We start from the raw sequence: 41,737 nt of genomic DNA, 5'->3' as shown, positions 1-41,737 counted from the left end.
GCGCCCACATGCTCGAGGTCAGCCCGTCACTGGCCACCGAGAAGCCGACCCTGGAGATCCACCCGCTGGGCATCGGCGGCAAAGACGACCCGGTGCGCCTGGTCTTCAACGCCGCCCCCGGCCCCGCCGTGGTCGTCGCGATGAGCGACATGCGCGACAGGTTCCGCCTCACCGCGAACGTCGTCGAGGTCGTCGAACCCACCCAAGCGCTACCCAAACTCCCCGTCGGCCGCGCCGTCTGGAAGCCCGCACCCGACTTCGCCACCTCCGCCGCCGCCTGGCTCACCGCCGGCGCCGCCCACCACACCGTCATGTCGACAGCCGTCGGCATCGAGGTGTTCCAAGACTTCGCCGAGATCGCTCAAACTGAGCTCCTCGTGATCGATGAAACCACCACCCTGCGGGACTTCTCCCGCGAGGTCCGATGGAACCAGGCGTACTACCGCCTGGCGCAAGGCCTGTAAATCACACACGCACCACTCTGTTTCACCCATTTGACATCAAAGTCGATTGAAAATACGAAAGGAACCACAGTGAAGAAGAAAGCTTTCCTCGCGACACTGGCAGCCGGAGCCATGGTTATGTCCCTGGCAGCCTGCTCCAGCGGCGGAGACTCTGGCGGCGGCGACGGCGGCCTCGTCGGCGTCGCAATGCCCACCAAGTCCTCCGAGCGCTGGATCAACGACGGTAACGCCGTCAAGGAGCAGCTCGAAGCCGAGGGCTTCACCGTCGACCTGCAGTACGCAGAAGACGACATCCCCATGCAGGTCTCGCAGATCGAGAACATGATCACCAAGGGCGCCAAGGCCCTGATCGTCGCCTCGATCGACGGCACCACCCTCACCAGCGTGCTCCAGGACGCCGCAGACGCCGACATCCCCGTCATCGCCTACGACCGCCTGATCCGCGACACCGAGAACGTCAACTACTACGCCTCGTTCGACAACTTCAAGGTTGGCCAGCAGCAGGCCTGGTCGTTGCTGAACGGCCTCGGCCTGGTCGAGCTGGACGGAACGCCCATCGAGGGTGCACCGGCCGGCCCGTTCAACGTCGAGTTGTTTGCCGGTTCGCTGGACGACAACAACGCGTTCTTCTTCTACGACGGCGCGATGGATGTCCTCCAGCCGCTGATCGACGCCAAGACCATCGTGGTCAAGAGCGGCCAGACCGACATCGAGCAGGTTGCAACCCTGCGTTGGGACGGTGAAGAAGCACAGAGCCGCATGGAGAACATCCTGACGTCGACGTACTCCGACGGCAGCGTCGTCAACGGCGTGCTCTCCCCGTACGACGGCATCTCCCGAGGCATCATTTCTGCCCTCGAGGGCTCCGGCTACACAGTGGGCCCGGAATGGCCCGCGATCTCCGGTCAGGACGCTGAGCTCGACTCGGTCAAGGCCATCGTCGCCGGTGAGCAGTACGGCACGATCTTCAAGGACACCCGCAAGCTGGCCGAGGTCGCCGTTTCGATGACCCTCGCCCTGCTCAACGGTGACGAGCCGGAGATCAACAACACCGAAGATTACGACAACGGTGTCAAGGTTGTGGATTCCTACCTCCTCGACTCTTCGATCGTGATCAAGGACAACATCACCGAAGAGCTGGTTGACACCGGCTACTGGACCCAGGCCGAGATCGACGGCTAAGAGTCACGTGTTAGTGACCGGCCGGCGGGGCCTCACAGCCCCGCCGGCCGGTCAGCACAAGGTATCGACCTAAGAAAGGAACGCACGTGACCACCAACATCCTCGAGATGCGCGGTATTACCAAGACCTTCCCCGGCGTCAAGGCGCTGCAGGACGTGACGCTCAACGTCGCTCGCGGCGAAGTTCACGCCATCTGCGGTGAGAACGGCGCGGGCAAGTCCACGCTGATGAAGGTGCTCAGCGGCGTTTACCCGCACGGCACCTACACCGGCGACATCGTCTTCGAAGACGAAGTCGTTGAATTCAAGGACATCAGGGACAGCGAAGCCAAGGGCATCGTCATCATCCACCAGGAACTCGCACTGAGTCCCTACCTCTCCATCGCGGAGAACATCTTCCTCAACAACGAACAACGCGGCGCCTTGGGCCTGATCGACTGGAACAAGACCAACACCGAGGCCGTGAAGCTCCTCGCCCGCGTGGGCCTGCGGGAGAACCCCACCACCAAGATCATGGACATCGGAGTCGGCAAGCAGCAGCTCGTGGAGATCGCCAAGGCGCTCTCCAAGCGGGTGAAGCTGCTCATCTTGGACGAGCCGACGGCCGCCCTCAACGACGAGGACTCCGACCACCTGCTCAACCTGATGCTGCACCTGAAGGGTCAGGGCATCACGTCGATCATCATCAGTCACAAGCTCAACGAGATCAAAAAGGTCTCCGACGCCGTCACGGTCATCCGCGATGGCAAGGCCATCGAGACGATCGACAAGGTCGACGTGACCGAAGACCGCATCATCAAGGACATGGTCGGCCGCGATCTCGAGCACCGTTACCCGGACCACACGCCGAACATCGGCGAGGAAATCCTGCGGGTCGAGGACTGGACCGCGCACCACCCCCAGGACCCGACCAGGGTCATGGTCGACAACGTCAACCTGAACGTGCGGCGTGGCGAGATCGTGGGTATCGCCGGGCTCATGGGAGCCGGACGCACCGAGTTCGCGATGAGCCTGTTCGGCCGCACCTACGGCAGCCGCATCACCGGCAAGGTGTTCAAGGCCGGCAAGGAGATCAAGACTCGCACGGTCACCGAGGCGATCGACAACGGCATCGCCTACGCCACCGAGGACCGCAAGACTTACGGCCTCAACCTCATCGAAGACATCAAGCGCAACATCTCGATGGCCTCGCTGGGCAAGCTCGTCAAGGGCGGACTGGTCGATGACAACGAAGAATTCAAGGTTGCCAACGAGTACCGCACGAGCATGAACATCAAGGCACCGACGGTGCTGGCCAAAACCGGGAAACTCTCCGGCGGCAACCAGCAGAAGGTCGTGCTGTCGAAGTGGATCTACTCGAATCCCGACGTGCTGATCCTGGATGAGCCCACCCGCGGCATCGATGTTGGCGCCAAGTACGAGATCTACGCGATCATCAACGCCCTCGCTGCACAGGGCAAGGGCGTCATCGTGATCTCGTCGGAGCTGCCGGAACTGATCGGCATCTGCGACCGCATCTACACCCTCTCCGAGGGGCGCATCACGGGAGAATTCCCGATCGATGCGGCCACCCCGGAGACCCTCATCAAGCACATGACCATGGAAAAGGCCCGTTAGCGTCGGCGCTATCGGAATAGGAGAAACGTCAAAATGAGTGATCTCGAAACCAAGCCGGCGAGCAACACGCCCGAAGGTGCACAAGTCAATCCCAGCAACTCCAAAGCGGCGGCCTGGTTCAGCCATGTCATCGCCGACCTCGGCAAGAACGGCATCTTCGTCGCACTGATCGTGGTGGTTGTGCTGTTCAGCTTCCTGACCGACGGCATCCTGCTGCGGCCGCAGAACATCTCGAACCTGATCGTGCAGAACGGGTACATCCTCGTTCTCGCGGTCGGCATGGTGATGGTCATCATCGCCGGCCACATCGACCTGTCGGTCGGTTCGGTCGCCGCCTTCGTCGGTGCCGTGTCCGGCGTGTTCGCCGTGACCTGGGGACTGCCCTGGTGGCTGTCGATCATCCTTTCGCTCCTGGTCGGTGCCCTGGTGGGCGTCTGGCAGGGCTTCTGGATCGCGTTCGTGGGCATCCCCGCCTTCATCGTGACCTTGGCCGGCATGCTCATCTTCCGTGGCCTCGCCCTCGTGGTGCTCGGCAACGCGAACATCGGTTCGTTCCCGGCCGAATACCGCGCACTCGGTAACGGCTTCCTCACGGATCTCTTCGGCGAGTTCGAGCTGGACCCGCTCACCCTGGGTGTCGCCGCACTGGCGATCATCGCCCTGATCGTGCAGCAGGTGCGCACCCGCAAGGGCCGCGCGGCCTACGGCCAGGAGGTCGAGCCGCTGGTTTGGTTCGTCGTCAAGCTCGTGCTCATCACCGCCGCCATCGCCATGTTCGCCTACGCCCTCGCCTCCTACAAGGGCATTCCGGTCACCCTGATCGTGCTGGCCGTGCTGATCCTGGTCTACGGCATCATCATGAACCGCAGCGTGTTCGGCCGTCACATCTACGCGATCGGTGGCAACCTGCACGCCGCTGAGCTGTCGGGTGTCAAGACCCGCAACGTGACGTTCTGGCTGTTCGTGAACATGGGCGTGCTCGCTGCCCTCGCCGGCCTGATCTTCACCGCTCGCCTCAACCTGGCCGGCCCGAAGGCAGGTGACGGCTTCGAGCTCGAAGCCATCTCCGCCGCCTTCATCGGTGGCGCGGCAGTGCAGGGTGGTGTCGGCACCATCGGTGGCGCCATCATCGGTGGTCTGATCATCGGTGTGCTGAACAACGGCATGTCGATCATGGGCATCGGCATCGAGTGGCAGCAGGCCGTGAAGGGCCTCGTGCTCCTCCTCGCCGTCGCCTTCGACGTCTACAACAAGCGTCGCTCCGGCGGCCGCTAGGCACCACGCTCCATCCGGCCGCCGGCCCCGCCTCCACCACGGATGCGGGGCCGGCGGTCTTTGTGTGCCCGCTCGTGCCTCGCGTTATGCCCCGCGGCCCACGTCGCGGTCCACGTCGCGGCCCACGTCGCGGTCCGACGTGTGCCCCGCGGCACACGTTGTGCGCTGCGGCACGCTTTATGCCCCGCGGCCCACGTTGTGCGCGGCGGCACGCTTCATGCGCGGCGGCAGGCGCTAGAACCAATGCCGCCGGGGCTAACACGTGCCGCGGGGGCCAAGGCGTGCCGCCGGGAGCCTCTCGGCCTGGCACAGATGCGCGGCCGGCGGCCTTTGTTGCCCGCCGCCCGCGCATGTCTCCAAGACGCGGCTCGCTTCATGCGCCGCGGCCCGCCTTGTGCGCGGCGGCACGCTTTTTGCCCGGCGGCACGCCTCTTGCGCGGCGGCACGCGCTAGAACCAGTGCCGCCGGAGCTAAGGCGTGCCGCGGGAGCTAAGGCGTGCCGCGGGAGCTAAGGCGTGCCGCGGGACCTAAGGCGTGCCGCCGGGAGCCTTCCGTCCGGTACTGACACGTGGGTGCGCTGCTCCTCCACAGGGTACGGCTCGGGCGATTGCTCAACCGGGCCGGGTCAGTATCGTGCGCCAGCGGGTCGAAGAGGGACGCTGCCGTATGGCCAATCTCCAGTCCCCGTTATCCAACCCTTCGTCCGCCGAACGCACAGCCGACGCCGCGCGCCACCGCCAAACCCTCCGCCTCGCCGAAGTCGTGAGCACTCGGTACGGCGGGCTGCTCCCGTCTGGTGCCCTGCGAGAGGTCGGAGTGTCAACGCGCGCACTCCAGACGCTGTGCGTGAGGGGTGCGCTCCAGAGCGTCCGTCGCGGTGTGTACGTGACGGGCGAGCGCTGGCGCGCCGCTGATGTCGATGAGCGGTACCGCCTGATGGTGCGGGCGACCGTTCTGGCATCGGGGCGCCGGCCCGTTTTGTCGCATCAATCTGCGGGCATCCTGCACGGCTTTCCCACCATCGGGAGCTGGCCCGCGACGGTGCACATCAGCACCCCTGACGCTGTCGGAGGCAGCAGCACCCGGTTCATAACCAGTCACCGTGGGCCGGCTCCGGACTCAGTGCAGGAGATCGACGGATGCCAGGTCACTTCTGTTGCGCGCACCCTGGTGGATGTGGCCGCCTCGTCACCCTTTCTGGTGGGTGTCACGATGGTGGACCACGCGCTGCGGGTTGAGCAGGAACGCGCCGAACGGGAGCGGCGCGGAGAGGTGCCGATCCGACCGGCGCTGACGAGGGATGACCTCTACCGCGAGCTCGCGATGGTGAACCCGCGAACCGGTCGGCGCCGCGCCGAGCGGGTGATCGCTTTCGCGAACCCGCTGGCGGCAAACCCGGGGGAGACCCTGAGCAGGGTGCGGATCTTTCAGCTCGGCTTTGAGGCACCGGAGCTGCAGGTCTGCTTTCCCGACATCCTCGGCGGCAACGCTTGGGTGGACTTCTTCTGGCGCCGGGTGCGCAAGATCGGCGAATTCGACGGGTTCCTCAAGTACGGCACCGGGCTCGTGCTCGGCAATCGCGACCCGAGTTCGGTGGTGTGGCAGGAGAAACAGCGAGAGGATGCGTTACGCGCCCAGGTGAACAGTTTCGACCGGTGGGGCTGGGATCTTGCTCTCTCACCCACCCGGTTCCACGCCTTCCTCACCGAGCGGGGAGTGCCCCGCGCCTGAGCGAATGGCACGCCGAACGGGGCGCATCCGGCTCGTGGCGCGGGCTAGGAGCGGTGGCACGCGGTGTATCCCGGGCCGGCGGGGCGGAAGCGGGCCGGCGGGGCGGAGACGGGCCGCCGGGGCGGAGACGGGCCGCCGGGGCGATGTCGCGCCGCCCGGGGGAAGGGCGGGCCGCCGGGGAGGCTCAGCCCTCGGCGTCGAGCCGGCGCGTGGAGGCGCGTTCGATGAGGGCGGGAACGGACGCCGGAAGCGGGGAACCGTCACCGTTGATGCGGCTGAGCAACACGCTGAGCATGTCCCGTCCGATGTGCTCGAAATCCTGGCGCACGGTGGTGAGCGGGGGCGACAGGTGCTCCGCCTCGGGCACATCGTCGAACCCGACGATGCTGACGTCGCGGGGAACCGACCGTCCCCGATCGGACAGGGCGTGCATCAGCCCCACCGCCATCTGGTCGTTCGACGCGAAGATCGCCGTGAGCCCCTCGAGGTCGCAGGCCATGCCGAAGGTGTAGCCCGCGGATGGCGACCAGTCGCCGATGCCGATGCGGCGCGCCTGCAGGCCGCGGGAGGCCAGCTCGTCACGCCACCCGCGCTCCCGCTCCTTGGCGTCGATCGAGTCGCTCGGCCCGGCCAGGTGGGCGATGTTGCGGTGGCCGAGCCCGGCCAGATAGGCCACCGCGGTGCGGGCGCCGCTGTACTGGTTGGCCCCGACCGTGGTGATACCGGTGCGGGCCGTTGCCTCAAGCGCCACCACGGGGATGGCCAGCTCCATGCCGGCGACGACGTCGACGACACCCTGGCGGCTCGTGATCACGGCGATACCTTCGACGTTCTGCCGGAGGAACGCTTCGACGACGGCCCGGATCGCCGACGGCTCGGTGTCGATCAGGCTGGCCGTGAAGACCGACCAGGATGCCTTCCGCGCGGCAGCGTTGAAGTAGAGCTGGGTGGACGCCGGACCGAACTCGGGTGTGCCCGTGGCGATCAGCCCGATGGTGCGCGACCGCCGGGTCACGAGTGCCCGCGCGGCGGGGGAGGGCACGTAGCGCAGCTTCTTGATGGCCTCCTCGACCCGAACCCGGGTGGACGGCCGCACATTGGGCAGGTCGTTGAGCACCCGGGAGACCGTCTGGTGCGATACCCCGGCGAGACGCGCGACGTCGAAGATCGTCGCCTGGCGGGGAGTTTCCTCTCTCACGGCGATACCTTTCCCTGCGGGTGACGGGGCCCCAACTCTCCGCGGTCGATCGTCACACGGAGCATCCGGCCAGCCCACATAGTGCAGGGTTGTGTCACCGATTCTAGACGAGTGCCCTGACCGGCCAGTGCCAGGAGCCCGAGGGTCCCGGTCACCGCTCGGCCCCCCGACGCTGGTCGTCGTCATCGTCGGCGCCGTCGGCGATGACGGTGAGCAGCCGCTCGACGGTCAGGTCGTGGTTGCGGATGTCGGCAACCTTCTTCCGATCGCGCAGGATCGCCACCCGGTTGCTGATGCGCAGCACCTCTTCGAGTTCGGCCGAAATGAAAACCACGGCGAGACCGTTCTCGGCCAGATCGGTGACCAGATTCTGGATCTCGGCCTTCGCACCGATGTCGATGCCCCTGGTGGGCTCGTCCAGAATCAGCAGGCGGGGCGCTATGGCCAGCCAGCGGGCGAGAAGCAGCTTCTGCTGGTTGCCCCCGGAGAGGTGCCGCACGAGCGCATCCGGGTTCGGCGGGCGAATGTTCAGAGCCTGGATGTAGCTGGCGGCGAGCTCGTCCTGTCGTTTTCGGGAGATCCGACGGAACCAGCCCAGGTCGGCCTGCAGGGCCAGTGCGATGTTGTCGCGAACGGTCAGGTCCCCGATGATGCCCTCGGCGCGGCGGTCCTCCGAGGCGTAGGCGATACGGTGTTTCAGCGCATCGCGGGGGCCCCGGAACTTGTGCACGACACCGTCGACCGACACGCCGCCGCTGTCCGGCCGGTCGATGCCCGCCAGCAGTCGCGCCAGCTCGGTGCGGCCGGAGCCGAGCAGACCGGCCATGCCGACGATTTCGCCCTCGTAGACGGCCAGGTCGATAGGTGCCAGAGCGCCGTCCCGGCCGAGGCCGACGGCGCTCACCAGCGGCCGTTCACCGCCGAGGGCTTCCTCGACCTCCCGCTCACTCGTGCGATGCTGCATCTCGGAGAGAACCGACATCCCGGCGCCGACCATCTTCTGCACGAGATCGATCCGCAGCAGCTCATCCGTGAGGTACTCGCCGACGAGTTGGCCGTCGCGCAGCACGGTGAGTCGGTCGGAGATCTCGTAGACCTGCTCGAGGAAGTGCGAGATGAACAGGATGGCGACCCCGGACTCCTTGAGGTGGGCGATCACCCTGAACAGCTCCGTCACCTCGTCGGTATCCAGGCTCGAGGTGGGTTCGTCGAGAATCAACACCTTGGGTTGCACGGCGACGGCCCTGGTGATGGCGATGAGCTGTTGCACGGCGAGTGAGTGGTCCGCGAGGATGGACGCCGGGTCGATGTCGAGGTTCATTCCCCGGAGGAGCTCGCCGGCGTGCCGTCGTGTTGCCGGCCAGTCGATGCCGCCCCACGGACGGCGGGACTCGTGCCCGAGCAGGATGTTCTCGGCAACGCTGAGGTTGGGCAGGAGGTTGATCTCCTGGTACACGGTGCTCACGCCAGACCGTTGCGCGTCGGCCGGGCTGGCGAAGGCCACGCTGACCCCATCGACCTCGATCCGCCCGCCGTCGATGCGGTACACACCCGTCAGCGCCTTGATCAGGGTGCTCTTACCCGCGCCGTTCTCGCCCAGCAGCGAGTGAACCTCCCCGGGGAACAGCCTGAAGTCCACGGAATCCAACGCCGTGACGCCCGGGAACGTGACGGTGACTCCGGTCATCACCACGATCGGTTCGGCTTCGATTCTGTGCACCTCGCGAACCTCCTCGTCCCCCTGAATGTTAGGGTTCACAACTCGTTCGGCGCAACAGGAGCCCCGCAGGGCTGCATCCCAGTAAAAAGCCCTTGACAACACCGGCAAAACGCGGTTAGCCTCCGAAAAGAGCGATTGTGAAGGCTAACAATTGATCCCGACGACGAAGTCAGAAACTATCAAGCAGCTGGCTAGTAGCGAATTGTTAGCGATCACACATCGTCCAAGGCACCGCAGTCGTTCATTGAACACATTCATACTGCTGGCACGACGCTCGTGCCCGCAGATCTCAAGGAGGAGATCACATGGCACCCACATCACGGTTCCGAGCGTTCACGGGTTTGGCCCTGGCCGGAACACTAGCTCTCAGTCTGGTCGCCTGCTCATCGGGGTCGGACGAACCGGCCGCATCCGGTGACGACAGCGGCGAGCTCACCACCGTCGGATTTGTCGCCGTCGGACCTGAGGGAGGCTGGCGCACCGCGAACGAGCAGAACATTCAGGATGCGTTCTCCACCGAGAACGGGTTCGACCTGAAGTATGCCCCGTCCAGCAACGGCGACCAGAACTCCCAGATCACCGCGTTCACCTCGTTCATCGACGAGGGCGTAGACGCGATCCTGCTCTCCGCCACCGAGGCAACGGGCTGGGAAGACGTGCTCGAGCGGGCACAGGAGGCCGAGATTCCGGTGGTGCTGCTTGACCGCGGCATCGAGCCGAACGACGAAAGCCTCTACACGAGCCGGATCGCTCCGGACAACGTGGGCATCAGCGCCTCGGCCGCCGAATGGGCCAACGAGCAGTTCCCGGATGGCGCGAACTACGTCGTCCTCGAAGGCCCGCCCGGACTCTCGGTGGTGAACGACCGCAACAAGGGATGGGACGAGGCCGTCGCCGACAACCTGACCAAGCTGGAGAGCCAGTCGGCGAACTGGTCCACCGAAGAGGCCAAGAGCGTCTTCGAGACCATGCTCAAGGCCAATGGCAACGACATCCAGCTCGTCTTCGCCCAGAACGACGAAATGGGCCTGGGCGCCGCTCTCGCGGTGGAGGAGGCCGGACTCACCCCCGGCACCGACGTGAAGATCATCACCATCGACGGCACACAGGCCGCCCTCGAAGCCCTTGCGGCCGGCCGGCTCAGCTTCGTGGCCGAATACAACCCGCTCTTCGGAGAGGACGCCATCGAGGTCGTCAACGCGGCCCTGGCGGGCGAGGACGTCGAGTCCAGCATCGTCGTGCCGAGCACGACATTCGATTCGCCCGAGGCGGCCACCGCGGCCCTGCCCGACCGCCAGTACTGACCGGCAGCACGACCCGAACGTGTTCGTTCCTGCGGCCCATCCGGCCGCAGGAACGAACACCCCCTTCGTGGCAGGTTCGCCACGCCACTCAACTTTCGAGGCCGACACACCGGCAGGACCAGGCAGAGACATGGCAGCGACAGCGCCGGCAGTGACAGAGCCGATCGTCGAGATGGAGAACATCTCGATCGAGTTCCCGGGGGTCAAGGCTCTCCAGAACGTGAACTTCCGACTCTTCCCTGGCGAAGTACACACCCTGATGGGCGAGAACGGGGCGGGCAAATCCACCCTCATCAAGGCGCTCACCGGTGTGTACAAGATCGACTCCGGCACAATCACCGTCGGCGGCGTTCTGAGGCGGTTCGCGGGCACCGCGGATGCGCAGAGCGCCGGCATCTCCACCGTCTACCAGGAGGTCAACCTCTGCGACAACCTCACGGTGGGGGAGAACGTGATGCTCGGCCACGAGGTACGCGGGCCGATCGGCATCAACTGGCGCAAGACCCACGAGGCGGCCCACGAGGCCCTCATCCGGTTGGGCCTGGGCGACCTCGACCCCAGACAACCGCTCTCCAGCATCTCGCTCGCCCTGCAGCAGCTGGTCGCGATCAGCCGCGCGATGGTCACCGACTCCACTGTCCTGATCCTTGACGAACCGACCTCCAGCCTGGACGCGAACGAGGTTGAAGGCCTGTTCACGGTCATCCGCCGCCTGCGCGACGAGGGTGTTGCCATCCTCTTCGTCTCGCACTTCCTCGACCAGGTGTACGCGATCAGCGACCGGCTCACCGTGCTGCGGAACGGCGTCGTGGTCGGCGAACACCAGACAGCTGCGCTGCCGCGCAACCAGCTCATCTCCGAGATGATCGGCAAGGACGTGGACACCCTCAACTCCCTGGGCTCCCAGCGATCCCGGGCCGTGCACTCGGGCGGCGCGCCCTACTACAGCGCGAAAGACCTGACCCGCAAGGGCTCCATCGAACCCGTGGACATCGAGGTGCACGCCGGCGAAGTGGTGGGCCTGGCCGGATTGCTCGGTTCCGGCCGCACCGAGCTCGGCCGGCTCATCTACGGTGCCGACAAACCCGATGCCGGCATCGTGACCATCGACGGGAAAACCACCGAGGTCACCAGCCCGGTCGGCGCCCTGGCGCGCAAGATCGCCTTCTCCACCGAAAACCGGCGCGACGAGGGAATCGTCGGCGACCTCACGGTGCGGGAGAACCTGGTCCTGGCCGTGCAGGCCCGCCGCGGCTGGGCCCGGCCGCTGTCCCGCCGGGAACAGGCCGCGATCTGCGACAAGTACCTGGTGGAGCTGAACGTGCGACCCGCCGACCCGGAGCGGGCCGTGCGGGATCTATCCGGCGGCAACCAGCAGAAAGTCCTGCTCGGCCGCTGGTTGGCCACCCAGCCGGAACTCCTGATCCTCGACGAACCGACCCGCGGAATCGATGTGGGGGCCAAGGCGGAGATTCAGGAGACAATTGTGGCGCTCGCCGATGACGGCATGTCGGTGATCTTCATTTCGTCTGAATTGGAGGAAGTCGTGCGCCTCAGTGAGCGCATCATCGTGCTGAAAGACCGGCGCAAGATCGGCGAGATCGTCAACGGACCCGACGTGACCGCCGAAGCCATCGTCGATCTCATCGCTTCAGAAGGGAGCGGCGCATGAGCACCCCCGTCGCACGTCCGTCCGCAGCCATCCGCGTCATCACCGGGCTGTTCCACCAACCGTACGTCTGGGCGATCGTGGCCCTGCTTCTGTTGCTCGTGGTCAATCTCACCAAGAACCCCGCCTACCTCGGGGTATCGGTCAACGCCGCCACCGGCAACCTCTCTGGCAACGTCATCGACATCCTGCGCGCGAGCGCGCCGATCATGATGATCGCGGTCGGCATGACCCTGGTCATCGCCACCCGCGGCATCGACCTGTCGGTCGGGTCGGTGATGGCTGTGGCCGGTGCCGTCTCAATGGAATTCATGCGCAACACCGGCACCGGATCGTTCGGCACCGCGGTGGTGGCCGTGCTCCTGGCGCTGGGAATCAGCGCGCTACTCGGCACCCTCAACGGCATCCTGGTCTCGATCGTGGGCCTGCAACCCTTCATCACGACCCTGGTGATGATGCTCGCCGGCCGCGGCCTGGCCAAGGTGATCACCTCGGGCCAGAACACCTCGGCGACGAACGAGACCTTCCGTTGGATCGCCAACGGCACCTTCCTCGGCTTTCCCGTTGTGTTCGTCATCGCGGTGCTGATCGTGGCGGTCCTGGCCGCCCTGGTGCGCCGCACCGCGCTCGGCCTGATGATCGAATCCATCGGCATCAACCCCAAGGCCGCCCGGATGGCCGGGATCCGCCCCGTCGGCATCCTCATCTCCGTCTACATAGTGAGCGCTGTGCTCGCCGGCGTGGCCGGGATCTTCAGCACCGCCAGCGTCATGACGGTCGAGGTGGCGAAAACGGGCATGACCGCCGAAATGGATGCGATCCTCGCCGTGGTCATCGGCGGGACCTCGCTGGCCGGAGGCAAATTCTCGCTCACCGGCAGCATCATCGGGGCCCTGCTGATCGCGACACTCGACAAGACCATCGTCTACATGTCCATCCCCTCGTCGGCGACGCCGGCCTTCAAGGCCGTCGTCATCGTGATCATCTGCCTCCTGCAGTCGCCCAGGGTGCGCTCGATGTTCCCCCGGCGCAGAACCCGCGTCATCATCACGGATAAGGAAACGGTGCCGGTATGACCATCACCGAGCTCGATCGGCCGGCCGCACCCTCGCTGCTGTCGCGAATGAAGCCGAACCTGGAAACCCTGCCGACCCTGGCCGCCGTGGCGATCTTCATCGCCATGCTGATCTACGGTGAGGTCGCCTACGGGCGGATTGTGCAGTTCAGCACGATCTCGAACCTGCTGATCAACAACGCGTATCTGATCATCCTGGCGGTGGGCCTGACCTTCGTCATCCTCACCGGCGGGATCGACCTGTCGGTCGGAGCGGTGATCGCCATCAGCAGCCTGGTCGGGGTGATGCTGGCCAACGCCGGCTGGAATCCGCTCATCGTGATCGTGCTGATGATCCTGATCGGCTCGGTCTTCGGCGTCGCCTCCGGGGTGCTGATCCAGTACTTCAACGTGCAACCCTTCATCGCGACCCTCGCGATGATGTTCCTCGCCCGCGGCCTCGCGTCCATCCTCAGCACCACCCCGCAGCGGCTCGACGACGACTCGGTGATCCGCAGCCTGTCCACGCAGTGGAAGGTCTACGACGGACCCAAGATCGACGACCTCGTGACAACCCCCAACGTGCTCATCGCCGCCCTCGTCGTCATCGTGGCGTTCTTCATGCTGCACCGCACCCGATTCGGTCGCACGGTCTACGCGATCGGCGGTTCGGAACAGTCGGCGTTGCTGATGGGACTGCCGGTGGTGCGCACGAAACTGTTGATCTACGTGATCAGCGGCACCCTCGCGGGACTGGCCGCCGTCGTGTACACCTCGAAGCTCGGCATCGCGCAGAACATCACCGGGGTGGGCTGGGAGCTGGACGCCATCGCCGCCGTCATCATCGGTGGGACGCTGCTCACCGGCGGAGCCGGCTTTGTGCTCGGTTCCGTGATCGGCGCGCTGGTTCTCGGACTGATGAACGTGCTCATCACCCGCGACGGCGGCATCCCGCCTGAAGCCACCACGATCATCACCGGCGGCATTCTCCTCGCCTTCGTGCTGCTGCAGCGATTCGTCGTCTCGCGCAAGCGCAAATCCTGAGCCCTAGAAGGGGGACGGATCGGCCGACCGGGTGATCGACGCGCCCGGCGGCGGATTCCACAGGGCAAAATCATGTCCCCGCTCGACCTGTGGATAACTTCGGGTCCGACCGCGTATTCCTGCGGTCTTCGGTGGTGCCGCCCTGTTGACAACCGGTGGAATGTCGGTGGATAAGTACATAATTGTAATTCCCGCATGTAGTGGCTGTTCCCATTGGCAATCACTAGATGTAGTATTGAAGTCCAAGCAATCGCACAACGCTTGAAAAACAACTTCGCACTTTACGGGTGCATTTCCACCACATTTCCACTACGTCTTCACCACGGATTTCGCACAGCTTTGCCTATGGTCCGAAACGACGAGAACGATACGAGAGGCCTTTTCGATGGCAATCACCGTCTACACCAAGCCGTCCTGCGTGCAGTGCACCGCGACCTACCGTGCCCTGGACAACAAGGGCATCGAGTACAACATCCTCGACCTGTCAGCCGACGAGAACGCACTCGAGGCCGTCAAGGCGCTCGGCTACCTGCAGGCGCCCGTCGTCATCACCGATGAGGACCACTGGTCGGGCTTCCGCCCCGACAAGATCAACGAGCTCGCCGCGCGCCTGGCGTAACCAGCGTTGCGCCTGGGGGGCGCCGACCGTTCAACTCGCACGAAAAGGGGAACCCATGCTGCTTCAGGCTGATTCCACTCGCGAGTCCACCGCCGGCGCGGCAGGACAGGGTGCCGGCGCGGAAGTCGATGCCGGAGACGTGGACATCGTCTACTTCTCGAGCGTCTCCGGAAACACTCAGAGGTTCGTCGAGAAGCTCGGCCGGCCCGCCGCCCGCATCCCGCTGTACGCCAAGGATGCGCCCCTTGTCGCCCGGCATCCGTTTGTGCTCGTTGTACCCACCTACGGCGGCGGCGATCTGGGGCCGGCAGTGCCGCGCCAGGTCATCCGCTTTCTCAACGACACACGCAACCGCTCACTCATCCGCGGCGTCATCGGCGCCGGGAACACGAATTTCGGTGATGCTTTCTGCCTCGCCGGGGACATCATCGCGCAGAAGTGCGGTGTGCCCCACCTGTATCGCTTTGAAGTATTCGGCACACCGGACGACGTAGCCGCCGTTCACGAAGGATTGGAAGAATTTTGGAAGCAACAGCCGTGAAGGTCACCCCGATCAGCCCGCCGTCGGGCCTGGACATGGATTATCACTCCCTGAACGCCATGCTCAACCTGTACGGACCGAACGGGGAGATCCAGTTCGACAAGGACCGCGAAGCTGCCCGGGAGTTCTTCCTGCAGCACGTGAACCAGAACACGGTGTTCTTCCACTCGTTGCGTGAACGTCTCGACTACCTGGTCGAGAAGGAGTACTACGAGCAGGCCGTGCTCGACATGTACAGCTTCGAGTTCATCACCAGCCTCAACAACCTGGCGTACTCGAAGAAGTTCCGCTTCCAGACCTTCCTCGGCGCGTTCAAGTACTACACGTCGTACACGCTGAAGACCTTCGACGGCAAGCGCTACCTCGAGCGCTTCGAGGACCGCGTCGTGATGACCGCCCTCGGCCTGGCCCAGGGCGACGAACAGCTCGCGGTCGCCCTCGTCGAGGAGATCATCGCCGGTCGTTTCCAGCCCGCGACGCCCACCTTCCTGAACTCCGGCAAGGCCCAGCGCGGCGAGCTCGTCTCCTGCTTCCTGCTGCGTATCGAAGACAACATGGAGTCCATCTCCCGCGGTATCAACTCCTCGCTGCAGCTGTCCAAGCGCGGCGGCGGCGTGGCCCTGCTGCTCTCCAACATCCGTGAGTCCGGCGCGCCGATCAAGCAGATCGAGAACCAGTCCAGCGGCATCATCCCCGTGATGAAGCTGCTCGAAGACTCCTTCAGCTACGCCAACCAGCTCGGTGCCCGCCAGGGTGCCGGAGCGGTGTACCTGCACGCGCACCACCCCGACATCATGCGCTTCCTCGACACCAAGCGCGAGAACGCCGACGAGAAGATCCGCATCAAGACCCTCTCCCTCGGTGTGGTCATCCCCGACATCACCTTCGAGCTGGCCAAGAACAACGAGGACATGTACCTGTTCTCTCCGTACGACGTCGAGCGCGTCTACGGCGTGCCGTTCGCCGACATCTCGGTGTCCGAGAAGTACCACGAGATGGTCGACGACTCGCGCATCAAGAAGTCCAAGATGAAGGCCCGCGACTTCTTCCAGACCCTCGCCGAGATCCAGTTCGAGTCCGGCTACCCGTACATCATGTTCGAAGACACCGTGAACGAGGCGAACCCCATCAAGGGCCGCATCAACATGTCGAACCTGTGCTCGGAGATCCTCCAGGTCAACACCCCGACCACGTACAACGAGGACCTCTCCTACGACACCATCGGCAAGGACATCTCCTGCAACCTCGGCTCGATGAACATCGCGCTGGCCATGGATGCGCCCGACTTCGGCCGGGTCGTCGACACCGCGATCCGCGGACTCAGTGCGGTCTCCGACCAGAGCCACATCGCGTCGGTGCGTTCGATCGAGAGCGGCAACGACAAGTCCCACGCCATCGGCCTGGGCCAGATGAACCTGCACGGCTACCTCGCCCGTGAGCGGGTGTACTACGGCAGCGAAGAGGGCATCGACTTCACCAACATCTACTTCTACACGGTGCTGTTCCACGCCCTGCGCGCCTCGAACAAGATCGCCATCGAACGCGGCACCATCTTCGAGGGCTTCGCGGACTCCACCTACGCCTCCGGCGCCTTCTTCGACAAGTACACCGACCAGGTCTGGGAGCCGACCACCGCCCGCGGCGCCGAGCTGTTCGCCAACTCGGCCGTTGAGATCCCGACGCAGGCCGACTGGGCCGAGCTCAAGGCATCCGTCATGGAGCACGGTATCTACAACCAGAACCTGCAGGCCGTGCCGCCGACCGGGTCGATCTCGTACATCAACAACTCGACCGCGTCGATCCACCCGATCGCCTCGAAGATCGAGATCCGCAAGGAAGGCAAGCTCGGCCGGGTGTACTACCCGGCGCCGTTCATGACGAACGACAACACCGAGTTCTACCAGGATGCCTACGAGATCGGCTACGAGAAGGTCATCGACACCTACGCCGCTGCCACCCAGCACGTGGACCAGGGCCTGTCGCTGACGCTGTTCTTCAAGGACACCGCCACCACCCGCGACATCAACCGCGCCCAGATCTACGCGTGGAAAAAGGGCATCAAGACGATCTACTACATCCGTCTGCGCCAGATGGCCCTCGAGGGGACCGAGGTTGAGGGCTGTGTTTCCTGTGCGTTATGAGTAAATAGCGACATAATCGGTGGTCGAGCTTGTCGAGACCACGCAAGCAGATCTCGAGATCACGAGGTCTCGACAAGCTCGACCAACGGTGCACCACCACAAAGGACTAAGAAAATGATTGACAAGCTCAAGCTCGTCTCCCACGTTGACGCGATCAACTGGAACAAGATCGAAGACGAAAAAGACGTCGAGGTCTGGAACCGCCTCGTCAACAACTTCTGGCTGCCCGAGAAGATCCCGCTCTCCAACGACGTGCAGTCCTGGAACCAGCTCACCCCGGTGGAGCAGCAGCTCACCATGCGCGTGTTCACCGGACTCACCCTGCTCGACACCATCCAGGGCACCGTCGGCGCCGTCTCGCTGATCCCCGACGCGATCACCCCGCACGAGGAAGCCGTCTACACGAACATCGCGTTCATGGAGTCGGTACACGCGAAGAGCTACTCCTCGATCTTCTCGACGCTCGCGTCGACGAAGGAGATCGACGAGGCGTTCCGGTGGTCGACCGAGAACGTCAACCTGCAGAAGAAGGCGTCCATCGTGATGGACTACTACCAGGGTGACGACCCGCTGAAGCGCAAGGTCGCCTCGGTGCTGCTCGAGTCGTTCCTGTTCTACTCCGGCTTCTACCTGCCGATGTATTTCTCCAGCCGCGCCCGCCTCACCAACACGGCCGACCTCATCCGTCTGATCATTCGGGATGAAGCCGTGCACGGCTACTACATCGGCTACAAGTTCCAGAAGGGTCTCGAGGGCGCCACGCAGGAGCGCAAGGACGAGATCAAGGACTACACCTTCAACCTCATGTACGAGCTGTACGAGAACGAGGTGCAGTACACGCAGGACCTCTACGACCAGGTCGGCCTGACCGAAGACGTGAAGAAGTTCCTGCACTACAACGCCAACAAGGCGCTGATGAACCTCGGCTACGAGGCCATGTTCCCCAAGAGCGTCACCGACGTGAACCCGGCGATCCTGTCGGCTCTGTCGCCCAACGCCGACGAGAACCACGACTTCTTCTCCGGGTCGGGCTCCTCGTACGTCATCGGCAAGGCCGTCAACACCGAAGACGACGACTGGGACTTCTAGTTCAGATGGGTGGTTGAGGTGCCGGTGCCGCAAGGGCTGGAGCGCATTGCGGCACAGTCAGTGTTAGGGCTGGTGGACTGGAAGTCACTGTCCGCGTGGGCCTCGACGGAACTTGCCCGGCCCGAAGCCGACGACAGGGTCCTCGACCTGGCGATCATGTTGGACCCGGATTCAATGGAAGTCGGCGAGACTCTCCAGCGCACGCTGGTGGCCTGTGGCATCGGCCGGATGGACGGTGTGCGCGCTGCAGAGATCGAACTGGCCGAATCGGCCAACGACGTCCTGGCTGGTACCAACAACGTGCTCAGCGTGGCTCGCCGGCTCAACGCCGTGTGGGGGATGAGGAACCACACAGGGGACGTGCTCAACCACCTGCACAATTTGGTCTCCCTGTACGACGAGCCCTTCGAGGAGGAGCCTATGGCTGTGGGCGACTTACGTGACCTTCAAGCATACTTTCTCGGCCTGGCGTCACCCTGGACGGCGCCCAGCTGAGGATCGAACAGGACCGCTCCGCCGGCTGGACCAGCGCCTTCCATTGACGGGGGCTGATGCGCGGATAAACCGTTAAGAGCCGGGCATCCGATGTTCAACGCTTAGCGCATCACGTCTTCGATGTCGTCACTCTTGGCTGGACAGAAAACGGCTCCTCAGAGGAGGCCGAGGCTGACCACCTCCTCGAGGACTGCCCATTCCGGCTCTACGACGACAACGTTCCCGAGCAGTCCCCGGACAACCCAGAGATTCCTCACGTCTTCGCGGAAGACGAGTACTTCCTCGGCGGCATCTCCCACTGGTTCACGCCCGCAGAACGTGAGGAGTACGGGTTCACTCGGGCGGAGGCGATAGCGGAAATGAAGACGGCCACCGATAAATTCTTCTGGGGGGCCAGCCACCGCAACGGACACAGAGTTGCATGGGATCAAAGTCGCGACGACGCCGTACCTGGACGCCTTTCTCGGGAAGGGTAATCCGATGGTCGCGAATCACAGATACGTTCTCTTCACGGCGAACACACTCGACCCAGGCGACTACAAATGGCGGTGGGATAAGACAGAGGAGGGTGAGACGTACGTCTTCCACGGCGAGGTGACCATCACGCCTGGAACGTAATGGGCCGTGGGTCGCCGTCGGCATGGTTCAGGGAATCTCGCAGACTCGCCCTTGGCAGTCGGACAGAATGTCAGTTGGCCCAGCCGTGGCACGAGTCTGCGAGAACGCGTCGAGACCCGCGCCGTCACTCCGGTCGGTTGCCCGCATCGCCGTTGATGGTGAATGGCGTCGAGACGCCGTCGTACATCACATGGGCGATCAGGCCGTCAACGGCGTGGAGGAGCGTGTGGCAGTGGTCGGCCCAGATGCCGGGGTTGTCGGCGACGAAGGCGATCTCATATGACTGGTGGGGATGCACCTCGAGCGAGTCGACCCACCAGGGGCTGCCGGAGGCGGCGACACCGTCACGAGAGAGCACGACGACGTGGTGGCCGTGCAGGTGCATGGGATGCACATCATTGGAATCATTGACGATCTTCATCACGACGACGTCGCCCGCGCTCACGTGGAACATCGGCACCTCGGGGAACAGCCGTCCGTTGATCGTCCAGAAGTTGCCGGGGCGACCGTTGATGATGCCGAAGCGGCGGCTGATCACGTAGTCGTACACGCGCTCGGGTGACGACACATCGATCCCGAGCGGAGCCGGGTCGCCGTAGCTGAGCAGGTCGAGGGTCTCCGTCGGCTGCGCGGCCGGCGGTGCCGTTGCCGTCGGGTCGCCGATGAGAATGCCGCGGGCGCCGCCGACCTGCAGTCTCACCGCGCCTTGCTGCGGGGCCTGCACCGCCACATCCGCCCGGCCGCCCGCCGGAATGAGGAGCTTCTGGCCCTCGACGTCGGTCGGCGAATTCACCTCGTGCCCGTCGGTCGCAAGCACCCGGAAGGGCACGGCGGACCACACGGCGGCCGTGCCCTGATCGGAGTTGATGACGCGCACGCGCACCATCGAGCCGGGTTCGGCGGCCACGTGCTCGTCACCAACACGGCCGTTGAGCGTGTGCTGACCGCCGTAGACGTGCAGGAGCGCGACGATGTCTGCGTCGACGTGGGTGGCAGCGGAAGGCTCAGCGGGCTCGATAACGACCGCGCCGAGCAGTCCGCCTTCGACCTGCTCGTGCGACACCTGGTGGGAGTGGTACCAGTAGGTGCCGGCATCTGTCACGACGAACCGGTACGTGTACCGGCCACCGGCCGGAACGGCATCCTGGGTGATGCCCGCGACGCCATCGGCCGCGTTCGGCACGTCGATGCCGTGCCAGTGCAGGGTGGCGCCGGCCGCGACCGACTCGTTGACGAACACGACCTCGACGAGCTCGCCCTGCCTGGCGCGGATCACGGGGCCGGGGGACGTGCCGTTCACGGTGTAGCCCTCGATTGAGCGTCCGCCGGGCACTTCAACTCTCTGTTGGCGGGCGACGAGTTCGGCGTGCACATCGGCGGGTCGGTCGGGGTCGGCCGTCAGCGTCGTCACCGAGACGGCGCCGCCTGGAGGGTCTGGGGCGGCCGTAAGCCCGGAGTGGCCTGAGCGCCCGGTGTGCTCAGACGGCACGCCGGTCACGTCCACGGCAGCGCCGCCCATGTCCATGACCGAGTACTCGCCGAGGAGCGTCGAGCTCCACGCGAGGGCGCCGGCGCCGATCGCGGTCGCGACCGTAATGCCGACCAGCACTCGCAGCACGAGGCTACGCCGCGACGGCATCGGATTTCGCCTCCTCGGGGTTCACGCGCGATGGCTGCCGCACCCGCAGCGCGGTAAAGACCGCAGCGACCAGCACAGCAAGTGCGTTCGCGCCATGGATGAGGCCCAGGTACGGGATGTCGCGGAGAGCAAACCCAAGTGTGACCTGCGCCACGATCAGGCCGAGAACGATCGCAGCCCACAGCCGAGCACGCGGGACTCTCACGAAGAACGCGACGATGAGAAGTGCCACGGCGGCGAGCGGAATCACCCCTGCGCCGACGATGGCATGAATCCAAAATCCGAGTTCACCGGTGTAGGCCAGCTGGCGACTTTCGAGCAGGGCTTTGTCGACGACGCCGCCCTCCTGCACGAAATGCACCATTCCGCCGACCCCGAAGGCGATCGCAGCCGCCTGCACCATGACACCGGCAGCGACGATCCAGGCGATGACTGAGTAGATCCTGCGCATGATGTCTCTCCTTGTTCGGTGCGGTGCTCATGGCCTTCGCTCACGGCATCCGCTTGACTCCACGCTCGTCTGCTCGGCCTGCGATGGGATCGGGGAAGACCTCGCCGACGGTGGAGGTGCTCCGCGCTTGTCACTGGCACGGCGTATGGAGGCTAACCGCCGACGGATGGTGAGGGCGGCCCTCCTTGTGGCCGACAACCCAACAGGAGGACGATGGAATCGTGGTTCGCAGATGGGTGTGCCTCGCGTCGCTCGGCCCGATCGGGGTCGCGGCTCTGGCCTATATCGTCGTCATGCGCGGGTTCATCGACATTGACGTCGACGTCGATCACGGCCTCGCCTGGCCGCTACTCGGCGCACTGCCGCTGTTCGTGTTCGGCATGTGGCTGCTCACGGTGTCGGCGTCGCGGATCGCCCTGTTCATCGGGCTCGGCTCGACGGCGATGCTCGTCGGCTCGGCGTATGAGATCTTCGTGCACACCAATCCTGAGATTCTTGCCGCACCGTGGTTCCCGGTCGTCAACACGGTTGGCCTCACCGCCGATGCGGTGGCCACGTCGACGCTGCTCATCGTGTTCGCCACCTTCCCGAACGGCACGCCGGAGCGGCGATGGGAGCGGATCGCGGTCGTTCTTCTCTGGACTCCGGTGCTCGTCGGCCCACTCACTTTGCTCACGAACCCGCACGTCGTGATGTCACAGTTCATCGGCATCAGCGGCGATTCGAACCCCAACCCATTCGTCGTACCGTGGCTGGCGTGGGCAGCCCCCTTCGTCCACCACCTCATCCTCCAGGCGTGGGGGGCCGTCGCGCTCGGCCTCGCCGTGCTCGCCTCCCGATCGATCTTCGGCGCAGCAGAGGCGCGGGCTCGCACCCGAGTCATGGCCCTGGCGGTCGCTGCGGCGATCGTGGCATTCGCGCTGTGGACGTTTGTGCCCGGCCTCCCTGGCGTCGAGTTCCTGGTCTACGCGTCGATGATCGCGATCCTGGTCGCCGCGATCCACGGCATCCTCCGTTACGGGGCGTTCGACATCGGACCAGGGGACCGCGGCGCGCGCGTCGAGCGCTCGTCGAACATTCTCATCACCGTCGTCTACGCCGCCGGCGTTGCGATGCCGGCTCTGCTGCTCGCGCCGCCGCTGAGGACCGTGCCGGCGATCCTTGTCACGACACTGCTCGCCGTCGTGCTGCTGCCCGCCCGTGGCTGGATGCAGCGCCGGCTGCACCGCGCCCTGTTCGGCGACCGGGAACGCCAGTTCGGCGTGCTCAGCGAGCTTGGCGCCCAGCTGGAGCAGGCGGCAGAGCCCCGTGACCTACTCACCCGGCTCGCGGAGGCGGTGCGCGAAGGACTCGACGCGTCATGGGTGCGGATCCGGCTTGTGTCGACGGCCGGCAGGTTGGCGGATATACCCACCGAAACCGCCGGCGACGTGGCGGACGCCAGCGAGCCGGTCGAGTCGTGCGATCTCATCCGCGGCGACGAGACGCTCGGGCGAATCGAGGTCGGCCCTCGCCGCCGTCGGGACTACACCGACGCAGAGCGGACACTGCTGCGCACTGTCGCGAGCCAGGCGGCGGCGTCAGTCGCCAACATGAGCCTGACCGAACAGCTCGCCGAGCAGCTTGACGAGCTGACCGCCTCGCGCGAGCGGCTTGTCGCCGCGCACGACGATGAGCGGCGTCGGCTGGAGCGTGACCTGCACGACGGCATCCAGCAGACCCTTGTGGCGCAGATTGCCGGTCTCAGGCTCGCTCGAAACCGGCTGGAGCGCGGCGAGTTGACCCCCGCGGAACTCACGCTGTTGCAGGAGCAGGCTCGCGATACGCTCACCGACCTGCGCGAACTCGCGAGCGGTATCCACCCTCCGGTGCTGAGTGACAACGGCTTGGTCGCTGCGGTCGAGTCTGGGGTGGCGCGGTTTCCGATCCCGCTGTTGGTCGACGCGGACTCCGCCGTCCGCCAGACGCGTTTTCCCGATGACGTCGAGACGACCGCGTACTACGTGGTGCGCGAAGCGCTCGCGAATACCGCGAAGCACGCTAACGCGACCCATGCGTCGGTCGGGCTTGCGCAGGGCAACGGGCGCCTGTTCATCTCGATCAGCGATGACGGATGCGGCATGGGCGACGTCTCGCCGCCGTCGCGGTCCTATGGCGGGTTGGCAAACATCCGCGACCGGGTCGCCGCCTTGCGGGGCGCCATGCGGGTCTCGCCGAATGAGCCGTCTGGCACGACGGTGTTCGTGGAGCTGCCTGTGGACGGCGTCGTGCCCGCAGCCGGACGGACGGTCGTGTCCGTTGGATGAGCAAGGAGTGCTGCGGGTTGTGATCGCCGAAGACAATTACCTCGTGCGCGAGGGGGTGCGCCGCCTGCTCGAGGACTCTGGCGAGGTGGACGTGGTCGCGGCGGTCGGGAACGGCACCGAGCTGCTCGACGCGGTGCGACGGCTCACCCCGCACGCCGTCCTCACCGATATCCGAATGCCGCCCGGCCATCACATGGAGGGCATTGAAGCCGCACACGCGATTCGGGCCTCTTCAGCGGAGACGGGCGTAGTGGTGCTGTCGCAGCACGCCGACGAGAGCTACGCCCTCACGCTGTTCTCCAACGGCTCGGCAGGCCTCGGTTACCTGCTGAAGGACCGCGTCGGCGATTTGGAAGACCTTGTGCATGCCCTGCGCGAGGTCTGCGCCGGCGGGTCGGTTATCGACCCGCAGATCGTCGACACGCTCGTGCGCCGTCGCAGCGCGGGGGAGTCGAGCCTGCTCGGCGCATTGTCGCCCCGCGAACTCGAGGTGCTGCGCGAGATGGCCGCAGGCAAGACCAACGCCGGGATCGAGCAGTCGCTGTTCCTGGCGACGTCGACGGTGGAGAAGCACGTGAACGCGATTTTCACCAAGCTGCGCCTGCCAGAGACCGGCGTGCACCGGAGGGTGGCGGCCGTGCTGGCTTTCCTGCAGAACGACAACGAGCAGAGGAACAGCGGGTAGAGGAGACGAGACCATGGCATTCGATACTCCGAACGGAACGCGAGGGGCCCGTCAGCCCGGCCGCAACCGATTCGAGCGCTGGGCGAACCGGCGGATGATCCGCCATGTCCGTCGCACCGGCACCCTCGGGCATTCGAACCTGTTGGTACTGGTCACGACAGGGAGCAAGACCGGAGCCCAGCGCAGGACCCCGGTGGGCTGGTTCCCCGGTGGGGACGACACCCGACTCATCGTGGCGTCGGCATCAGGTGCCGCGCGCAATCCGTCGTGGTACTTCAACCTCGCGGCGCATCCATCAGCGGCCCGCATCGAGAGTGCCGGACAGCAGATCGACGTCACTGCCGCCCAACTGCACGGCGCAGAACGGGATGAGGCCTGGCGGCTGATCACCACAGAGGCCCCGGCGTACGCCAAGTACGAGACGATCACCGACCGCGAGATACCCGTCATCCGTCTCACACCACGCTGACAGGCGTCGCTTCGAGCGCGGTTGCGGGCTATCGTGTGGGCGTGCCCGCACTTGTCGACGCGAAGCGCGCTCACGCCGCCGGCGTGCAGCGCCTACTCGAGAGCTATCGGGCCGTCCCCGACGGGGCCCCGATTCGGCTGGCCAAACCAACGTCGAACCTGTTCCGGGCACGCGCCAAGAACACCGTGCCGGGCCTGGACACCTCCGGGCTGACCGGCGTCATCGCGATAGACGAAGAGGCGCGGACGGCCGACGTGGCCGGCATGTGCACCTACGACGGCCTCGTCGCCCAGGCTCTGCCCCACGGGTTGGCGCCGCTGGTGGTGCCGCAGCTGAAGACCATCACGCTCGGCGGCGCAGTCACCGGCCTCGGCATCGAGTCGACGTCGTTCCGCAACGGCCTGCCGCACGAGTCGGTGCAAGAGATGGACATCCTCACCGGCACGGGGGAGGTGCTCACCGTCTCGCCCACCGAGCACGCGGATCTGTACCGGGCCTTCCCCAACTCCTACGGGACGCTGGGGTACGCGGTGCGCCTGCGCATCGAGCTCGAACCCGTGAAACCGTTCGTCGCGCTCAGCCATCTGCGGTTCCACTCGCTCGTCGACCTGATCCGGGCCATGCACGGCATCATCGAGACCGGGATGTTCGACGGTGACGTGGTCGACTACCTCGACGGCGTGGTGTTCAACGCGGCGGAAAGCTACCTCTGCCTCGGTAGGAAGACCAGTGCGCCCGGCCCCGTGAGTGACTACACCGGCCGACAGATCTACTACCGCTCCATTCAGCACGACAGCGGGGTGACGGACGACCGCCTCACCATCCACGACTACCTCTGGCGCTGGGACACCGACTGGTTCTGGTGTTCGGAGGCGTTCGGAGCGCAGAATCCGCGGGTCCGCCGGCTGTGGCCGCAACGCTACCGGCGCAGCAGCGTCTACGGGAAGCTGATGAAATACGAACAACGATTCCACATCGGCGATCGCATCGAGAAACTGGCCGGCCGGCCGCCCCGCGAGCGCGTCGTCCAGGACATCGAGGTGCCGATAGAGCGGTGCGCGGAGTTTCTGGACTGGTTCCTGGACACCGTGCCGATCACACCGGTCTGGCTGTGTCCGCTGCGGTTGCAGGATGACACCGGCTGGCCGCTCTACCCGATCGGGCCGCGCCAGAACTATGTGAACGTCGGCTTCTGGTCGACGGTGCCGGTCGGGTCCACCGCGGGGGCGACGAACCGCCTGATCGAACGCGCGGTCCGTGATTTCGACGGGCACAAGTCGTTGTACTCCGACTCCTACTACTCCCGGGCGGAGTTCGACGAACTCTACGGCGGAGAAAACTACCGGGCAGTGAAGAACAGATACGACCCTGATTCACGTCTCCTCGACCTCTATGCCAAGGCGGTGCAACGACGATGACCACGTACCGGGAACGCTCGACGAAGTCGACTTCGCTGACGGATGCGCCAGGGAAAACCGGATCGGCGGGGAAATACACCCTCGCCGAGGTGCTGGAGATCTTGGCAGGCGGCCGGCTTCCGCTGCGGTTCACGGCCTATGACGAGAGTTCGACCGGGCCGACGGACGCGTCGTTCGGGCTGGATCTGAGGACCCCCCGCGGCACGAGCTACCTGGCCACCGGCCGCGGCGACCTCGGCTTTGCCCGCGCCTACATCGCCGGCGACCTCGACATCCGCGGGGTGCACCCGGGGGACCCCTATGAGCTGCTCAAGGCCCTCGCCGACAGCCTCGTCTTCGCACGCCCACCGGCACGGATGATGGTCGACATGATCCGCTCCATCGGCGCCCGGCACCTGCGCCCGATAGCGCCGCCGCCCGAGGAAGCGCAGCCCCGGTGGCGCAGGATCACCGGAGGGCTCCGGCACAGCAAGATCCGGGATGCCGAAGCGATCCACCATCACTACGACGTCTCGAACACCTTCTACGAGTGGGTTCTCGGGCCGTCCATGACCTACACCTGCGCGTGTTACCCGCGCGGGAGTGCATCCCTCGAGGAGGCGCAGCACAACAAGTACCGACTCGTCTTCGAAAAGCTGCGACTGGAACCGGGCGACCGGTTGCTCGACGTGGGCTGCGGCTGGGGCGGCATGGTGCGCTACGCCGCCCGCCGCGGCGTGCGAGCGACCGGTGTGACGCTATCGACCGAGCAGGCCGGCTGGGCACAGCGGGCCATCGCAGACGAGGGCCTGGGCCATCTGGCCGAGGTCCGTTACGCCGACTATCGCGATGTCACGGAAACCGGGTACGACGCGGTGTCGTCGATCGGGCTGCTCGAGCACATCGGCGTGCGCAACTATCCGTCGTACTTCGGGTTTCTGCAGTCCCGGCTGCGCCCCGGCGGGCTGCTACTCAATCACGCCATCACCTGGCCGGAGAATCACAAACCACCCCAGCCGCGCGGATTCATCGATCGTTACGTCTTTCCCGACGGGGAGCTCACAGGGTCTGGCCGGATCATCAGCGAGGCGCAGGACGCCGGTCTGGAGGTTCTGCACGAAGAGAACCTACGGCAGCACTACGCGCTGACGCTACGCGACTGGTGCGCCAATCTCGTCGAGCACTGGGACGAGGCGGTCGCCGAGGTCGGGCTCCCCACCGCGAAAGTGTGGGGTCTGTATATGGCTGGATCGCGGCTCGGGTTCGAGAACAATGGCATCCAGTTGCACCAGGTGTTGATGGCCCGGCCCGACAAACCGGGCGCTGCCGGCGAGCTGCCGTTGCGGCCCTGGTGGACCCCGTAGTCGCCGTTCGTGCGGCCCGCACGGCTCCTGGAGCGGCCTACGCTGGGGGAATGTCACGCACCAAGCGCCTGAAGCCGAACGAGTTGGTTCACGAGTGGCCGGATGGCCCGGCCAGCGACGCCATCGGCGAGGTCGCGCGGACGTTCGCGGGCAACTTGCGCCGTGCCATCGGTTCGCGGAGCATCCGCAATGCCGCCGAGTCCTGCGGCGTGAACCACGCCACCCTGATCGGCATCCTGGACGGGCGGGCCTGGCCGGACATGGAGACCATCGCCAAGCTCGAACGTGGGCTGGATGCGGCGCTCTGGCCGGGGCACGTGACGAGGACCTGACCGGGTCGTTTTGGTTTGCTCAGCGGTGGTTTTCGGTCTGCTCGATCTGGTCGGCGAGATTGTCCGGGCTGAGGTCCGCGTTCTTGAACTCGGGTGTGAGCGGCAGTTCCAGGTGCAGGTCGGTACCGATGCAGATCTCGATGGTGCCCGAGAGTAACGCGAAGTCGAGCACGTGGCCGCCGTGCTGCCGGTCGGCGTCGACGAAGTGCACGTGCCCGCCGGGCACGCCGATGCCCTGCCCGTAAAGCGGGGTGCGGAACCCCGCGACGACGCCGGTGGAACGGCCGAACTCCAGGGTCTTCTCGCCCCGGATGGCCTCGGACATGGGCAGATACGGCTTCTCCTGCCGCTGCACGGCCCGCACCCGCACCCACTCGAACTCGCCGGTCAGCCGCACCGCGTAGAGGTAATTCGCGCTCTGCAGGGTCTCGTTGATCAGCGCCACCGCCTGATCGCGGGTGGCAGGCCCGGTGACGGGGATGGTGACCGTGGGGACGAACTCGGTGACCACGGCGAACGGGGTCAGGTCGCCGGGCGCGGCGGGTGCCACCGTGCCGTCGACCCGCATCCGGTAGCAGACACCGTCGAGGATCAGCATCTCGCCGTCGAGCGCGTTGAAGGTGCCCAGGCCGAAGTCGCCGTGTTCGAGCAGGGTGGCCACGGTGGTGTCACCGTCGTAGATGCCGTCGAGCAGGGCGCTCATCAGGCTGGTCTGGTACACGAGATGGCGGCCGGCGGGGACGTCCACGATGGTTCCTCCTAAGCGTGCGGTGGGGTTAGAGCGACGGGATCAGCTCGGGCACCCGGCAGGGCTGGCCGTGGGCGTAGTTGAGGCAGGAGCCCAGGGCATCCGGGTACGGGTCGGGGTTGCCGGAGCCGAACCAGGCCGTGTAGAACAGCCAGAAGTTGAGGTTGCCGTGGGTGGAGCATCCGTCGCCATCACTGTCGGGGTCGGCGAGGGCCGCCTCGTTGGGCTGGTACGGGGTGTAGTTGTACAGGTTGGCGGTGGCCTGGTTCTGGATGTCGACGGTGCTGGCGCCGCACGCGGCGTCGGGATTGTAGCCCACCTCGGTGTCGCCGATCTTGTAGGTGCGCTCGGGCTCCTGGGTGTACTGACGGAACTGCCAGGCCGCGTTGTAGACCTGGTTGAAGAAACCGAAGTACTCGGTCTCGCAGTCGGCCGTGTCGGGGCAACCGTAGCCGGTGGCGCGCAGGTAGCCGGACTCGGTGGGCCGGCTGAGCAGGGACTGCTCCTTCTGCAACAGCACCAGCAGAACGCGGGGGCTGATGCCGCAGGCCTCGGCGACCTTGCTGATGATGGTGCTCGCGTGTTCGTTCTCGGCGCCCGGGTAGGCGGCACAGTGGCCGGCACCCGCGGCGGGCTGGTCGACGGTGCTCTCGCGGTACTCCCAGAGGCAGGGTGAGCTGTCGGTGCGGATGCAGCTGCGCGACAGCAGGAACGACTGCACCTGCTGCTCGGTCATGGCGTCGGCGTTGAAGAAGGTGTAGTCGCTGACGATGCGGCCGGGCTCGAAGCCGGCCAGGTCGATCGTGTTCGTGGCGATGGGCGCGGTGGGGGCCGCCGTGGCGGGTTCGGCGCGCAGGGCGGCACTGACGAGGGCTGCGCCGGCCAGGACGACGACGAGAACGGCAGCCGTCGCGAGCGCGGACAAACGGTGGCGCTCGAAGTAGCTCATCCCCAGAGACTATCGAAGGCGTTGGGGCGCCGGGTGGGAGGCGGCTGCGAGAGGCTGCGCCGGCGCGGCTCAGCGGCGGAGGGCGGCCGGAATTCCTCGCCCGAGATGGCCCGCGCTCTACCGGCGGCAGGCTCGGGACGGTTGAATGGGAGGGAACCGCAGGAGTCGGACGCTCCGCCTTCCGCGGCAGGAGGCCACCATGGACGCTGACACCGGCACAGGCAAGGACCCTCGACCCGATGCGGGCGACGCGGCGGCGGTGCACGCCGAAGCGGCCGCGCAACCGGCACAGCAGCCCGGCCCGCGCACGGGCATCGTCGTCGGGCATGATGGATCGGCCGACGCCGATCACGCCCTGACCGTGGCTCTCGACCTGGCCGCCGACCTCAAGGTGCCGGTGACGATCGTGCGCGCCTGGACCATCGACACGGCTCCGCGCCCGGCGAACTGGGAGTTCGGCTATGTGTCGTCGTACTCGGACTACGCGGGCGCGGTGCGGGAACGCCTCGTGGACGACACCCGGGACGTCGTCGCCGAGCATCCGGGGCTCACGGCGGAGTATCGGGTGGCGCTGGGCGGGCCGGCTAAGACTCTGATCGAGGTCTCGCGGGGGTCCCGGATGCTGGTGGTCGGCTCCCGCGGGCGCGGCGGACTGGCCGGGATGCTGCTCGGCTCGGTCAGTGAGCAGTGCGTGCGGCACGCGGACTGCCCGGTGCTCGTAGTGCGGCCCCGGTCCTGACCCGCGGAAGCGGGACTGCCGGGTGCGGGTCAGCCGGCCTGGAGGCGGTTGCCCACCGCGAACCAGGCGAGCGCGCCGAACACCGGTGCGAAGACCACGGTCAACACCCACCGTGTGCGGGCCGGTTCGCTCAGGTGCACGGCGCGGACCACCTGCGCGAGGGCGGCCACGATGAGGACGAGGGCGCCCAGGCCGGCCAGGACGATGAGCGTCACGCCGATCAGAGCGCCCAGCGTGGCGCCGTCGATAGCGCCGCCGTCCAGGACATCTGTGCGCCCGAGCGTTCCTTGCCAGGCGGTGCTGAGTATTCCTGTGCTGTTCATTCGTCGGATTCCCCTCGATCCCGGCAGATGGTGCCCGGCGGCGGCGCTGGGCGGGTGGTGCGGTCGTGCGGTAGTCGTCGGCCGGGAAAACAGGTTCCCCCCGGAATGCTCGCCCGGCCTAATGGAAGCATACCAAACGGTATGCTTTCTGGTGAGACGAAGTCGGAATTGGTCTCGGTGCCGTGCCGGGTGCCCGTTTCCAGTCGAGGAGCGTCATGACCCAACAGGCTCGCGCCGTGGAAACCCGGGCGGCGATCATCCGCGCCGCCGCCGATGTCTTCGGCGCTGTGGGCTACGGCGGTGCCTCGATGGCGGATATCTGTGTCGCGGCCGGGCTCACCAAGGGGGCGCTGTACTTCCACTTCGCGTCGAAGGAGGCGCTGGCGCTGGCGGTCATCGACGCCCAGCATGAGCGGGCGCTCGGGCTCGGCGACGAGTTGCTGCACAGCGAGCAGCCCGGCCTGCACGTGCTGTTGCGGATGGCGTTCGAGCTGGGCAAGCAGGTGCGCGACGATCCGGTGTCGCGGGCAGGCATCCGCCTGACGATGGAATCGAGCAACCTCTCGGTGCCCGTGGTGACGCCATACGAGGACTGGATCGCGGCCTGCGAGCTGTTGCTGCGGCGCGCGATCCTCGACGGCGACGTGCGCGCCGACGTAGATGTCGCCGCCGCCGCCCGGTTCATCAGCCCGGCGTTCACGGGTGTGCAGGTGGTCTCCGGCGTGCTCACCGGCCGGGCGGACCTGATGCAGCGGCTCGTGGAGATGTGGTCGTTCGTGCTGCCGAGCCTGGTGGTGCCTGAGCGGTGGGACGTGCTGCGGACCCTGCCCGCGGAGATGGCCGACGTCTGGGGGTAGAGCCTGCCGGTGGCGCAACTGGTGCCCGTGCGGACAATTGGTGCCGGTGTGCCGGACGCAATTGTCCGCACGGGACGCAGAACGAAGGTGGTGGCTAGTCCTCGTCGGTGACGACGGTGAGCTTCACGGCGATGTTGCCGCGGGTGGCGCGGGAATACGGGCAGACCGCGTGTGCGGCTTCCATGGCTGCCTGCGCTGTGGCCGGGTCTGCGCCGGGGATCTGGGCCTCGATGGTGACCTCGAAGTCGAGGCCGGTGGCCATGCTGCCGACGAGGTTGACCGTGAGGGTGACGGCGGATTCCGACACGTCGACCTTGTTCTGGCGGGCGGTGGCCTTGAGGGCGTTGTGGAAGCAGGCCGCCCAGCCGCTGGCGAAGAGCTGCTCGGGGTTGGTGCCGGGTCCGTCGTCGCCGCCCATGTCCTTGGGGATGGACAGGTCGAGGTCGAGCTTGTTGTCGCTGGTGACGACCTTGCCGGTGCGTCCACCCCAGGAGGTGGCGGATGCGGTGTAAATGGCGTTGGTCATGATTGTCTTCTTTCGGGTAGAGCGGAGCACACTGGACTCAGTCGTCAACACGCAGAGTGTTCGACATCGAGCCGACAAGTGCTTCGTATTCGAAACAACTTCTTTCTCACCCTAACGGAGGACCGACCATGGGAATTCCCGAACCATCCATCTCGGCCGATGAGATGCGTGCCTGGGCGGCCCTGTTCGAGACGTCGAACATCGTGCAGTACGCGGCCGACCGCAATCTGCGCGACTCCGTGGGCCTCACCCTCGCGCAGTTCGAGATTCTCCTGCGCATCGGCGAAGCCGGCACCGTTGGGCGGCGCATGACCGACATCGCCGATTCACTCACGGTCTCCCGCAGTGGGCTCACGTACCAGGTCGGCCAGTTGGAGCGGAAGGAGCTGGTGCTTCGGCAGCCAGCCCCCGACGACGACAGGTCGGTCATCGCCCACATCACTCCGGCGGGCCTCGACCTGCTGCGGACGGGCATCCCCGGTTACGTCGACCTGGTGCGGGAGATGCTCTTCGACAGGCTCAGCCATGCCGACCTGATGACCGTCACCGAGATCCTCGACGATGTGCGCCGCCAGCTCAAGGAGCAGCCGAAGCGGTCAACCTACCGGCGGGCGCGGCGCAGCGTCGCTCAGGCTGGTTCGGATGCCGCGGCGGCGGCCGGTGCGGTGCCGACCACCGAGTAGCGCCGGATGGGCAGCCGCGAGGGGTTGCATCCGTCGGCGCGCTGGGCAGACTGGGGGGATGAGCATCCCCACACATGGCGATAGTCAGCCCGGTGCCGGCGAGCAGCGCACCGTCGAACTCGTCGAGGATGAGCGCCGGTACGTGCTGCTGCTCGACGGGGTGCAGGTGGGCCACACTGTCTACGCCGATCACGGCGAACAGCGGGTGTTCGTGCACACCGAGATCAGCATGGACCAGTCCGGCAAGGGGCTGGCGTCGACGCTGGTGGCGGCCGCGCTCGCCGATGTGCGGGCGCGCGGGCTGCGGGTCGTGGCGTTGTGCCCGTTCACGGCCGCCTACCTGCGCGGGCATCGCGAGTACGACGATATTCTCGACCCGCTGACCCCGCGGCTGAAGGCCGATCTGCGCGCGGCGCAGCTGATCTAGCGCCCGCCGCACGGCCTGCGCGGGCCACGGCGCGGGGGTACTCTGTGCAGCGAAAACAGGCCGAACCCCAAGGAGATGCATCATGGCTGGTGGAGTAGCGCGCCGCGACCGATTCGAATTGCCCGACTCGGTGCGACGCTTTTTTGAGGGCGACTGGGAGTCCGCAGCCCTGCGGGTGGAGGAATACCACGAGGGTGACACCCTCGTGGTGAAAGCCGAGATGCCCGGCATCGACCCCGACAAGGACGTGGACATCTCGGTGTCCGACGGGGTCCTGCACATCCAGGCCGAACGCCAAGAGACCAGCGAACACAAGGAGAAGGGCGGCTACCGCACCGAATTCCGCTACGGCTCCTTCGCCCGCGACATCCCGTTGCCCAGCGGCAGCAAAGACTCCGACGTCTCGGCCAGCTACCGGGACGGCGTACTCGAGGTGCGGGTGCCCGTCGCCGAGCGCGAGCAGACGACGTCGAAGATCCAGGTGACCCGCGGCTGAGCCTGCACCGCTGGCACTGACGGGTCAGACGGCGGTCGGCGCCGCCGCCTTGGTGGATGCCGGTTCGCCGGATGCTGCGGCCCGGGGCGCCGGCTCGTGGCCGAACAGCTTCGGGCGCAGCCACAGCGACACGTAGACCAGGGCGATCAGAGCCGGCACCTCGATCAGCGGGCCCACGATGCCGGCCAGGGCCTGACCGCTCGTGGCGCCGAACGTGCCGATGGCCACCGCGATGGCCAGCTCGAAGTTGTTTCCCGCCGCCGTGAAGGCCAGCGTGGCCGTGCGGGCGTACGACAGCCCGACCAGCCGGCCGGCCAGAAAGCCCGCCCCGAACATCACCGCGAAGTAGACCAGCAGCGGCAGGGCGATGCGCACCACGTCCAGCGGCCGGTCGATGACCTGCTGACCCTGCAGGGCGAAGAGCAACACGATCGTGAAGAGCAGTCCGTAGAGCGCGAACGGGCCCACCCGCGGCAGGAACCGGCTCTCGTACCAGGCGCGGCCACGGGCGGCCTCGCCGATGCGACGGGAGAGGTAGCCGGCCAGCAACGGAATTCCGAGGAACACCAACACGCTCGCGGTGATCGCCCAGATGGAGAACTCGGCGCTGGTCGTGGCCAGGCCGAGCCAGGCCGGCAGCACCTGCAGGTAGAACCAGCCGAGGGCGGCGAACGCGATGACCTGGAACACCGAGTTGATCGCCACGAGGAACGCCGCGGCCTCCCGGTCGCCGCAGGCCAGGTCGTTCCAGATGAGCACCATGGCGATGCACCTGGCCAGACCCACGATGATGAGCCCGGTGCGGTATTCGGGCAGGTCGGGCAGGAAGACCCAGGCGAGCGCGAACATCAGCGCCGGGCCCACGAGCCAGTTCAGCACCAGCGAGGACACCAGCAGGCGCCGGTCGCCGGCGACGGCGCGGGCATCCGCGTACCGCACCTTGGCGAGCACCGGATACATCATCACCAACAGGCCCACCGCGATCGGCACGCTCACCGAGCCGATCGAGAACGCGTGCAGCAGGTCGCCGACGCCGGGCGCGAAGACGGCGAGCAGTAGCCCGAGCCCCATCGCGAGGAGAATCCAGACCGGCAGCAGCCGATCGGTGGTGCCGAGCTGCGCGGCGGCAGGGGCGGGCTGGTCGGCGGATGTCATGGTGCTCCATCGGTCGCGGCTGGGAAATAGATGAACGTCGATATTGAGTGTGGCGACAGCATCGATGGATGTCAATTCGCGTGTCAGAATGGGGGGATGGTGAACGTCGAACTTCTGCAGGCCCCCGCGGCGGTCGAGTGCTGCGCGCCGCCCGCCCGCCAAGCGCTCGCCGCGGACGGCGCGGAAAAGCTTGCGAAGACCCTCAAGGCCATCGCCGATCCGGCCCGGCTTCGGCTGATCTCGATGGTCGCCGCCCACGACGACGCCGAAGCCTGCGTCTGCGACCTCACCGAACCCCTCGGCCTCAGTCAGCCCACGGTGTCCCACCATCTCAAAGTGCTGGTGGATGCCGGTATTCTCTCCCGGGACAAGCGCGGCACCTGGGCGTACTACCGACTGGTGCCCGGCGCTCTCGACGCCCTGGCCCAGTCGGTCGTCACCGTCTGAGCCCTCGGGTCCACTGGAACCACCCAGCCGCGCTTTGTAGAGTGAAGGCATGACAATCGCACCCGATCACGCCGTGCGCCGCAGCGCTCTGTTCGGCTGGCTGTGGAGCGTCGCGGTTCTCGGCCTCGGCCTCTGGGTAAGCCTGGCCACCGGTGAGTGGATCGCCTTGCTGTGCGCGGCCGGCCTGGTCATCCTGCCGATCGGCGGCCTGGCCCTCCGCGCCAGACGACCCTAGCGACACCCCCGCCGATGTGTGCGTACGCATGCACGCACACGGTTTACCCAGAAACGTGACGTAACGTCATTTACCTGCGCGCGGGGCCGACGTCGTCGCCGTGTGCTGGATTCCCATTCGGCGGTGCCACCTTCACGGTTCCCGCCCGCTCCACGCCCTATCCGGCCTGCCCTGTCACCTGACGCGGGCCGCTGCCGGTGAGTGACCCTTTCGAGGCCTGGTGGATCCGCATCCTGATCCCGCATCGACCAGAAAGCTTTTGCCATGTCCATTTGCACCGTGCACATCCTTGCCCACGTTTCGGCCGGGGAGTTTCATGCGTAGGCGCAGCGGATTCATCAAGCCGCCATCCCGCCGCCGACAGGTAACCGCCGTCACCGCCATGACCTTTGTGGCGCTGCTCACCACGGCCGGTGCGCTGCCCGCGCAGGCCGCTTACGTGGATGCCGACGGTGCTCCGGCCAGCGCGGCTCAGGCGTCCGCCGCCAGGGTAGCCCAGGCCGAGGCCGCACCGGCACAGAGCATCAGCGTGACCGCCGCAGCGCCCGTCCCCGTGCAGGTGGATACCTACACGGCCAAGGAGGTCGCGCCGCCACCACCACCCGTGGTCGTCGCCCCCGCCGCCGCGGCCGCGCCCACCGCCGTTGCCGCCGCCCCCGCCGGGGCGAGCGTGCGCTGGCCGTTCCCCGGCTCCATCCGCATCTCCGACGGGTACGGCCCCCGCTCGGCGCCCTGCGCGGGATGCTCGACCTTCCACGACGGCCTCGACATGAACCCCGGCCAGGGAACCCCGATCGGTTCCGTCGCCGACGGCGTCGTGAGCTCGGTGACCGCGTACGACAACGGCGGCCTGGGCGTGCACGTCATGATCGATCACGTCGTGAACGGTCAGAACGTCACCAGCACTTACGGGCACATGCTCGCCGGCTCCGCCGCCGTGAGTGTGGGCCAGTCCGTCACGGCCGGTCAGGTGATCGGCAACGTCGGCAGCACGGGCCAGAGCACCGGACCGCACCTGCACCTGGAGCTGCACCTCAACGGCGTCACCGCCATCGACCCGTACTCCTGGCTGACCGAGCACGCGGGGCCGATGTAGCCGACCCCGGGGCTCCATACGGCGCCGGTCGCCCGGGCCGGGAGTCAGGGCGTCGGCGGCGTCACCTGGAAGTACAGGTGGGCGTGCAGACGACATCCGTCATTGAAGGGCGACCCGCACGCCGGGCAGGCGGACACGGACCTGTAGACCTCGATCGTGAGGGTCTGCCCGCACGCCCCGCAGAGAATCGCCCGCTCGGCCCACTCCGCCGGCGCCCACTGCGCTGCCGGGTGCGATTCGGCGTCGGCGTGACACTGGAAGCACGGGTAGAACCTGTTGCAGCAGCGGAACCTGATCGCGACGATGTCGGTGGGCCCGGCGTAATGCACGCACCGGGTGTTCGCATCGACGGTGGCGCCGTAGACGCGCGGCCTGGCCGGGTGCCGGTCGGCCGGGACTTCGTGCAACATGCCGTCTCCTTCGGGTCCAACAGCGCGGTCACCCGCTCGCATCCGTTCGCATCCGCTCTCGTGCGCGGAGAACAACTGTGGCCGGTGCGGACTTCTGCGCCCGGTGTGCCGGGTGCACTTGTCCGCACCGGCCACAGTAGCCGAGCTGGATGCCGTCGCGGGAGTCCGCGCGGGCAGTGGCTACTCGCCCGTGTCGGTGCCCGAGTCGGTGCCGCTGGTGTCGGTCGTCGCGGTGGCCTGCTCCAACACGAACGCCTCGAAGGCTGCCGCGTCGCCGAGGTCGCCCTCATACTTGACGCCCTGCACGAGGACCGTCGGGGTGCCGGCGAGCGCGCCGATGTCGGTGTTGGGCAGCGGGTTGTCCAGAGCGCGGTCGGTGGCGTCGCCCACCCAGCCGGCGAACTCCTGGTCGGTGATGCAGGTGGCCACGGATTCGTCGGTGACGCCGGCCTCCTCCACCAGGCTGACGAGCTCAGCATTGCTGAGGCCGGTCGTGCCCTCGGTGGGCTGGTTCGCGAACAGGGCGCTGTTCACGTCGAGGAAGCTGTCCGGCTGGTAGTTGGCCACGCAGGCGGCGGCGTTGGCCGACCTGGTGGAGTACTTGCTGCCGCTCGAGGACTGGTCGAGGATCGAGATCGGGTGCGTCTCGAGGGTGATGTTGCCCGCGGTGAGCCAACTGGTGAGCTGGGCGCCGTTCGTGGTCTCGAACTGGCCGCAGTACGGGCACAGGTAGTCCAGGTACACCGCGATGTTCACGGTGCTGGTGAGCTCGCTCACATCGGTGGGTACTGGCTCGGCGTCGGCCGCGGTCGCCGCGGTCGTCACGGCGCTGATGGTGGTGCCGTCACCCTGCATCAGGATGCCGTCGCTGGCCATGTTGAGCGGCCCGGGCGAGGGCGGCTTGACGCTGCCCACGATCAGGACGGCGACGATGACGGCCACGGCCACCAGGGCCAGGCCGATGCCGCCGCGGAGGAACCAGCGATTGCGCGTCTCGCGCTTCTTCTGCTCCTCCCGCTGGATGCGGGCGGTCTCGCGCGCGACCTCACGGCGATCCTTCTTCGGGGGGAGCGCCTGGCCGGGGGTTTTTGAGTTCATGGGCTATCTGTGCCGTTTCGTCGGGACTGGTTCTCACCCCGACGATATCGACCCGGCCTATGAGGCCGGTTGCCGGGTGCTGTGAGCTAGCTGGGAGGGCAGCCCGAGCCGGGCACCCAGATCAGCCTAAGACCAGATCGGGGTGCGCCGGGAGCGAGCGGCTAGAACCAGGTGCTCAGGTGCGGGGCGTAGGCGGAGTGCAGCGCCGTGTGCAGCCGGATGGCGGCATCCGGGGACTTCTCGGTGATCCGGCCGGCGCGGGCGAGGTCGACCGCGCTCGTGCCGCCGAGGTACAGCGACGCCAGGTCCGCTGCCGAGAGGGCCACCTCGACGGCGCCGGCCGGGGCCGTACCGGTGAGCGGATGCGCCTGCCCCGACCCGTCGGCGGCCACGGTGAGCAGAAACCGGCCCTCGGCGAAGCCGAGGTCGTCGGTGACGTCGAGCAGGTAGTCGCCCGGCGCCGCGTAGCTGCGGGCGCCGAGCGCCACCGGAACGTCGAGGATGCGCAGCCAGAGGTGGTCGCGTTCGCTGGTCTTGCGCACGGCGCGGTGGTCGGAGACCTGCCAGGCCACCGGCTCGGAGACGCTGCGGAGGCCCGCGTTGATCTCGTTGACCATGTCCATCTCGATCACGAACCGCCAGAGCGCGGCATAGGCGTCGTCGGTGGCCGCGACGAGGTCGACAAGCTTGAGCTGGCCGGGGTGGCTGACGTTCTGCAGCGCGATCTCGTAGAGCGCGAATCCGGCGATGGCGCCGTCGGCATCGTCGTAGCGCACCGCGCGGATGCCGCGCTTGTGCGCGTCGGGTTCGTTCGGCAGCAGGCCAAGGGTGCGCTTCCACCAGATCTCGCGACGGTCGACCTCGCCGGGGGAGCGATCGCGGGTGCGTTCGAAGACTTCGGGGCCGTCGGCGAGCAGCGATTCCGGGCTGACGAACTGAACGCGGCCGGCCGGGGTGGGGCCGGTCCAGCGGGCCCGCTGGGTGTCGACGACGTACGAGGACTGCCGAGCCGACGGTCCGAAACCGTACCGGCCGTAGATGGTGGCTTCGGAGACCGTGAGCATGGCGATCGGCAGGCCAAGCCGCTGGGCGGTGCGGAGCTCCGACGTGAGCATGGCCCTGGCAATGCCCTGGCGGCGGTGGGTGGGGGAGACGGTGACCGAGCTGATCGCCCAGGTGCCCAGGGCGGTGCCGCCGGGCACGGTCAGGCCCATCTCCCAGGACCGTATCGTGGCGACCGGGGTCTCCGGGTCGGCCTGCGAGGCGTCCCAGACGCCGGTGACCCTGTCGGTGGCGATGTCCTCGACCTGCACCTCGAGGGTGCCCTCGGTGGGCGTTACCTCGTGGAAGCCGCGGGCATCCGCCAGCAGCCAACGCTTGAGGCCCGCCTCGTCGTCGGCGTCGAGCACCGCCAGTCTCAGGCCGCGTTCGGCGAGGTTTGCGGTGGATTCGGGGTCGACGGGTGCGGAGGCGTAGGCATTCACCCATCCAGCCTACTCACGCCGATCCGGGGCGGACCGGGTGGGTGGCGGCCCGCTTGTCACCGATGCGGGCGTCGTCGGCGGCGACGGTACCGGGATGGTGTTCCTGGCGCAGGCGAGTGCCCTCCACGTCTCGTGGACCACTTTCTTCCCGCAGGCAGGTGTCCTTCGCGGCGGCACGGGTTCTAAGGTGTGCCGCCGGGACTGACGTGTGCCGCCGGGACTTGTGAGTACCGCGAGGCCCGCGGCGCCGGAAGCGGGGCGAGGCCCCGCCGGGAATGGACCGCGCCAGAGCCGCCAGGCGGCTGCAACGTTGTAATGAAGGCGGTAAGTTCGGACGTGAGCAGACCGACGCGCCGAGGACGGCGTGTGGCCGCCCGGAGTCGCGACCGCGCGCACGGACTGTTCGCGGCACTGACCGACAGGGAGCGAAATTGGCAGCAACACTGCGCGATGTGGCGGCGCTCGCCGGGGTGTCGATCAAGACCGTCTCCAATGTGGTCCACGACTTTCAGCACATCCGGCCCGCAACCCGGGAGAGGGTGCGCGCGGCCATCGACGAGCTCGGCTACAAGCCCAACATCTCGGCACGCAGCCTGCGCTCCGGCCGCACCGGTGTGATCGGCCTGGCCCTGCCCGAGCTCAGCCTCAGCTACTTCGCCGAGCTGGCGGATGCGATCATCCAGGCCGCCGAGCGCCGTCACCTGGTGGTGCTGCTCGAGCAGACCGGTGGCGGTGACCGCGGCCGCGAGATCGCCATGCTCTCGAGCCCGCGGCTACAGCTGACCGACGGCCTGATCTTCAGCCCGCTGGGCCTGAGCACCGACGATGCCGCAATGCTCAACGTGGGCTACCCGATGGTGCTGCTCGGTGAGCGGGTCTTCGGCGGACCCGTTGACCACGTCACCATGCACAACGTGGAAGCCTCGAAGGCGGCGACCCTGCACCTGATCAGCCGGGGCCGGCGCCGGATCGCCATCATCGGCGCGCACGAGGGCGAGGTGGTGGGCTCCGCCGTGCTGCGTGTGCAGGGTTACCGCGAGGCCCTCGCCGAGGCCGGCATCCCGTTCGACCCGGCGCTGATCTGCAATGTGGGCCGGTGGCACCGGGCGGACGGCGCCGAGGCGATGCGCGCCCTGATCGACACCGGCGTCAGTTTCGACGCGGTGTTCGGGCTCAACGACACCCTGGCGCTCGGCGCCATGCGGGTGGCTCAGGTGGCCGGGCTGCGGGTACCGGAAGACGTGATGTTCATCGGCTTCGACGCCCTCGACGAGACCAAGTACTCCCTGCCGACCCTGTCGACCATCGACCCCGGCCGCGACGAGATCGCCGACACCGCGGTGCGCCTGCTCGTGCAGCGCATCGAGGAGGGCGTGACCCCGCGGGTGCCCGAGGTCTACCTGGCCGACTACACCGTGATCGACCGGGAGTCGACGGCAGGCTGACTGGACTGGTGCTCGAGGGCGGTGTCGAATTGCACAAGACGGCAGCCGTGTGCCGGCACCCGCAGGGTGGTGCCGCCGTTCGTCACCGCGACCTGATCGCCGTGCCACAGGTCGGTGGCCGTGGCCGCCCCGGCCGGTGCGCCCAGCGCCGACAACGGCAGATGGATGTCCCTGGCGGCGTCCGCGGTGTTGAACACGGCCACGTAAATCGCCGCC

Annotated in this window: 42 protein-coding genes and 1 pseudogene (1 of these 43 running past the window's edge); 29 read left to right on the top strand and 14 right to left on the bottom strand. The window is 66.7% G+C overall.

What is annotated here, in order from left to right; all coding sequences use genetic code 11:
• The 5 genes and pseudogenes from E3T22_RS17830 to E3T22_RS17810 all read left to right on the top strand — a co-directional run.
• Nucleotides 1-464: pseudogene (locus E3T22_RS17830) on the top strand (L-arabinose isomerase); the annotation flags it as partial.
• 69 nt (nt 465-533) lie between these two features.
• Nucleotides 534-1,646 carry a multiple monosaccharide ABC transporter substrate-binding protein gene (chvE, locus tag E3T22_RS17825; protein ID WP_304984977.1) on the top strand — a complete coding sequence of 371 codons (1,113 nt, stop codon included), beginning with the start codon at nt 534-536 and terminating at the stop codon, nt 1,644-1,646.
• A gap of 86 nt (nt 1,647-1,732) precedes the next feature.
• On the top strand, nt 1,733-3,262 hold the full coding sequence (mmsA, locus tag E3T22_RS17820) for a multiple monosaccharide ABC transporter ATP-binding protein (RefSeq protein WP_088455059.1): 1,530 nt from the start codon (nt 1,733-1,735) through the stop codon (nt 3,260-3,262).
• A gap of 33 nt (nt 3,263-3,295) precedes the next feature.
• Complete coding sequence (gene mmsB / locus E3T22_RS17815) at nt 3,296-4,537, top strand: multiple monosaccharide ABC transporter permease (protein ID WP_088455060.1); 1,242 nt, start codon at nt 3,296-3,298, stop codon at nt 4,535-4,537.
• A gap of 846 nt (nt 4,538-5,383) precedes the next feature.
• Complete coding sequence (locus E3T22_RS17810; RefSeq protein WP_134407851.1) at nt 5,384-6,268, top strand: hypothetical protein; 885 nt, start codon at nt 5,384-5,386, stop codon at nt 6,266-6,268.
• A 184-nt stretch (nt 6,269-6,452) separates the two neighbouring features.
• Here E3T22_RS17810 and E3T22_RS17805 read toward each other — a convergent pair whose 3' ends face one another.
• A complete protein-coding gene (locus E3T22_RS17805; RefSeq protein WP_198414937.1) occupies nt 6,453-7,466 on the bottom strand; it encodes a LacI family DNA-binding transcriptional regulator in 1,014 nt (337 codons plus the stop codon).
• Between the two features lie 151 nt (nt 7,467-7,617).
• A complete protein-coding gene (locus E3T22_RS17800; RefSeq protein WP_088457825.1) occupies nt 7,618-9,153 on the bottom strand; it encodes a sugar ABC transporter ATP-binding protein in 1,536 nt (511 codons plus the stop codon).
• Nucleotides 9,154-9,491: 338 nt separating this feature from the next.
• Between E3T22_RS17800 and E3T22_RS17795 the strand changes: the two genes are divergently transcribed.
• From E3T22_RS17795 to E3T22_RS17755, 9 genes are all read left to right on the top strand, one after another.
• Entirely contained in the window at nt 9,492-10,490 is a 999-nt protein-coding gene (locus tag E3T22_RS17795) for an ABC transporter substrate-binding protein (protein WP_088455063.1), read from the top strand.
• 130 nt (nt 10,491-10,620) lie between these two features.
• A complete protein-coding gene (locus E3T22_RS17790; RefSeq protein ID WP_134481056.1) occupies nt 10,621-12,162 on the top strand; it encodes a sugar ABC transporter ATP-binding protein in 1,542 nt (513 codons plus the stop codon).
• Nucleotides 12,159-13,235 (top strand): ABC transporter permease, encoded by a 1,077-nt coding sequence (locus tag E3T22_RS17785; RefSeq protein WP_134481057.1) that lies wholly within the window; start codon nt 12,159-12,161, stop codon nt 13,233-13,235. Before E3T22_RS17790 ends, E3T22_RS17785 begins: the two co-directional genes overlap by 4 nt.
• On the top strand, nt 13,232-14,257 hold the full coding sequence (locus E3T22_RS17780) for a sugar ABC transporter permease (RefSeq protein ID WP_088455066.1): 1,026 nt from the start codon (nt 13,232-13,234) through the stop codon (nt 14,255-14,257). The genes E3T22_RS17785 and E3T22_RS17780 overlap by 4 nt, the downstream gene beginning before the upstream one ends.
• A gap of 385 nt (nt 14,258-14,642) precedes the next feature.
• Nucleotides 14,643-14,876, top strand: coding sequence for a glutaredoxin-like protein NrdH (gene nrdH, locus E3T22_RS17775; RefSeq protein WP_066592430.1), 234 nt, complete (start codon nt 14,643-14,645; stop codon nt 14,874-14,876).
• Nucleotides 14,877-15,015: 139 nt separating this feature from the next.
• Nucleotides 15,016-15,417: a class Ib ribonucleoside-diphosphate reductase assembly flavoprotein NrdI gene (gene nrdI / locus E3T22_RS17770; RefSeq protein WP_241983724.1), complete on the top strand. Its 402-nt coding sequence runs from the start codon at nt 15,016-15,018 to the stop codon at nt 15,415-15,417.
• 35 nt (nt 15,418-15,452) lie between these two features.
• Nucleotides 15,453-17,558, top strand: a complete 2,106-nt coding sequence (gene nrdE / locus E3T22_RS17765; protein WP_134481240.1) for a class 1b ribonucleoside-diphosphate reductase subunit alpha — start codon at nt 15,453-15,455, stop codon at nt 17,556-17,558.
• 114 nt (nt 17,559-17,672) lie between these two features.
• Complete coding sequence (gene nrdF, locus E3T22_RS17760) at nt 17,673-18,647, top strand: class 1b ribonucleoside-diphosphate reductase subunit beta (protein ID WP_088455068.1); 975 nt, start codon at nt 17,673-17,675, stop codon at nt 18,645-18,647.
• A 72-nt stretch (nt 18,648-18,719) separates the two neighbouring features.
• The gene (locus E3T22_RS17755) at nt 18,720-19,142 is read left to right on the top strand and encodes a hypothetical protein (RefSeq protein WP_206751320.1); all 423 of its coding nucleotides are present in this window, start codon (nt 18,720-18,722) and stop codon (nt 19,140-19,142) included.
• 155 nt (nt 19,143-19,297) lie between these two features.
• Here E3T22_RS17755 and E3T22_RS19170 read toward each other — a convergent pair whose 3' ends face one another.
• The 3 genes from E3T22_RS19170 to E3T22_RS17745 form a co-directional block, all read right to left on the bottom strand.
• Entirely contained in the window at nt 19,298-19,441 is a 144-nt protein-coding gene (locus E3T22_RS19170; protein ID WP_166789327.1) for a hypothetical protein, read from the bottom strand.
• Nucleotides 19,442-19,884: 443 nt separating this feature from the next.
• Complete coding sequence (locus tag E3T22_RS17750) at nt 19,885-21,399, bottom strand: multicopper oxidase family protein (protein WP_134481060.1); 1,515 nt, start codon at nt 21,397-21,399, stop codon at nt 19,885-19,887.
• On the bottom strand, nt 21,383-21,850 hold the full coding sequence (locus E3T22_RS17745; RefSeq protein ID WP_134481061.1) for a hypothetical protein: 468 nt from the start codon (nt 21,848-21,850) through the stop codon (nt 21,383-21,385). The genes E3T22_RS17750 and E3T22_RS17745 overlap by 17 nt, the downstream gene beginning before the upstream one ends.
• Nucleotides 21,851-22,086: 236 nt before the next feature.
• Between E3T22_RS17745 and E3T22_RS17740 the strand changes: the two genes are divergently transcribed.
• The 6 genes from E3T22_RS17740 to E3T22_RS17715 are packed head-to-tail and all read left to right on the top strand — an operon-like array spanning nt 22,087 to nt 28,403.
• Nucleotides 22,087-24,156, top strand: coding sequence for a sensor histidine kinase (locus tag E3T22_RS17740; protein WP_134481062.1), 2,070 nt, complete (start codon nt 22,087-22,089; stop codon nt 24,154-24,156).
• Nucleotides 24,157-24,175: 19 nt separating this feature from the next.
• Nucleotides 24,176-24,841 (top strand): response regulator transcription factor, encoded by a 666-nt coding sequence (locus E3T22_RS17735; RefSeq protein WP_241983723.1) that lies wholly within the window; start codon nt 24,176-24,178, stop codon nt 24,839-24,841.
• A 13-nt stretch (nt 24,842-24,854) separates the two neighbouring features.
• The gene (locus E3T22_RS17730) at nt 24,855-25,310 is read left to right on the top strand and encodes a nitroreductase/quinone reductase family protein (protein WP_134481064.1); all 456 of its coding nucleotides are present in this window, start codon (nt 24,855-24,857) and stop codon (nt 25,308-25,310) included.
• A gap of 41 nt (nt 25,311-25,351) precedes the next feature.
• Nucleotides 25,352-26,728 carry an FAD-binding oxidoreductase gene (locus tag E3T22_RS17725; RefSeq protein WP_198414939.1) on the top strand — a complete coding sequence of 459 codons (1,377 nt, stop codon included), beginning with the start codon at nt 25,352-25,354 and terminating at the stop codon, nt 26,726-26,728.
• The gene (locus tag E3T22_RS17720; RefSeq protein WP_134481066.1) at nt 26,725-28,071 is read left to right on the top strand and encodes a class I SAM-dependent methyltransferase; all 1,347 of its coding nucleotides are present in this window, start codon (nt 26,725-26,727) and stop codon (nt 28,069-28,071) included. The genes E3T22_RS17725 and E3T22_RS17720 overlap by 4 nt, the downstream gene beginning before the upstream one ends.
• A gap of 50 nt (nt 28,072-28,121) precedes the next feature.
• Nucleotides 28,122-28,403, top strand: a complete 282-nt coding sequence (locus E3T22_RS17715; protein ID WP_088455077.1) for a hypothetical protein — start codon at nt 28,122-28,124, stop codon at nt 28,401-28,403.
• A gap of 19 nt (nt 28,404-28,422) precedes the next feature.
• Here the strand turns inward: E3T22_RS17715 and budA are convergent, their stop codons facing one another.
• Complete coding sequence (gene budA, locus E3T22_RS17710) at nt 28,423-29,151, bottom strand: acetolactate decarboxylase (protein WP_241980252.1); 729 nt, start codon at nt 29,149-29,151, stop codon at nt 28,423-28,425.
• A gap of 28 nt (nt 29,152-29,179) precedes the next feature.
• The gene (locus tag E3T22_RS17705) at nt 29,180-30,100 is read right to left on the bottom strand and encodes a hypothetical protein (RefSeq protein WP_134409159.1); all 921 of its coding nucleotides are present in this window, start codon (nt 30,098-30,100) and stop codon (nt 29,180-29,182) included.
• Nucleotides 30,101-30,299: 199 nt separating this feature from the next.
• On the opposite strand from E3T22_RS17705, the gene E3T22_RS17700 reads away from it, so the two are divergent.
• Nucleotides 30,300-30,839 carry a universal stress protein gene (locus E3T22_RS17700; protein ID WP_198414940.1) on the top strand — a complete coding sequence of 180 codons (540 nt, stop codon included), beginning with the start codon at nt 30,300-30,302 and terminating at the stop codon, nt 30,837-30,839.
• A gap of 29 nt (nt 30,840-30,868) precedes the next feature.
• Here E3T22_RS17700 and E3T22_RS17695 read toward each other — a convergent pair whose 3' ends face one another.
• Nucleotides 30,869-31,162, bottom strand: coding sequence for a PLDc N-terminal domain-containing protein (locus E3T22_RS17695; protein WP_103459675.1), 294 nt, complete (start codon nt 31,160-31,162; stop codon nt 30,869-30,871).
• A gap of 215 nt (nt 31,163-31,377) precedes the next feature.
• On the opposite strand from E3T22_RS17695, the gene E3T22_RS17690 reads away from it, so the two are divergent.
• Complete coding sequence (locus E3T22_RS17690; protein WP_088455081.1) at nt 31,378-32,019, top strand: ScbR family autoregulator-binding transcription factor; 642 nt, start codon at nt 31,378-31,380, stop codon at nt 32,017-32,019.
• A gap of 94 nt (nt 32,020-32,113) precedes the next feature.
• Here E3T22_RS17690 and E3T22_RS17685 read toward each other — a convergent pair whose 3' ends face one another.
• Complete coding sequence (locus E3T22_RS17685) at nt 32,114-32,545, bottom strand: organic hydroperoxide resistance protein (RefSeq protein WP_174776277.1); 432 nt, start codon at nt 32,543-32,545, stop codon at nt 32,114-32,116.
• 128 nt (nt 32,546-32,673) lie between these two features.
• Between E3T22_RS17685 and E3T22_RS17680 the strand changes: the two genes are divergently transcribed.
• The 3 genes from E3T22_RS17680 (at nt 32,674) to E3T22_RS17670 (ending at nt 34,151) form a co-directional block, all read left to right on the top strand.
• Nucleotides 32,674-33,228 carry a MarR family winged helix-turn-helix transcriptional regulator gene (locus E3T22_RS17680; RefSeq protein ID WP_134409161.1) on the top strand — a complete coding sequence of 185 codons (555 nt, stop codon included), beginning with the start codon at nt 32,674-32,676 and terminating at the stop codon, nt 33,226-33,228.
• Between the two features lie 58 nt (nt 33,229-33,286).
• On the top strand, nt 33,287-33,655 hold the full coding sequence (locus E3T22_RS17675) for a GNAT family N-acetyltransferase (RefSeq protein WP_088455083.1): 369 nt from the start codon (nt 33,287-33,289) through the stop codon (nt 33,653-33,655).
• Nucleotides 33,656-33,737: 82 nt separating this feature from the next.
• Nucleotides 33,738-34,151 (top strand): Hsp20/alpha crystallin family protein, encoded by a 414-nt coding sequence (locus tag E3T22_RS17670; protein WP_134409162.1) that lies wholly within the window; start codon nt 33,738-33,740, stop codon nt 34,149-34,151.
• Nucleotides 34,152-34,175: 24 nt separating this feature from the next.
• On the opposite strand, the gene arsB is transcribed toward E3T22_RS17670, so the two are convergent.
• Entirely contained in the window at nt 34,176-35,306 is a 1,131-nt protein-coding gene (gene arsB, locus E3T22_RS17665; protein WP_134481067.1) for an ACR3 family arsenite efflux transporter, read from the bottom strand.
• Nucleotides 35,307-35,402: 96 nt separating this feature from the next.
• Here arsB and E3T22_RS17660 point away from each other — a divergent pair, with 96 nt between their 5' ends.
• The 3 genes from E3T22_RS17660 (at nt 35,403) to E3T22_RS17650 (ending at nt 37,084) form a co-directional block, all read left to right on the top strand.
• The gene (locus E3T22_RS17660; protein ID WP_103459677.1) at nt 35,403-35,753 is read left to right on the top strand and encodes a metalloregulator ArsR/SmtB family transcription factor; all 351 of its coding nucleotides are present in this window, start codon (nt 35,403-35,405) and stop codon (nt 35,751-35,753) included.
• Nucleotides 35,754-35,802: 49 nt separating this feature from the next.
• Nucleotides 35,803-35,988, top strand: coding sequence for a hypothetical protein (locus tag E3T22_RS17655; protein WP_134409164.1), 186 nt, complete (start codon nt 35,803-35,805; stop codon nt 35,986-35,988).
• A gap of 316 nt (nt 35,989-36,304) precedes the next feature.
• Complete coding sequence (locus E3T22_RS17650) at nt 36,305-37,084, top strand: M23 family metallopeptidase (protein WP_134481068.1); 780 nt, start codon at nt 36,305-36,307, stop codon at nt 37,082-37,084.
• A 44-nt stretch (nt 37,085-37,128) separates the two neighbouring features.
• Here E3T22_RS17650 and E3T22_RS17645 read toward each other — a convergent pair whose 3' ends face one another.
• From E3T22_RS17645 to E3T22_RS17635, 3 genes are all read right to left on the bottom strand, one after another.
• Nucleotides 37,129-37,494, bottom strand: coding sequence for a CHY zinc finger protein (locus tag E3T22_RS17645; protein WP_134481069.1), 366 nt, complete (start codon nt 37,492-37,494; stop codon nt 37,129-37,131).
• Nucleotides 37,495-37,674: 180 nt separating this feature from the next.
• Nucleotides 37,675-38,592, bottom strand: a complete 918-nt coding sequence (locus E3T22_RS17640; protein WP_134481070.1) for a thioredoxin domain-containing protein — start codon at nt 38,590-38,592, stop codon at nt 37,675-37,677.
• A 161-nt stretch (nt 38,593-38,753) separates the two neighbouring features.
• Entirely contained in the window at nt 38,754-40,076 is a 1,323-nt protein-coding gene (locus E3T22_RS17635) for a GNAT family N-acetyltransferase (protein ID WP_134481071.1), read from the bottom strand.
• 431 nt (nt 40,077-40,507) lie between these two features.
• On the opposite strand from E3T22_RS17635, the gene E3T22_RS17630 reads away from it, so the two are divergent.
• The gene (locus tag E3T22_RS17630; RefSeq protein WP_088455092.1) at nt 40,508-41,521 is read left to right on the top strand and encodes a LacI family DNA-binding transcriptional regulator; all 1,014 of its coding nucleotides are present in this window, start codon (nt 40,508-40,510) and stop codon (nt 41,519-41,521) included.
• Here E3T22_RS17630 and E3T22_RS17625 read toward each other — a convergent pair.
• Nucleotides 41,485-41,737, bottom strand: the 3' portion of a protein-coding gene (locus tag E3T22_RS17625; protein ID WP_370291595.1) for a glycoside hydrolase family 27 protein. It continues 1,127 nt past the right edge of the window; the window shows 253 of its 1,380 coding nt (coding positions 1,128-1,380); its start codon lies off the right edge, out of view; the stop codon is at nt 41,485-41,487. The two genes, E3T22_RS17630 and E3T22_RS17625, sit on opposite strands and share 37 nt — an antisense overlap.

Origin of the sequence: Cryobacterium sp. TMB3-10 (assembly GCF_004402305.1) — a bacterium.
Taxonomy (GTDB): domain Bacteria; phylum Actinomycetota; class Actinomycetes; order Actinomycetales; family Microbacteriaceae; genus Cryobacterium; species Cryobacterium zongtaii.
This window is presented reverse-complemented; position numbering and strand designations above follow the sequence as displayed.

What these genes read in the sequence shown, in the direction of transcription:
- mmsB (WP_088455060.1), top strand. Translation starts at nt 3,296, where the DNA reads ATGAGTGATCTCGAAACCAAGCCGGCGAGCAACACGCCCGAAGGTGCA.
- E3T22_RS17800 (WP_088457825.1), bottom strand. Translation starts at nt 9,153, where the DNA reads ATGACCGGAGTCACCGTCACGTTCCCGGGCGTCACGGCGTTGGATTCC.
- E3T22_RS17795 (WP_088455063.1), top strand. Translation starts at nt 9,492, where the DNA reads ATGGCACCCACATCACGGTTCCGAGCGTTCACGGGTTTGGCCCTGGCC.
- E3T22_RS17790 (WP_134481056.1), top strand. Translation starts at nt 10,621, where the DNA reads ATGGCAGCGACAGCGCCGGCAGTGACAGAGCCGATCGTCGAGATGGAG.
- E3T22_RS17785 (WP_134481057.1), top strand. Translation starts at nt 12,159, where the DNA reads ATGAGCACCCCCGTCGCACGTCCGTCCGCAGCCATCCGCGTCATCACC.
- E3T22_RS17780 (WP_088455066.1), top strand. Translation starts at nt 13,232, where the DNA reads ATGACCATCACCGAGCTCGATCGGCCGGCCGCACCCTCGCTGCTGTCG.
- nrdH (WP_066592430.1), top strand. Translation starts at nt 14,643, where the DNA reads ATGGCAATCACCGTCTACACCAAGCCGTCCTGCGTGCAGTGCACCGCG.
- nrdE (WP_134481240.1), top strand. Translation starts at nt 15,453, where the DNA reads ATGGATTATCACTCCCTGAACGCCATGCTCAACCTGTACGGACCGAAC.
- nrdF (WP_088455068.1), top strand. Translation starts at nt 17,673, where the DNA reads ATGATTGACAAGCTCAAGCTCGTCTCCCACGTTGACGCGATCAACTGG.
- E3T22_RS17750 (WP_134481060.1), bottom strand. Translation starts at nt 21,399, where the DNA reads ATGCCGTCGCGGCGTAGCCTCGTGCTGCGAGTGCTGGTCGGCATTACG.
- E3T22_RS17745 (WP_134481061.1), bottom strand. Translation starts at nt 21,850, where the DNA reads ATGCGCAGGATCTACTCAGTCATCGCCTGGATCGTCGCTGCCGGTGTC.
- E3T22_RS17730 (WP_134481064.1), top strand. Translation starts at nt 24,855, where the DNA reads ATGGCATTCGATACTCCGAACGGAACGCGAGGGGCCCGTCAGCCCGGC.
- E3T22_RS17720 (WP_134481066.1), top strand. Translation starts at nt 26,725, where the DNA reads ATGACCACGTACCGGGAACGCTCGACGAAGTCGACTTCGCTGACGGAT.
- E3T22_RS17715 (WP_088455077.1), top strand. Translation starts at nt 28,122, where the DNA reads ATGTCACGCACCAAGCGCCTGAAGCCGAACGAGTTGGTTCACGAGTGG.
- E3T22_RS17705 (WP_134409159.1), bottom strand. Translation starts at nt 30,100, where the DNA reads ATGAGCTACTTCGAGCGCCACCGTTTGTCCGCGCTCGCGACGGCTGCC.
- E3T22_RS17700 (WP_198414940.1), top strand. Translation starts at nt 30,300, where the DNA reads ATGGACGCTGACACCGGCACAGGCAAGGACCCTCGACCCGATGCGGGC.
- E3T22_RS17695 (WP_103459675.1), bottom strand. Translation starts at nt 31,162, where the DNA reads ATGAACAGCACAGGAATACTCAGCACCGCCTGGCAAGGAACGCTCGGG.
- E3T22_RS17690 (WP_088455081.1), top strand. Translation starts at nt 31,378, where the DNA reads ATGACCCAACAGGCTCGCGCCGTGGAAACCCGGGCGGCGATCATCCGC.
- E3T22_RS17685 (WP_174776277.1), bottom strand. Translation starts at nt 32,545, where the DNA reads ATGACCAACGCCATTTACACCGCATCCGCCACCTCCTGGGGTGGACGC.
- E3T22_RS17680 (WP_134409161.1), top strand. Translation starts at nt 32,674, where the DNA reads ATGGGAATTCCCGAACCATCCATCTCGGCCGATGAGATGCGTGCCTGG.
- E3T22_RS17675 (WP_088455083.1), top strand. Translation starts at nt 33,287, where the DNA reads ATGAGCATCCCCACACATGGCGATAGTCAGCCCGGTGCCGGCGAGCAG.
- E3T22_RS17670 (WP_134409162.1), top strand. Translation starts at nt 33,738, where the DNA reads ATGGCTGGTGGAGTAGCGCGCCGCGACCGATTCGAATTGCCCGACTCG.
- arsB (WP_134481067.1), bottom strand. Translation starts at nt 35,306, where the DNA reads ATGACATCCGCCGACCAGCCCGCCCCTGCCGCCGCGCAGCTCGGCACC.
- E3T22_RS17660 (WP_103459677.1), top strand. Translation starts at nt 35,403, where the DNA reads ATGGTGAACGTCGAACTTCTGCAGGCCCCCGCGGCGGTCGAGTGCTGC.
- E3T22_RS17655 (WP_134409164.1), top strand. Translation starts at nt 35,803, where the DNA reads ATGACAATCGCACCCGATCACGCCGTGCGCCGCAGCGCTCTGTTCGGC.
- E3T22_RS17650 (WP_134481068.1), top strand. Translation starts at nt 36,305, where the DNA reads ATGCGTAGGCGCAGCGGATTCATCAAGCCGCCATCCCGCCGCCGACAG.
- E3T22_RS17645 (WP_134481069.1), bottom strand. Translation starts at nt 37,494, where the DNA reads ATGTTGCACGAAGTCCCGGCCGACCGGCACCCGGCCAGGCCGCGCGTC.
- E3T22_RS17640 (WP_134481070.1), bottom strand. Translation starts at nt 38,592, where the DNA reads ATGAACTCAAAAACCCCCGGCCAGGCGCTCCCCCCGAAGAAGGATCGC.